53 protein-coding genes and 3 pseudogenes (1 of these 56 running past the window's edge) are annotated in these 57,671 nt (G+C 43.1%); 25 read left to right on the top strand and 31 right to left on the bottom strand.

Features of this window, described 5'->3' with window-relative positions; translation table 11 throughout:
• Positions 1 to 109: 109 nt before the first annotated feature.
• From HXY43_RS09885 to HXY43_RS09910, 6 genes and pseudogenes are all read right to left on the bottom strand, one after another.
• The gene (locus HXY43_RS09885) at positions 110 to 3,097 is read right to left on the bottom strand and encodes a TonB-dependent siderophore receptor (RefSeq protein ID WP_290882821.1); all 2,988 of its coding nucleotides are present in this window, start codon (positions 3,095 to 3,097) and stop codon (positions 110 to 112) included.
• 227 nt (positions 3,098 to 3,324) lie between these two features.
• Positions 3,325 to 3,468: pseudogene (locus tag HXY43_RS09890) on the bottom strand (transposase); the annotation flags it as partial.
• Positions 3,398 to 3,595 (bottom strand): hypothetical protein, encoded by a 198-nt coding sequence (locus HXY43_RS09895; protein WP_290882823.1) that lies wholly within the window; start codon positions 3,593 to 3,595, stop codon positions 3,398 to 3,400. The gene HXY43_RS09895 and the pseudogene HXY43_RS09890, both read right to left, overlap by 71 nt.
• Positions 3,596 to 3,836: 241 nt before the next feature.
• Positions 3,837 to 4,646 (bottom strand): ABC transporter ATP-binding protein, encoded by an 810-nt coding sequence (locus HXY43_RS09900; RefSeq protein WP_290882825.1) that lies wholly within the window; start codon positions 4,644 to 4,646, stop codon positions 3,837 to 3,839.
• 30 nt (positions 4,647 to 4,676) lie between these two features.
• Positions 4,677 to 5,087: pseudogene (locus HXY43_RS09905) on the bottom strand (FecCD family ABC transporter permease); the annotation flags it as partial.
• 341 nt (positions 5,088 to 5,428) lie between these two features.
• Positions 5,429 to 5,686, bottom strand: coding sequence for a transposase domain-containing protein (locus HXY43_RS09910; RefSeq protein ID WP_290882828.1), 258 nt, complete (start codon positions 5,684 to 5,686; stop codon positions 5,429 to 5,431).
• Between the two features lie 165 nt (positions 5,687 to 5,851).
• On the opposite strand from HXY43_RS09910, the gene HXY43_RS09915 reads away from it, so the two are divergent.
• The 3 genes from HXY43_RS09915 to HXY43_RS09925 all read left to right on the top strand — a co-directional run bounded on the left by HXY43_RS09915 (position 5,852) and on the right by HXY43_RS09925 (position 7,339).
• A complete protein-coding gene (locus HXY43_RS09915) occupies positions 5,852 to 6,349 on the top strand; it encodes a hypothetical protein (RefSeq protein ID WP_290882831.1) in 498 nt (165 codons plus the stop codon).
• A 9-nt stretch (positions 6,350 to 6,358) separates the two neighbouring features.
• On the top strand, positions 6,359 to 6,793 hold the full coding sequence (locus tag HXY43_RS09920; RefSeq protein ID WP_290882833.1) for a hypothetical protein: 435 nt from the start codon (positions 6,359 to 6,361) through the stop codon (positions 6,791 to 6,793).
• Positions 6,794 to 7,021: 228 nt separating this feature from the next.
• On the top strand, positions 7,022 to 7,339 hold the full coding sequence (locus HXY43_RS09925) for an ABC transporter permease (protein ID WP_290882835.1): 318 nt from the start codon (positions 7,022 to 7,024) through the stop codon (positions 7,337 to 7,339).
• 193 nt (positions 7,340 to 7,532) lie between these two features.
• Here HXY43_RS09925 and HXY43_RS09930 read toward each other — a convergent pair whose 3' ends face one another.
• Positions 7,533 to 7,886, bottom strand: coding sequence for a Rieske (2Fe-2S) protein (locus tag HXY43_RS09930; RefSeq protein WP_026735850.1), 354 nt, complete (start codon positions 7,884 to 7,886; stop codon positions 7,533 to 7,535).
• Between the two features lie 151 nt (positions 7,887 to 8,037).
• Between HXY43_RS09930 and HXY43_RS09935 the strand changes: the two genes are divergently transcribed.
• The 4 genes from HXY43_RS09935 to HXY43_RS09950 all read left to right on the top strand — a co-directional run bounded on the left by HXY43_RS09935 (position 8,038) and on the right by HXY43_RS09950 (position 10,482).
• The gene (locus HXY43_RS09935; RefSeq protein ID WP_290882838.1) at positions 8,038 to 8,952 is read left to right on the top strand and encodes a phosphorylase; all 915 of its coding nucleotides are present in this window, start codon (positions 8,038 to 8,040) and stop codon (positions 8,950 to 8,952) included.
• Positions 8,953 to 9,265: 313 nt separating this feature from the next.
• Complete coding sequence (locus HXY43_RS09940) at positions 9,266 to 9,703, top strand: hypothetical protein (RefSeq protein ID WP_331280981.1); 438 nt, start codon at positions 9,266 to 9,268, stop codon at positions 9,701 to 9,703.
• Positions 9,704 to 10,027: 324 nt separating this feature from the next.
• Positions 10,028 to 10,225 carry a DUF2281 domain-containing protein gene (locus tag HXY43_RS09945; protein ID WP_035140329.1) on the top strand — a complete coding sequence of 66 codons (198 nt, stop codon included), beginning with the start codon at positions 10,028 to 10,030 and terminating at the stop codon, positions 10,223 to 10,225.
• Positions 10,222 to 10,482, top strand: coding sequence for a type II toxin-antitoxin system RelE/ParE family toxin (locus HXY43_RS09950; RefSeq protein WP_290882842.1), 261 nt, complete (start codon positions 10,222 to 10,224; stop codon positions 10,480 to 10,482). The genes HXY43_RS09945 and HXY43_RS09950 overlap by 4 nt, the downstream gene beginning before the upstream one ends.
• A 121-nt stretch (positions 10,483 to 10,603) precedes the next feature.
• Here HXY43_RS09950 and HXY43_RS09955 read toward each other — a convergent pair whose 3' ends face one another.
• The 3 genes from HXY43_RS09955 to HXY43_RS09965 form a co-directional block, all read right to left on the bottom strand.
• On the bottom strand, positions 10,604 to 10,825 hold the full coding sequence (locus HXY43_RS09955) for a YgiT-type zinc finger protein (RefSeq protein ID WP_035140328.1): 222 nt from the start codon (positions 10,823 to 10,825) through the stop codon (positions 10,604 to 10,606).
• A gap of 21 nt (positions 10,826 to 10,846) precedes the next feature.
• Positions 10,847 to 11,671, bottom strand: a complete 825-nt coding sequence (locus tag HXY43_RS09960) for a zinc-dependent peptidase (RefSeq protein WP_290882847.1) — start codon at positions 11,669 to 11,671, stop codon at positions 10,847 to 10,849.
• 386 nt (positions 11,672 to 12,057) lie between these two features.
• Positions 12,058 to 12,267, bottom strand: coding sequence for a helix-turn-helix transcriptional regulator (locus tag HXY43_RS09965; RefSeq protein WP_290882850.1), 210 nt, complete (start codon positions 12,265 to 12,267; stop codon positions 12,058 to 12,060).
• Between the two features lie 564 nt (positions 12,268 to 12,831).
• Here HXY43_RS09965 and ilvA point away from each other — a divergent pair.
• From ilvA to HXY43_RS09985, 3 genes are all read left to right on the top strand, one after another.
• A complete protein-coding gene (ilvA, locus tag HXY43_RS09975; protein ID WP_290882945.1) occupies positions 12,832 to 14,343 on the top strand; it encodes a threonine ammonia-lyase, biosynthetic in 1,512 nt (503 codons plus the stop codon).
• Positions 14,344 to 14,991: 648 nt separating this feature from the next.
• On the top strand, positions 14,992 to 16,071 hold the full coding sequence (locus HXY43_RS09980) for a M4 family metallopeptidase (RefSeq protein WP_290882853.1): 1,080 nt from the start codon (positions 14,992 to 14,994) through the stop codon (positions 16,069 to 16,071).
• A gap of 164 nt (positions 16,072 to 16,235) precedes the next feature.
• A complete protein-coding gene (locus tag HXY43_RS09985; protein WP_026735842.1) occupies positions 16,236 to 16,535 on the top strand; it encodes a protealysin inhibitor emfourin in 300 nt (99 codons plus the stop codon).
• Between the two features lie 167 nt (positions 16,536 to 16,702).
• Here HXY43_RS09985 and HXY43_RS09990 read toward each other — a convergent pair whose 3' ends face one another.
• The gene (locus HXY43_RS09990; protein WP_290882857.1) at positions 16,703 to 17,632 is read right to left on the bottom strand and encodes a cobalamin-binding protein; all 930 of its coding nucleotides are present in this window, start codon (positions 17,630 to 17,632) and stop codon (positions 16,703 to 16,705) included.
• A 234-nt stretch (positions 17,633 to 17,866) separates the two neighbouring features.
• Between HXY43_RS09990 and HXY43_RS09995 the strand changes: the two genes are divergently transcribed.
• Entirely contained in the window at positions 17,867 to 18,193 is a 327-nt protein-coding gene (locus HXY43_RS09995; RefSeq protein ID WP_290882860.1) for an HPF/RaiA family ribosome-associated protein, read from the top strand.
• A 215-nt stretch (positions 18,194 to 18,408) separates the two neighbouring features.
• Here HXY43_RS09995 and HXY43_RS10000 read toward each other — a convergent pair whose 3' ends face one another.
• Positions 18,409 to 18,546 carry a hypothetical protein gene (locus HXY43_RS10000; protein ID WP_290882863.1) on the bottom strand — a complete coding sequence of 46 codons (138 nt, stop codon included), beginning with the start codon at positions 18,544 to 18,546 and terminating at the stop codon, positions 18,409 to 18,411.
• Positions 18,547 to 18,822: 276 nt separating this feature from the next.
• On the opposite strand from HXY43_RS10000, the gene HXY43_RS10005 reads away from it, so the two are divergent.
• A complete protein-coding gene (locus tag HXY43_RS10005) occupies positions 18,823 to 21,507 on the top strand; it encodes a PAS domain S-box protein (RefSeq protein WP_290882866.1) in 2,685 nt (894 codons plus the stop codon).
• Between the two features lie 348 nt (positions 21,508 to 21,855).
• On the opposite strand, the gene HXY43_RS10010 is transcribed toward HXY43_RS10005, so the two are convergent.
• From HXY43_RS10010 to HXY43_RS10035, 6 genes are all read right to left on the bottom strand, one after another.
• Complete coding sequence (locus tag HXY43_RS10010; protein WP_290882869.1) at positions 21,856 to 22,929, bottom strand: PstS family phosphate ABC transporter substrate-binding protein; 1,074 nt, start codon at positions 22,927 to 22,929, stop codon at positions 21,856 to 21,858.
• A gap of 15 nt (positions 22,930 to 22,944) precedes the next feature.
• The gene (gene grxC, locus HXY43_RS10015; RefSeq protein ID WP_290882871.1) at positions 22,945 to 23,214 is read right to left on the bottom strand and encodes a glutaredoxin 3; all 270 of its coding nucleotides are present in this window, start codon (positions 23,212 to 23,214) and stop codon (positions 22,945 to 22,947) included.
• A gap of 228 nt (positions 23,215 to 23,442) precedes the next feature.
• The gene (gene pstB / locus HXY43_RS10020; RefSeq protein WP_290882873.1) at positions 23,443 to 24,252 is read right to left on the bottom strand and encodes a phosphate ABC transporter ATP-binding protein PstB; all 810 of its coding nucleotides are present in this window, start codon (positions 24,250 to 24,252) and stop codon (positions 23,443 to 23,445) included.
• Between the two features lie 80 nt (positions 24,253 to 24,332).
• Positions 24,333 to 25,253 (bottom strand): phosphate ABC transporter permease PstA, encoded by a 921-nt coding sequence (pstA, locus tag HXY43_RS10025; protein ID WP_290882875.1) that lies wholly within the window; start codon positions 25,251 to 25,253, stop codon positions 24,333 to 24,335.
• On the bottom strand, positions 25,250 to 26,191 hold the full coding sequence (pstC, locus tag HXY43_RS10030) for a phosphate ABC transporter permease subunit PstC (RefSeq protein WP_290882878.1): 942 nt from the start codon (positions 26,189 to 26,191) through the stop codon (positions 25,250 to 25,252). Before pstC ends, pstA begins: the two co-directional genes overlap by 4 nt.
• A 130-nt stretch (positions 26,192 to 26,321) precedes the next feature.
• Complete coding sequence (locus HXY43_RS10035) at positions 26,322 to 27,410, bottom strand: PstS family phosphate ABC transporter substrate-binding protein (protein ID WP_290882880.1); 1,089 nt, start codon at positions 27,408 to 27,410, stop codon at positions 26,322 to 26,324.
• Positions 27,411 to 27,915: 505 nt separating this feature from the next.
• On the opposite strand from HXY43_RS10035, the gene HXY43_RS10040 reads away from it, so the two are divergent.
• The 5 genes from HXY43_RS10040 to arsC all read left to right on the top strand — a co-directional run bounded on the left by HXY43_RS10040 (position 27,916) and on the right by arsC (position 31,683).
• Positions 27,916 to 28,245 carry a helix-turn-helix transcriptional regulator gene (locus HXY43_RS10040; RefSeq protein WP_290882882.1) on the top strand — a complete coding sequence of 110 codons (330 nt, stop codon included), beginning with the start codon at positions 27,916 to 27,918 and terminating at the stop codon, positions 28,243 to 28,245.
• A 125-nt stretch (positions 28,246 to 28,370) separates the two neighbouring features.
• Complete coding sequence (locus tag HXY43_RS10045; protein ID WP_290882885.1) at positions 28,371 to 28,586, top strand: hypothetical protein; 216 nt, start codon at positions 28,371 to 28,373, stop codon at positions 28,584 to 28,586.
• A gap of 101 nt (positions 28,587 to 28,687) precedes the next feature.
• Complete coding sequence (gene arsB, locus HXY43_RS10050; protein ID WP_290882887.1) at positions 28,688 to 29,842, top strand: ACR3 family arsenite efflux transporter; 1,155 nt, start codon at positions 28,688 to 28,690, stop codon at positions 29,840 to 29,842.
• Positions 29,843 to 30,058: 216 nt separating this feature from the next.
• The gene (locus HXY43_RS10055; RefSeq protein WP_290882890.1) at positions 30,059 to 31,231 is read left to right on the top strand and encodes an FAD-dependent oxidoreductase; all 1,173 of its coding nucleotides are present in this window, start codon (positions 30,059 to 30,061) and stop codon (positions 31,229 to 31,231) included.
• 38 nt (positions 31,232 to 31,269) lie between these two features.
• Positions 31,270 to 31,683 carry an arsenate reductase, glutathione/glutaredoxin type gene (gene arsC / locus HXY43_RS10060; RefSeq protein ID WP_290882893.1) on the top strand — a complete coding sequence of 138 codons (414 nt, stop codon included), beginning with the start codon at positions 31,270 to 31,272 and terminating at the stop codon, positions 31,681 to 31,683.
• 196 nt (positions 31,684 to 31,879) lie between these two features.
• Here the strand turns inward: arsC and HXY43_RS10065 are convergent.
• The 4 genes and pseudogenes from HXY43_RS10065 to pruA form a co-directional block, all read right to left on the bottom strand.
• A pseudogene (locus HXY43_RS10065) lies at positions 31,880 to 32,017 on the bottom strand (SulP family inorganic anion transporter); the annotation flags it as partial.
• Between the two features lie 93 nt (positions 32,018 to 32,110).
• Positions 32,111 to 34,714 (bottom strand): glycosyltransferase family 39 protein, encoded by a 2,604-nt coding sequence (locus tag HXY43_RS10070; RefSeq protein ID WP_290882895.1) that lies wholly within the window; start codon positions 34,712 to 34,714, stop codon positions 32,111 to 32,113.
• A gap of 207 nt (positions 34,715 to 34,921) precedes the next feature.
• Positions 34,922 to 35,365, bottom strand: coding sequence for a GNAT family N-acetyltransferase (locus HXY43_RS10075; protein ID WP_290882898.1), 444 nt, complete (start codon positions 35,363 to 35,365; stop codon positions 34,922 to 34,924).
• 249 nt (positions 35,366 to 35,614) lie between these two features.
• Positions 35,615 to 38,638 carry an L-glutamate gamma-semialdehyde dehydrogenase gene (gene pruA, locus HXY43_RS10080; RefSeq protein WP_290882901.1) on the bottom strand — a complete coding sequence of 1,008 codons (3,024 nt, stop codon included), beginning with the start codon at positions 38,636 to 38,638 and terminating at the stop codon, positions 35,615 to 35,617.
• 475 nt (positions 38,639 to 39,113) lie between these two features.
• Here pruA and HXY43_RS10085 point away from each other — a divergent pair, with 475 nt between their 5' ends.
• On the top strand, positions 39,114 to 39,560 hold the full coding sequence (locus tag HXY43_RS10085) for a response regulator (RefSeq protein WP_290882903.1): 447 nt from the start codon (positions 39,114 to 39,116) through the stop codon (positions 39,558 to 39,560).
• Between the two features lie 225 nt (positions 39,561 to 39,785).
• Here the strand turns inward: HXY43_RS10085 and HXY43_RS10090 are convergent, their stop codons facing one another.
• The 5 genes from HXY43_RS10090 to HXY43_RS10110 all read right to left on the bottom strand — a co-directional run bounded on the left by HXY43_RS10090 (position 39,786) and on the right by HXY43_RS10110 (position 44,525).
• On the bottom strand, positions 39,786 to 41,477 hold the full coding sequence (locus HXY43_RS10090) for a sodium:solute symporter family protein (RefSeq protein WP_290882906.1): 1,692 nt from the start codon (positions 41,475 to 41,477) through the stop codon (positions 39,786 to 39,788).
• Positions 41,477 to 41,740: a DUF4212 domain-containing protein gene (locus HXY43_RS10095; RefSeq protein WP_026733332.1), complete on the bottom strand. Its 264-nt coding sequence runs from the start codon at positions 41,738 to 41,740 to the stop codon at positions 41,477 to 41,479. The genes HXY43_RS10090 and HXY43_RS10095 overlap by 1 nt, the downstream gene beginning before the upstream one ends.
• 49 nt (positions 41,741 to 41,789) lie before the next feature.
• Positions 41,790 to 42,626, bottom strand: a complete 837-nt coding sequence (locus tag HXY43_RS10100; protein ID WP_290882909.1) for a tetratricopeptide repeat protein — start codon at positions 42,624 to 42,626, stop codon at positions 41,790 to 41,792.
• Between the two features lie 149 nt (positions 42,627 to 42,775).
• Positions 42,776 to 43,696, bottom strand: coding sequence for a ribonuclease D (locus HXY43_RS10105; protein ID WP_290882911.1), 921 nt, complete (start codon positions 43,694 to 43,696; stop codon positions 42,776 to 42,778).
• Between the two features lie 289 nt (positions 43,697 to 43,985).
• Complete coding sequence (locus HXY43_RS10110) at positions 43,986 to 44,525, bottom strand: GAF domain-containing protein (RefSeq protein ID WP_290882913.1); 540 nt, start codon at positions 44,523 to 44,525, stop codon at positions 43,986 to 43,988.
• Positions 44,526 to 44,834: 309 nt separating this feature from the next.
• Here HXY43_RS10110 and HXY43_RS10115 point away from each other — a divergent pair, with 309 nt between their 5' ends.
• On the top strand, positions 44,835 to 45,104 hold the full coding sequence (locus HXY43_RS10115) for a hypothetical protein (protein WP_290882916.1): 270 nt from the start codon (positions 44,835 to 44,837) through the stop codon (positions 45,102 to 45,104).
• A 378-nt stretch (positions 45,105 to 45,482) separates the two neighbouring features.
• Entirely contained in the window at positions 45,483 to 47,594 is a 2,112-nt protein-coding gene (locus tag HXY43_RS10120) for a TIGR00300 family protein (RefSeq protein WP_290882919.1), read from the top strand.
• A gap of 124 nt (positions 47,595 to 47,718) precedes the next feature.
• On the opposite strand, the gene HXY43_RS10125 is transcribed toward HXY43_RS10120, so the two are convergent.
• Positions 47,719 to 49,005, bottom strand: a complete 1,287-nt coding sequence (locus HXY43_RS10125) for an ankyrin repeat domain-containing protein (protein ID WP_290882923.1) — start codon at positions 49,003 to 49,005, stop codon at positions 47,719 to 47,721.
• Positions 49,006 to 49,437: 432 nt separating this feature from the next.
• On the opposite strand from HXY43_RS10125, the gene HXY43_RS10130 reads away from it, so the two are divergent.
• Positions 49,438 to 49,908, top strand: coding sequence for a DUF4079 domain-containing protein (locus HXY43_RS10130; RefSeq protein ID WP_290882926.1), 471 nt, complete (start codon positions 49,438 to 49,440; stop codon positions 49,906 to 49,908).
• Positions 49,909 to 49,977: 69 nt separating this feature from the next.
• Here HXY43_RS10130 and HXY43_RS10135 read toward each other — a convergent pair whose 3' ends face one another.
• On the bottom strand, positions 49,978 to 50,670 hold the full coding sequence (locus HXY43_RS10135) for a DUF1997 domain-containing protein (RefSeq protein WP_290882929.1): 693 nt from the start codon (positions 50,668 to 50,670) through the stop codon (positions 49,978 to 49,980).
• Positions 50,671 to 50,845: 175 nt separating this feature from the next.
• Between HXY43_RS10135 and HXY43_RS10140 the strand changes: the two genes are divergently transcribed.
• Together HXY43_RS10140 and HXY43_RS10145 are read left to right on the top strand one after the other, a co-directional pair.
• Positions 50,846 to 51,505 (top strand): NAD(P)H-binding protein, encoded by a 660-nt coding sequence (locus HXY43_RS10140; RefSeq protein ID WP_290882931.1) that lies wholly within the window; start codon positions 50,846 to 50,848, stop codon positions 51,503 to 51,505.
• A gap of 169 nt (positions 51,506 to 51,674) precedes the next feature.
• Positions 51,675 to 52,346, top strand: coding sequence for a glycoside hydrolase family protein (locus tag HXY43_RS10145; protein ID WP_026733344.1), 672 nt, complete (start codon positions 51,675 to 51,677; stop codon positions 52,344 to 52,346).
• 214 nt (positions 52,347 to 52,560) lie between these two features.
• Here HXY43_RS10145 and HXY43_RS10150 read toward each other — a convergent pair whose 3' ends face one another.
• Both HXY43_RS10150 and menH read right to left on the bottom strand, forming a co-directional pair.
• Positions 52,561 to 52,836 (bottom strand): hypothetical protein, encoded by a 276-nt coding sequence (locus tag HXY43_RS10150; protein WP_290882934.1) that lies wholly within the window; start codon positions 52,834 to 52,836, stop codon positions 52,561 to 52,563.
• Positions 52,837 to 53,001: 165 nt separating this feature from the next.
• Positions 53,002 to 53,844, bottom strand: coding sequence for a 2-succinyl-6-hydroxy-2,4-cyclohexadiene-1-carboxylate synthase (menH, locus tag HXY43_RS10155; protein WP_290882952.1), 843 nt, complete (start codon positions 53,842 to 53,844; stop codon positions 53,002 to 53,004).
• Between the two features lie 890 nt (positions 53,845 to 54,734).
• On the opposite strand from menH, the gene HXY43_RS10160 reads away from it, so the two are divergent.
• A complete protein-coding gene (locus tag HXY43_RS10160) occupies positions 54,735 to 57,176 on the top strand; it encodes a phosphoketolase (protein ID WP_290882936.1) in 2,442 nt (813 codons plus the stop codon).
• A 436-nt stretch (positions 57,177 to 57,612) separates the two neighbouring features.
• A protein-coding gene (locus HXY43_RS10165) for a polyphosphate kinase 2 family protein (RefSeq protein ID WP_290882939.1) crosses the window boundary here: on the top strand, positions 57,613 to 57,671 show its start. The gene runs 832 nt beyond the window's last position; the window shows 59 of its 891 coding nt (coding positions 1–59); the start codon lies at positions 57,613 to 57,615; its stop codon lies off the right edge, out of view.

Genomic DNA, 57,671 nt, shown 5'->3' on the forward strand with positions numbered 1-57,671 from the left:
AACGCACTGCTATGGATAACAATTATATGGTTCAGGTTCTCAATTGTTTTTTCATTAGCAACACTTTAGATTCTTCTGATTCCTTGTGTCAAGCCTGATTGAGATGCTCTTACCCTGATCGATTACCAACAGGAATAGAGTTATCCTTGGTTACTTCAGCATCCGTATAAGTATAGGAACCAATTACTCTCCAACCGGGCAAAATCTCACCTGCGATATCCAACTCAATTCCTTGACTGCGCTGTTCCCCAGTCTGAACGGAGAAACCTTGAGCAGCCAGTATCGGATCGGGATCGGGTGTTATCACATTTGTCTTTGTCAGATGATAGGCGGCTAAGGTGGTCGAAAGCCTTCCGTCTAGAAAATCTGCTTTTACCCCAACTTCGTATTGAGTTCCCGTTGTTGGCTTAAAATTTCTTGCTCCATCCGCTTGAAGTGCAAAGGTAGACGGTTTAAAGGAGCGACTGTAGCTAGCGTAAAGAGAAACTGCTTTGCTGGGCTGATATACCAGACCAATCCGGGGGCTAAAAGCACTATCATTTAGCTGCGTCTTCTCAACTCCTGTGCCTTCAGATTCATCGGACACCCAATCATAGCGACCACCAATCAGGAGCTTCAGGTTATCACTCAATGCAATTTGATCCTGAAGGTAAACCCCATATGATTGAGCCGTCAATTTGTCCGTCCTGGGGCTTGAATTGATAAAGCTAGGTGTTGGAACATCATAATTTGGGTTGAGGATATCGAGATCGGGCAGACTACTGATGTCATAATCAAAGATCTCTGCATCATAGATATAGCGATTCGCATCAAAACCCACTAAAACTTGGTGCGAAATCGATCCGGTGTTAAATTTCCCCAACAGGTCGATCTGTCCAAAATAGTTGCTTTCTTTGGCGTCTCTCTGTTCACCAGTACCATTGGAGAAGACCAAGAAACGATCGTCCCGTACTTCACCAAAACTAACTCCGTTTCGTCCATAGCGATCAAACTTTATCGCAAGACTATTACGAAGCTGCAAGTTGTCGCTAAAGCTATGTTTGAGCGTGTATCCCAATTTCTGCGTCTCAAACGTTGTATCGGTTGTGTCAGGGTAGCTCGAAAAGAAGTTCCGAGGGGTTAAGAAACTACCATCCGGACGCACGATCGCATTACTAAAAAACGGAGGATTTCCAGCAAAACGGCTATATTCATAGTACAGATTCAGGTTAGTACGCTCGCTAAAGTTCACTGTGATGGAGGGTGCAACTGAAACCTGGTCGCCGTTGACAAACTCTTGAAAACCGTCTGAAACTTCATAGCCCGCAATTAAGCGGTAAAGCACTTTTTTATCAGTGGTCAAGGGACCCGAGAAATCAATGATGGATTGGTAGAAATTACGATTTCCTGCCTGAAATTCGAGCCTGTAATAGGGATCGCTTAAAGGCTGCCGAGTAACAGTGTTGACAATTCCACCCGGCTCTAGGGAGCCAAAGAGAACTGAGGCGGGACCTTTGAGGACTTCCACTTGCTCAATCGTTCCAATTGGATCTAACGTATAGAACTCATTGCCCTGAGGAAGCCCGTTGCGGAAATTTCCGATTTGTGTAAATCCTCTGATGATTCTACCACCACCAATTGCACCGACCACATCTTGAGAACCCGTAACGCCACTGACCGTTTCCAGTGCCTCGTTTAAATTTCTCACATCCCGATCTTCAATCACCTGTCGTGGTACAATCTGAATCGATTGGGGGATGTCGCGTATTGGTGTGTCGGTTCTGGTGGCAGTTGACGCATCTGGTACGTTATACCCATCTTGCTCACCCGTTACCACCAACTCTATCGGCTCATCTTCCTGCGCTGCTGGTTGCTGTTGCGGTGTCTGGTTTTCTGGCTTCTGTTCGGCTTGCGGCGTTTGGGGTTGCTGCGGTGGCTGCGTTGCCGTTGCAGCAGGTATCACCCCAAAAACCAGACCTGCATCATCATCAAATAACTCAACTGTGGGCAAAGCCTTCTCACCTACCACCGTTACTCGCACAGTATTGGCATTAATATTTGTAACTATTATTTCAGCAATTTCCGCAGTGGGTTTTTCGGAACGAAATGTAAAAGCCTCGCCCGATGGTAAACGCAACTGCCCACCAAATACATCGGCAATAAAATTATTACCCGTGCTGCGATTTGTGACTTGCAGTTGAGTTCCAAGAGGGGTCTCTAAAATCACCTCCACACCTTTGTCTGTGGGACTTGCCTTAACTCCCGTGATTGGTACAACTTGATCCCCACTTGTTTGTTCTGAATTAGGAGGGTTAGTTGGTGTTGGTGGTGCAGGGAGTGCTGGCTTTTCTTGAGCCTGTGGTGTTTGGGGTTGTTGTGGTGGAGAAGTCGCCGTTGCGATAGTACTTATACCAAAAACCAGCCCTGCATTATCATCAAATAACTCAACTGTGGGCAAAGTCTTCTCACCTACCACCGTCACTCGCACAGTATTGGCATCAATATTCGTAACTGTTACCTGAGTAATTCCCTCAAGCGGTTTATCCGAACGAAATGCGAAAGCCTTGCCCGACGGTAAACGCAATTGCCCGCCAGATACATCTGCAATAAAATTATTACCGGTACTGCGATTTGTGACTTGCAGTTGAGTCCCCTGAGGGGTCTCTAAAATCACCTCTACACCTTTGTCTGTGGGATTTGTCTTAACTCCCGTGATTAGTACAACTTGATCCCCATTTCTTTGTTCCGGATTAGGGGAGTTGGTTGGTGTTGGTGTCTGTACCAGCATTCTGGCGGTATTAGCGCTCAGTTCGATTTCGCTCAGTTGGGGAATGTTTTTACTTGCTTGATCCGACTTTGCTGTTTGTGGTGAACTTGCAATTTGAGACTCTTTGAGTCGGTTTTTTCTGGAACGAAAGAGATCAACTAGGGATTTGGCGATCGCAAATTCTTTATCTATAACTGTAACTTTCTCATCTAATGTAGATTTCCCTACCGTCGCGGTAGAAGATTCGCCTTGAATATCTTCTCGTACTTCCTCACCTTTTGCAGGAGTAGTGATAAAAACAATAACCGCACCTGTCAGCAGCAGGCTTTGAAACAATTTATCTAACTTCATTTATCCGCTTACACTCAATCACACTACTTGGTTGTATCTGAACACACAATCACGCTCTTTGAAAAAAATTATCATTTAGATTAAGTTAGTTGAATCAAATCATATGATGAAGTGATGTAAAATACAAGATAATTAATAATTTTTTTCATTTAGCTCTCATCGTTCGCGTAATCCAAATTGGAAATAATTAAGAGGATGTTTGGAAATACGGAGAAGGTCAAAAAGAGTCAAGCCAGCCTCCGTAGCATCAGTCGAATCATGGCAATATGAATAAACGCTTCAGAAGAGGCAGGCAGTCTCTCATAATCGACATTGAGACGACGACACCAATGGAGCCAACCATAGGTGCGTTCCACCATCCAAAGCTTGGGGAATTCCTTGCATCACAGCCATCAGATCAACGCTGCGAGGTCTACCAGTGGAGGCGGCTGGTGGGAAGAGGGATGCCAGCACCTCGTACTGTTCCAACGTCAGTGTACTGCTGTAAGGTATAGTCATATTGCTTCCTGGAGGGTTGTCTCGATTTGTTCTTTGATTCAACCTAAGCTCTAGGAAGCTTTTTTGCACTCGTGTGTTAATTGCTACTTTTTAAACATCCTCTAAAGGCGCCAGCAAGGATTACATTACTTTGTGTCAGTGGCGAAAAACAGAAGATAATAACCTGAATGTCAGTTGAAATTTTATATACTACAAAATGTCTTATCAAGCAATATCTCTAGTAGACATCGAATCATGAATTTCATTCAAGTTGTTTGTAATTTCCTTTACCCTTGCGTCCTATCGGCACACACATCGGCGTCCCCACAACTGGATCGGGAATAATACGACACTCCAACTCAAAAACCTCTTGAACCATTTGCTGAGTCATCACCAGTTTTGGTTCCCCAGCAGCAAAAATGCGACCATCTTTGACAGCAACCAGATAATCAGCATAACGACATGCCTGATTTAAATCATGCAGTACCATCACAATTGTTCGTCCCTGAGTTTGGTTCAATTCATACAACAAATCTAAAATTTCGATCTGATGCGCCAAATCCAAAAAAGTAGTCGGTTCATCTAAAAGTAAAATATCTGTATCTTGCGCCAGCGCCATTGCAATCCATGCTCGCTGTCGTTGTCCACCAGACAAAGTATCGAGTTCTCGCTCCGCCAACTCTAGCAAATTTGTAATATCTAGCGCCTGTTGCACAATCTTCTCATCTTTTGCCGACCACTGCTGCAACCAATTTTGATAAGGATAACGCCCTTGTGCCACCAAATCTCGTACCGTTAACCCTTCCGGTGCTACTGGACCTTGTGGCAAAATACCTAACTGCTGCGCTACTTGTTTGGTGGAAAGCTTTAAAATAGACGTACCATCGAGGTACACCGTACCACCACGAGGTTTGAGTAATCTCGCCAGACCTCGTAACAAAGTTGATTTACCACAACCATTGGCGCCAACTAAAGCGCTAATTTGTCCAGTGGGAATTGCCAAATTCAGGTCACGAATAATCGTAGCACCATCGTAAGCTAAAGACAGACTTTTGGTTGACAGTCCTTTCATAAGTGATATTTCCCATTATTATTTTTGCGGTTACGAACTTAATAAATAAAGAAAATAAGGAGCGCTGACAGCAGCAGTCACTACCCCACAAGGAATTTTGATCTGTGCAAACAGTACTCGTCCCAACAAATCCGCTACCACAACAATCACTCCACCCAACAGTGCAGAGGTAGGAATCAAGCCTTCATGGGTTGCACTTACCATCTGTCGTCCTAAATGGGGTGTGATTAAACCGACAAAACCAATATTTCCAGCGGTGGTGACTCCCGCACCCGCTAAGGCTACACCTACCAGCACCAGTAAACCACGTTGCCACTCCACTCGACTACCTAGACTTTTAGCGACATCATCTCCCAAATTCAAAGCGTTCAAATGCCTGGATAATGTCAACGCCATTGGTATAAAAATAACCAACCAAGGCAAGAAGAAAAATACTTGCTCACTCGTAATAACAAGTCCCAGAACCAGACCAAATAAGGCTGACATTGGTGGCTTTTTCAATCCTCTAGGTGAGACTGTGGTCGCTTTTATCATTATCTTGCTGTACTACACTCTACTGGTTATTTGTTTTTTTAATTGGCACTCTCAATAGTTAATGGCTTTCTAATCGTCAAGTTGATAATCTTTATTGATAAGTTTATATACACATTACACGATCATGTAGCTATTTCGTCATTTTTCAGAAGGAACAAAGGATGGGGTTTAAGCTTTGATATAATTTCTCAACAAAGTGATATTGTTAGATTAACCTGAATCCGTACTCAATACTTCTCGGTTAAGAATTAAGCAGTATTGAGAATAAAAAAAGTGAGTGGTTGACGTATTGCTATGACCAGACACACTACCAATCCAGAGGGTAATTTCCGCGTCCGCTCTTCTCCACTGTCCGTCTCTGATAGAGTTTCTCTAATCACGGACGGCGAAATGACTGTTTCTATCGCTTTGAATATTAACTCTGTTAAGAGCGTTGGCGCGATCAAGGAGAAATCTTTTAGCAGCACCAGTTTTTCCCATCGCACTTCTTGGTGAACAATTATCACTTTACCTTGCTTTTGTTCTTAACCGAGAAGTATTGAGGCCAATATATATTTGATAGGGCTGGGCATTTTATTTTTTGGAACACTCTAATCAGAGAGTTAATTCTCATTGACGAAGTCAAAGGACTACGTAAAATAATACGTATAGACAAGATTGCGGCTCAAATTATGGCTATGGAAGCTATGAACACCATATACTCAGATGAATTGATTACAGCCACTGAGTTAAATCGTCAACCCGGACGTGTTTTGGATAAAGCATTAGAGCATCCGGTAACGATTACTCGTAATGACCAATCTTTTGCCTTACTGCCTCGTGAAAATGTAGCGGCCTTTGTGAAAGCTGCTCAACGTAGTAAAGAAATTGTTGAGCTTTTAAGTACGGCTTTCCGTTTATTGCTAAAGCAAAAAATTGGAACTGAGCATCCTTATGGTTGGCTTATTGTATTTGATGAAGAGGAACTAAATGAATTTATTAATGAGGTAACACAGGCGTATCGTTTGGTTGATTTATATGAAAAAGCTTGGGATGAGTTAGATGCAATTATCCATGAATGGTATGAGAGCGCTTTAGCAATATCTAATCCCGAATTAAGAGCTGCTTTTAGTCAAATTTCGGATGAGGAAATAGCATTGTCTCAACCTCAAAGTCAAAACGTTGCTTGAGTGTTTGATATGTCAGAAAATACCCCAAAAGAAATCATAGAAAATATAGAGCCGCCAGAGGTAAAACTGACGGCTCCTCAATTATCTAAAACATCTGAACCATCTGAGACATCTCAAACACCTGAGATCAAGGAGACAACTGAGATAACTGAGACAGAAAACACTTGGTTAGTGGTAGCTAAAAATCGTCGGGTTCTTCGAGATTGGGAAGCATTAATGCAGCGCCATCCTGAAAATACCAGCCATTGTTATCACGATTTACGTACAGCACCAACAACTAGACAACCAGGACGTGTTTTCCCGTTAAAAGGTAAAAAGTATAAAGGGGTGTGGGAATACGAGGTGACTAAAGGAGATAGAGTATTTTACATTCCCGATGAAGACCAGTTGAAAGTAGTTGTTTTTTACGCTGGAAAACACATTCAACCCGCACCAACACCCTAAATCACTTAACTTATTGTTGGCTTCAAGCAGGCGATCGGTCTATTTGGCGGATTTTTTTATTTGAGCAATAAATAATGGTGTGTATATTTAACCGCTATCTTCTTGGGATATTTCAAGAAGATAAATTATGGTGCAGTTTAATCCCAGTTGTGTAATAAAAATTGCTTTTGTCTTCAGTATTAGTGTTCAGCGATCGCACTCTGTTTGGGTTCATCTAACAAAATCGCATTGCTCCCGGCGCTGCTGACTCTGGGTGCAACCCGTTGGGAAGCCGCACATCAAACTATTAAAGAAGCCCTCAGAACAGGAATGATTCCGACTATTAATTCGATGATGGTGATGGGATTAGTCAGCCTACCAGGAATGATGACTGGTCAAATTCTCGCTGGGGCAAATCCTAGTGATGCTATCCGCTACCAGATTGTGATTATCTTTGCACAGGCAGCAGGAGTGGCGATCGCGACAATGGGTGTTGTCATCCTAGCTTTTCTTGTTTTGTTTAATCGAAATCACCAGCTCACAAATTTATTACGTAAGCTTGGTTAGCTGGATTTTTGATACCCTGTTTTTGGTTCTAGTTGCAATTAAAAACTCAAAACTCTCTTCTGCCTTCTGCCTGAGCCTAACGAAAAATATTTATGTTGGGCTACTTTCCCTCCTTGAGCAAGCGATCGCCCTTGAAAATTTGCATACCACTTTCACGGTTGGCGATCGCTTGCTGTACATATGTAAGGATTAACTATTCTACATCAATCCAGATATTTCCTTCTTCCACACGAATAGGAAAAACTGATAGTGGCTTCTCTCGTGAGACTACACTCATTGCCTTACCAATAACAGGGGGCCAAGCGATCCACTCTTTGGCTTCACCAGTGCGGAGGTCAAAAGCACTGCGATGCCAAGGACAAACAATCGCCCCATCTTCGGTGATTTTACCTTTTTTTAGAGATAATTTCAGATGAGGACAGGCGTTTTCTACCGCATAAAGCTGGCCTTCGTGATTCACAACCAAGATACTCCTGCTGCCAACTTTCACTACTTGTCGCGCACCAGGAGAAAGTGCATCAGCTGAAAGAACCTGTGTCCAACTCATAAGGATTTCCTCTCTTGATTAGCCAGTTTTTAGCAAAGCAGTGCGGCAATTCGACGTTTGCCTGAATAGCTGAAGTATGGATAAAAAAATAGTCAGTAATTTTGTATTCTACAATTAACAGGCTATAGATTTAAGCCTCAAAAATAAAGACATGGCACAGGGAAAAATATTGCTCAAGGCTGGCACTTTCTGGACAAAAATTAAGGAGCAGACAGAACATGCTCGGCAATGCGGCGCACTGGTGTCAATACCAACGGAATCTGAATTTGTAGAACAGCAGGGTGTTTGCTTCCTGGTGCGGATTGCGTCTAACTTAGTTCGTAAAGACGAAGCTAAGCGCGATCAACAAAAACAAAGCGCCGCTTGTAAAGGAGATTTCAATCCCTTTCTTCCCTACGAACAAGATTTATTTGTGGCAGATATTTCTGATACCCATGTATGTATATTGAACAAATACAACGTTGCTGATTATCACCTGCTACTGATTACCCGTGCCTTTGAAGAACAAGAAAGCTTGCTTACCCTAGAAGATTTTGCCGCTATGTGGGCATGTATTGCCCAATTCGATGGTTTGACATTTTACAACTCTGGAAAGATTGCTGGTGCTAGTCAGCGACACAAACACTTGCAACTTGTGCCACTACCGCTCACACCCACTGGAGTGCAGCTACCGATTGAACCTTTATTAAAATCTGCCCAATTTCATAATTCAATTGCAACTATACCAGAATTTCCTTTTTTACATGCTTTCACAACTCTAGATTCACTTTGGAAGGAATCTCCATTTTCTGCCGCCGCCGCAACACTAGAGTGCTATCATTCTCTGCTGCGGGCAGTAGGCTTAGAAGATAATCAACAATCTAGGGCTTATAATCTTTTAGTGACACGAGAATGGATGTTGCTTGTGCCGCGATCGCAAGAGTGTTTCGAGTCTATACCAGTGAACTCCTTGGGATTTGCCGGTACTATGTTTGTGCGAAACGAGCAGCAAATGCAGATTCTCAAACAATATGGACCAATGAGTGTGCTGAAAAATGTTGCTGTGCCAAATTGCGAGATACAATAGCATTTCTACTGATTTAAACGATGAGACGATATAGAAAGAGCCACTCAGTAAACAGCAGATTTTTAAACGGGCGTTGCTGAATTTGGTCATGAATTATGCGTGCATACATTTTTGTAGTTCGATGCCAAATCATTGTAGAGACGTAGCAATGCTACGTCTCTACATACCCGTGAATTGTAAATTCATATCTTGATTCAGCAACGCCTTTAAACGAATAGATAAACTAGCTCAAGCCAGAGGAATTAAATCTAGTGAATGAATCAATCTGAATTTTGGAGAGTCGCTGTGCGATCGCGTCCTCAAGGACTGGCGAGTGGCTAAGCGTACTGAATTCAAACAGCAAATAAAGGAAGTGCTAGACCGATTCATTGAGGGATTTGAGTCTACACAAGCATCTACACTCGATATCTACACCACTTTCAAACAGGGAAAAACAATTATGAACTATGAAAAGCCAATAAAGAGAAATCCCCAAGAAACGGAGCCTAGACAATATAAACCCAGACCTCGAATAGAAGAAGAAGGGGAACCACAACCTTGTCAGCACCTTCGCCTTTTGGACTGTAACAAGCCAGTTAGCAGAGCTATCCTTGAATGCTATCACTGTCACGAAGGGCTATTGTGCGAATACAAAAATGTCTTACCAGTCCAAGATATTGATGTTCGCTGCCCCACCTGTGGCAAAATTGCGATCAAGTTGGTAGGACAAGAGGTGCTTTCAACAACGGTAATTCCCTCGCCTTGGAGGTAAGTGTAAACCACAATCTCAACACACAAACGACAAAGTTCTACTATGCTGTACTGATACAAAGAAGTTAGTAAAGATAACTCTTTTCTCCTGAGTCCACCTGCTTGATGCGGGTGGTCTTTATCTTTTGTTTATAAATAGCCTCTGAAATTTTATTCAATATGGCGATCGCATAACTTACAGTACTTGCGATCGCCACCTAGGAAGGCTGTGTGTCATTGCACTTGTCACGCCTCAACTTTGCGATAATCGAAATTAGATTGTTTTTGAAGTGTGATGTTTTATGTATTGACTTGGGCGTGAAATCTGATGGAGATAGAACGAATCATGAATGCAAAACAAAAAATCATTGAGGAGATAGAAAACGCGCCAGAGGAAATTGTCTCTGAAGTGTTGGACTTTTTACTGTTTTTGAAAGCCAAAGAAGATAAAGAAGATTTAGAGGATGCAAAAGCAGCATTAGAAGAAGCCGTAACGGTAGGTACAGTATCCTTGGACGAACTTAAAAGGGAGTTGGGTTTGTGAGTTACCAAGTAGAACTTGCACCAGCTGCGGTCAGACAAGTGAAAAAATTACCTGCCGATATTCAACAAAAAGTAGTAGCAAAATTAGAGGAACTCGCAGTTAACCCGCGTCCGGATGGCGTAGTAAAGCTGGAGGGGGCAGAAGATTTATACAGAGTCAGATTAAGTTGTTATCGGATTGTGTACCAAATTCAAGATGACCTATTGTTGGTGACTGTAGTCAAAGTGAAGCACCGTAGAGATGTTTATCGGTCTTAGAAAGCTAAAATTTTCTTCAATATGGCGATCGCATTTACTCAAGACTACATAAAAGGGCGATCGCTTTGTTTGTTCAAGCTTGCGATTACAGCCCTCCAGTACAGCTTTCTACAGATTTGTACTAGGCAGCAAAGTCGTATACTGGTGTTTCAACAAAACGTACAGGCTCTTGTTGGTTGAGAATAATCTGCTGTAAGCGTTCTACTGTAGATGGAGAGAAAAACTGTTCTCCAGTTTCTGGATTAACTCGCGCAGGTACATTTTCAATCAAGTAAAATTTGCCATTAACCTCTAGAGTGTAGGTTACTTTTTGCTCTATTAGCGTTTCATTCCAATCACTCATCCTATCAACCAATCTAAATATCTAAACCCATTGCACCGGATCTAATTGATAGTAGCGTTGCAGTAGCTCATAAAGTGACGGATGCTGCTTCAGCAACTGCTGCGGTTTCTCAAAGAATGTCTCAGTCGCCACAGCAAAAAATTCTGCGGGATTAGTTGCACCATAATTATCTATGACGCTTTTAATACCTCGTTGAACATCACTACAAAGTTGTTGATATTCTTCTGTCATCACCCTAGCCCAGATGGGATAATCTGATTTTCGTGGCAAAATCGGAACACCCTCGGCTTTACCATCTTCTTGATCTAACTGATGGGCGAATTCATGCAGAATAACGTTATGTCCATCACTCCAGTTGCGAGTATCTTGTTGTACCTGCTCCCAAGACAATATCACTTGGTCTTTGCTCCATGATTCCCCCAATCTTGCTACGCGCCTTTCTTCGACAACATAATCCCCAGTGGCGACAGTTTCATTAACAATATAAATACTTGGGTAAATCAAAATTGAACGAAGTTTAGGAAAGTATTCTCCTCGCTCATTCAGCAAGAGTAAACAGGCGACAGCAGCAATAGTTAGTTTCATTTCTTCTGTCACTTGCAATCCTTTACAGCCGATGAATTGTTTTTCCGCTAAAAAGACTTGAATATGTCCCTGAAGCCGTCTGCGTTCATCGGGAGAAAGACGGGGATAAATAGGAAAATTATTCTCAATAATGGCGTTCCAAAGTGGAGGAAAAGGGCGATGTTTAAAACGGTTTCTTCGCTGTTTAGTTAGGATGGGACTAACTAAAATCCCAGTGATAATTAGCCCAATAATGAGAAAAACAATAATTGTTTCGACCATTGATTTTTACAGCTTTCCGCTGTCTGATTGACTGATAGGGCTTTTTGATGACCTCAAATTGGTAAGATGCGATCGCTTTCTTTTTTAAGTTTAGTAATATCAGCTTCGCGCTTGTAATTTGCGTATTCATCAAAAGTCGGCGGGAAACTCTGTTCCCTCGTGCACAGAGGCCTCTTTACCCGACGACTTGGGGAATTGGGAATTGGGAATTGGGGAAGGTGGGGCCCCCTCTGGGGATAAGGGGTAATGGGGATTGGGAATAGGTGAAAATTATGAATGATGAATGCGATTGGGCTAAAAATTTCATAATTCATAATTCATAATTCATAATTTTTGTGCCCCATGCCCCACGCCGCCCATCAGGGAGACAGCGGGGGCAATTTGCATTATTTGAAACCCTTTTCTGTTTCTGGTTCAAATAAATCAGCCAAATCTTCAACATTGCGCTTTGTGATTTCGCAAAGCTTGACTGTCTGCCTTAAGGTGAGGCGTGGTACATGAATTCCCCTTTCCCAGTTGGAAACTGTTTGATCGGTAACACCTACTGCATCCGCTATTTGCTTTTGCGTAAGTCCTAGCGACTCTCTTAATGTCATAAAACTTTTGCCCGAATCCATCGACACAAATTCCTACTACAAAAAATTAATACAATATTGATTGACTTCTACAATATAACTTGATTTAATAGAAATAGAGAAGGCGGTTCCAAGAGTCCAAGCCTAAAACCGCCTCTCTATTCCAAAACAGAAGTTAAGGATATATCAATGATGCCACAAGCAACCCTCGAACTAAAACCCCTGCTTTGCCAAACACCCACAAGAGGCTTGATAAATTTAGCTTACGTTCGCCAAGTTCGATTTCGGAAAGTTCATTTCAACATGTCTTGGCAATTTACCTGCGAGATTGTTTGGAGTAACGGCGACAGGGAAACTTTTTTTAGGAAAGATGCTCAAGCGTTAGCGAAGCTCCTCCGACAGGAGGCTCGCCCAAGCAGTTGGAAAAATTACACAAAAAATAGAGCAGGCGTGATGCAACACAAGATTCCCGACTTCTTCAAGGAAGTCGGGAATTTGACGCTCAATCTAACCATATCTGCAAAACAGGTACACAAGTGCCGTAAAATTATCCTCTATCCGGCATCTATCAACTTGTTAATGCCCATGCTTTGTGACTATCTGGTACAAATTCTGACTGCCCGCGTATATGATGTTGCCCAAGAAACACCACTGGAGTATGCCCCAAATCTTTCTGCACGACTGAATAATAAACTCCTGCTGAAGCGCGAGGATATGCAGTCAGTATTTTCCTTTAAGCTGCGTGGTGCTTATAACAAGATGGCAAACCTACCCCCGGATTTACTGGCACAGGGTGTAATTGCTGCATCTGCTGGCAACCATGCTCAAGGAGTTGCCCTTGGTGCCCGGCAGTTAGGAACACGAGCGATTATCGTTATGCCTGTAACCACACCCCAAGTTAAGGTGGATGCAGTCAGATCCAGGGGAGGAGAGGTAGTGTTGCATGGGGATACCTACGATGATGCTTATGCTTACGCCCGTCAATTGGAAGCAGAAAAGGGCTTAACTTTTATTCACCCTTTTGACGATCCGGAGGTGATTGCGGGACAGGGAACCATCGGCATGGAAATTTTGCGCCAATACCAGCAACCCATCCATGCGATTTTTGTAGCGATTGGTGGTGGTGGATTGATCTCTGGGATTGCGGCATACGTGAAGCGGTTGCGTCCAGAAATCAAGATTATTGGCGTTGAGCCTGTAGATGCCGATGCCATGCATCAATCTCTAAAAGCAGGACAGCGAGTGCGATTGTCCCAGGTGGGCTTATTTGCTGACGGTGTAGCGGTGCGGGAAGTGGGTGAAGAGACTTTTCGCTTGTGCCAGCAATATGTAGATGATATCATTCTCGTTGATACGGATGATACCTGTGCCGCGATTAAAGATGTATTTGAAGATACACGATCTATTTTAGAACCTGCGGGGGCACTGGCGATCGCAGGTGCCAAAGCCTATGTAGAGCGGGAGCAAATCGAAGGGCAAACGTTAATTGCCGTAGCCTGTGGTGCCAATATGAACTTCGATCGCCTCCGGTTTGTGGCAGAACGGGCAGAGTTGGGCGAACGCCGCGAAGCCATCTTTGCAGTCACAATTCCTGAAGAGGCTGGTAGTCTCCGCAAGTTTTGCCAATGCATGGGCAAACGCAACTTGACTGAGTTTAACTATCGCATTGCCGATGAAAAAGAGGCACATATTTTTGTGGGCGTGCAAATAGAAAAACGTGCCGACAGGGCAAATATGGTTGCAACTTTTGAAGAGTGTGGCTTCAAAACTATTGACTTAACCGATGACGAATTAACGAAATTACACCTGCGGCACATGGTTGGCGGACATTCCCCCCTTGCCCACAATGAATTGCTTTACCGTTTCGAGTTTCCCGAACGTCCCGGCGCATTGATGAAGTTTGTAGATTCCATGAGTCCGAATTGGAATATCAGCATGTTCCACTATCGCAACAATGGTGCAGACTACGGGCGAATTGTCGTTGGGATACAAGTTCCCCCTCACGAGATGGAAGAGTGGCAAGTATTTTTAGATGCACTTGGCTATCGCTATTGGGATGAAAACAAGAATCCAGCGTATAAGCTGTTTTTGGGATAGTGCGATACTCCTGCTTGGTGAATTATTAAATATGTAGTTAAAAAAAAGTAAAAAATAACATAAGTACGGTTAATAATAACTATTATGTTGGCGTGATACGACTAAAATGATGCAATAAATTGTTTTGTGGTGCGGGTATCCTGCCCGCCTATGAGGACGGGCTAGAAGCCCATCCCACAAGATTTTTCTAATGCACAAAATTAGCTGTGTCGCGCCAATATAAGCCCGTTGGGTATATGAAAAAGTGTTGCTGAATGAAGCCAGGATTTAGGCTCAAAATTACAGCTTAAAAGTTTACCTTGTTTTTTGATGCGATACCCCAACATAATACCCCAACATAAAAGTACCCTCAAAGGGTACTGTGAATGAGCAACTAATCTGTTGAAAATAAAGAGTAGAAAATACCTTCAAAAACACAAACTAAAAACTCGCTGTTTGATTAGGTTTTCTGCTCATTTTTACAGTGGAGTTATACCAAGTTGCGTTCAGACATAGCAATAGCAATTCGTGGCCTCTCCCCTTCCCCTCTCCCAAATTGGGAGAGGGGTGCCGACAGGCGGGGTGAGGGAAGTACTATCTTTGACTGCAACTTAGTATTAAAACCAGTGTTTGCCATCACTCAATTTAGCAAGAAGGAGAAAATCTGGGATGGCTCGAAATACGAAAAAATCATTGGGGTTTGGGTGTGAGCATCAACTATATTCTAGATGCCCTATTTGTTGTGTTGTGCCGCCCCACATGCTAGAAAATATCGCAGTGAATGGTAGCCCCGAACAGCGCAGATGGGCATTTCACACATTAAGTGTTTCGGCACAGTTTCGGGGACGGCGAAATGTAGTCGGTAATATCAATTTTGCAGTTTCTCCCGGTGAGAAACGTCGCACAATTTTTGATGCTAAAGGTACTGAAGAACTTCCTGGTAAGCCAGTGCGTCACGAAGGCGATTCTCGCAGTGGAGATGATGCAGTCGACGAAGCTTATGATGCTGCTGGGGCAACCTATGACTTATATTATGAGGTATTCGAGCGAAATTCTATCGATGACAAAGGGCTGCGTTTAGACTCCACTGTGCATTACGGTGTCAAATACGATAACGCCTTTTGGAATGGCGACCAAATGGTTTATGGTGATGGCGACGGTGAAATCTTTCAGCGCTTTACCAAATGTATTGATATTATCGGGCATGAATTAACACACGGTGTTACTCAGTATGAAGCTGGTCTCATATATTTTGGCGAGTCTGGGGCACTAAATGAATCATTCTCTGATGTCTTCGGCTCATTGGTGAAACAGTGGGTAAAAAAACAGACTGCACAAGAAGCAGACTGGATCATTGGAGAAGGCTTATTTACAGACAAAGTCAAAGGTGTGGGTATTCGCTCCATGAAAGCGCCGGGGACAGCATACGATGACCCAATACTGGGCAAAGATCCCCAACCAGGCCATATGAAAGATAAATATATGGGTTTTGAGGATAACGGTGGGGTGCATATCAACTCGGGTATTCCCAACCGCGCCTTTTACATAGCAGCAACAGAGATTGGCGGTTATGCTTGGGAAAAAGTTGGCAAAATCTGGTATATTGCTTTACGCGATCGCCTGCGTTCTCGGGCTAGTTTTAAACGTGCTGCCAAGACAATTATTCAGGTTGCTGGTGAACTCTACGGTCAAGGAAGCCTAGAACAAAATGCAGTGGAGAAGGCTTGGAAAGAGGTGGGAGTTATTTAGAATTATGAATTATGAATTATGAATTATGAAAGTTTTTATCATTTATAATTCATAATTTACAATTCATAATTTCTTGTTGTCTTTTGTTGCTAAACTGGGAGAAGAAACTTAAATCTCCCAGGTATTTTTGTTTATAGCAAAAGGCAGCATTACGGAGAGGACAAATGCGGATCTCGCTTCAACGCACGGGTGGTTTTACTGGCATAAGCAAGAAAGCAACTGTTGATACGGCTAATCTGTCTCCAGAGGAGGCTAAGCAGTTACCTCAAATGTTAGAAGCCGCAAATTTCTTTAGTCTACCCACAAAAATTAATGCTCCTCCTCACCAAGCCGATCGCTTTCAGTATACTTTGACAGTAGAAAATAACGGTCAGCAACACACGGTTACAGTCAGTGAGGCAGCACTACCAGGAAGCTTAAAACCCATTATTGAATGGGTAAATAATGTAGCAAGCAAAAAATGATATAGCTATTTTGAGATGCATAAACTACAGTCAAGGCTGGGAATAGAGAATGAGGAATAGAGTTGGAGTAATTATGTCCTCCATTGATATGAAAACTGCCGTAAATTATGAATCACAAATGATAGAATTTTTGATAATTCATAATTCATAATTCATAATTCATAATTTTACAAGAGTTCCCAAGTTTTTCCTTTATAACCATATTGAAAAATTTCCGGATGCAGAATTTCTGCTAACATTTCTGTTGAATCTACCAGTCGAGGCCCTGGACGGTTGAAGTAAGAATTACCATCAGTGATATAGACTCTGCCATTTTGGTTAGCACGCAGATTTTCCCACTCTGGATGTTGAGTTAATAACTCAGCTTCTTGACGAGTGCGATTTAAATCAAAGCCACAGGGCATAAAAATAATAATATCTGGATTGCTCGCAATCAGATTTTCCCACTTTAAATGTGAGGAAGGTTGACCTGTGGTACTAAATAACGGTTCTCCTCCTGCTAAGGTAACTAATTCAGGAATCCAATTAGCAGCAATCATCAAAGGGTCAGTCCATTCGATACATGCTACTGTTGGTAATTTCTCTGTTTGGGAAAGTCCTTGTGTTTTTTGAGAAACTATTTTTACGCGAGCTTCTAAGTTTTCTAGCACCTTCAATGAGTCTACACCAAAAGCGTTAGCTACTCGCTCTACATCAGCCCAAACATCTTTGAGAACATTCGGTTTTAAAGAGATAATCTCGGGTGGGGTATGAGTGATTGAAGCTACAGCCTTTTCCACTTCTGATACACTGACGGCACAGACATCACACTGATCTTGGGTGATAATGTGAGTGGGATGCAATCGCTTCAAAATCTCGATTTTAATCTCGTAGATACTGAGAGCAGATTGGATTAATTTATTAATTTTGTCGTTGATTTCACTGCTTGAAGCACTAGTGTTCAGCCTGGGTTGGGTACAAATCGGACGATCTTGAATTTCTGGGGGGTAGTCACACTCGTGCGATCGCCCAACAATAGCATCAGTTAAACCCAACGCTGCTAAAATCTCAGTTCCACTAGGAATTAGGGAGACAATTCTCAAGTCGCCATTGCTCATTGCTCCATCTCCACAATAGTTGCAATTAATTTAATAATTTAATTCTTGCAAAATCTCAGAGGCTGGGTATCTGTCTGTAGGTAAGAGAATGGGATATGGGGAAATCTGGTTTGGCATCGGGAGTATTTCACACGAGAATCACCCGCTTGAATTGGGGAAGTTCCTCACAAGTTCCTCAAATTTTCTTTTTAATCTTTAAGTAGACTTAATCAATGTACACAGTGAGGAGAAAAAATGCGATCGCCACTACAAATTAACTTTCGCAATGTTCAACAATCTGAAGCGGTTGAGGAAAAAATTCGTGAATATGCCGCTAAATTAGAGCAATTTCATAACCGAATTACAAGCTGTCGAGTAGTCGTAGACGCACCACATCGAAATCACCAAAAGGGCAAGCTTTATCATATACAAATTGACCTCACTTTACCAGGAACAGAGATAGTAGTCAATCGCAATCCATCTGACAATGAAAGCCATAAAGATATTTATGTGGCAATTCGGGATGCCTTTGATGCTGCCAAACGGCAACTCCAAGATTATGTCGAAGTAAAGCGCAATTAAGTTCAGTAATAAACTATTTGCCAGTACGAAAAATCAATACGGTAAAAGGGACTGGGGACTGGTGATTAGGGACTGGGGTAGTGATTTTCAGCTCCAAAATTGTGGAATGGGCAATAAAGCCCTCCGCAGGGTAGGGTTCCGCTCAGAATGACAATTCATATCTTGATTCAGCAATGCCCTAACTCTTAACCATCGACTGTGTAGCAATACCTTCGTCAAAATCCGACACCCTCGAAGGGTGCAGCTACATAAACCAAGCCCGCCTCCTCAGCCTGTAAGCTTTTCAGCCCAAGGAGGCGGGCTTTGACGTGTAGCTGTGCCAGTGCGTTGGAGGGTTTACCCCATTGTTGCAACTGGTGTCCAGCCTTTCAGCCTGCGGGCGTTTCACAAAATTGACGAAGGTATTGATCTAAGGTAGAGCGATCAACTTTACGGCAGTTTTTATCTTTTTTCAGTAATATTACTATATAATGTTATCCCTCTCAGCTTGGGCATAAATAAATTCTTAACAGTGGTTTTACGTAAACGGGGTGTTAACACACTCACAAAGAATGGCGATAAGGCAAACATCATTGTTTTGCGACTTTGATTGTCGCCCTTTTTGTGAAGATGTTCTACTGGTGACAAGCATGGCATGTGAACTAATTAAAATTTTGCTATTTGAGGAGAGTCAGAGCTATGCTGACTTAATCCAAGAAATGCTCTTGGCAGCAGGAAGAAGTAACTCTACGTCTGTTCCTCAATTTCAGTTGATTCAGGTTCAGGAATTCCTTGAGGCTATATCTGTTTTACAGGCTGAATCTATCAATGTAGCGATATTGGATTTATCTGTTAGGAATGCTCAGAATTTAGAAATTATCCGGAAGTTGCACTCACTGTTCCCAAATGTGGCAGTTATCGCGATGAGCGATCGCCAAGATGAGGCAATGCTAAAACGAGTGCTGAGCATAAATGCTCAAGATTACTTAGTCAAAAGTGAGATGACACCACAATTGTTGCGGTGGATACTGCTATGTGCTGTCACAAGACAGCAATGTCAACGCCAAAAAAGTCAACAAATTTTAGAAGAAATACCTAAAAACCGAGAAATTACTCTTGTTAAACAAGCTTTATCTGCTCAGCGAGATAGCGAAGCTCGATTTCGTTGTTTGTCTGAGGCAACTTTTGAAGGAATTATCGTACACGACAATGGAATTATTTTAGATACAAATCATGTTGTCGCAAACATGACAGGTTATGAAGTCGCAGAACTAATTGGTAAAAGCAGTTTTGAACTGGTAACACCAGAATCACAAGAGTTAATCAGAAAATATATTCTTTCCGGTTATGAAAAACCCTACGAAGTAATTGTAGTTAAGAAAGACGGCTCTACTTTTCCAGTGGAAATGCAAGGCAAAATCATTCCTTACCAAGGGCAAAAAATGCGAGTGGTAGCGATTAGGGATATCAGAGAACGTAAGCGGGTAGAAGAAGCACTGCAAAAAAGGGAAAATTGTTTGCGAAAACAAAGTAAAACCCTAGTGCAACTAGCAAAAAGCAAGACTTTGCAGCAAGGTAATCTCAATGCAGCCTTAAGGGAAATCACAGAAGCCGCTGCTCAAACCATAGAAGTAGAGCGAGTCAGTGTCTGGTTATACAATAGCGACCACTCAAAAGTTGAATGTGTCGATTTGTACGATGCGAGGACAAAGCGTCATAGTTGGGGAATGTCGCTGTTGAAAGCAAATTTCCCTGCTTATTTTCAGGCTTTGGAAGAACAACGCAGCATTGCAGCCCACGATGCCTGCAATGATAATAGAACACAAGAGTTATCCGAGCCTTATCTGTCTGCTTTTGGCATTGCATCTCTGTTGAATGCCCCAATTTGGTTGGGTGGCCATTTGGTGGGTGTGGTGTGTCACGAACAAATTAGCAGGATTCGCCAGTGGACAGTGGAGGAAGAGAACTTTGCAGGTTCGATCGCTGATTTCGTTACCTTGGCAATAGAAGCTAGTGAGCGTAACGCCGCACAGGAGGCACTAAAACAGAGTGAAGCAGAATTCCGGGCGATTTTTGAACGTTCCTCTGTTGGTATCGGACTAGTAGATATGAAAGCACGGATTGTAGATACCAATCCGGCATTATGTCAGATGCTGGGCTATACGCGAGAAGAGTTATCTGGCAAACGCTTCACAGATTTTATTTTTAAGCAAGAGGGAGATTTAGAACTCTACAAACAACTTGTTTTCGGAATTCGCGATCGCCTGGAGATGGAAAGGCGGTTTCTACACAAAGATCATCGATTTGTTTGGGCTTTGGTAAGTATTTCCATAATGTCCAGTACCAATGGCGAACCAGAGTATTTTCTCGCCATGATTGAGGACATCACCGAACGCAAACAAACAGAATTAGAACTTTGTGAAAGTAAGGAAGCAGCAGAAGCGGGAAGTCGGGCAAAAAGTGAATTTTTAGCAACTATGAGTCATGAGTTGCGGACACCTCTCAACGCCATTATGGGGTTGTCTCAATTGCTGCAACAAGAAATGGTTGGTTCTCTCAATGACAAGCAAAAAGAGTATGTCAATTGTATTTATAGCAGTGGCGAACATCTGCTGGCACTAATCAATGATATCCTCGATTTGTCGAAAGTGGAAGCAGGTAAAGAAGAACTATTTCTGTCTAAGTTGTTAGTGCAAGAGTTGTGTGAATATGTCATATCTACAGTACGCGATCGCGCCGAAGAAAAGGGATTGCAACTTGTAACCGAAATTGATGAAAAAGCAGATATTTGCATTGCCGATGAGCGCCGAGTCAAGCAAATGCTACTCAATCTGCTTACCAATGCAATTAAATTTACACCAGCAGGCAAGGTGTGTTTGGAAATCAAAAAAGTACCCCAAGGGATTAAATTTACAGTCTCAGATACAGGCATTGGTATTGAACAAAGTCAGTTTAAGTTCCTATTTGAACCCTTTAAACAGCTTGACAGTCGGCTAAATCGTCAATATGAAGGCACGGGTTTGGGTTTAGCATTGACACGCAAGTTAGCCCGTTTGCATGGTGGCGATGTAACGGTGGAATCAATTTTGGGAAAAGGCAGTCAGTTTACACTATTCTTACCAGATCGACCTCTGCAAACAGAAGGTGTCTCTTCAACACTTGCTCAAGAAAGTTTGTACCTTGGGGAAAGCCACCCAGAGGATATCAAAGGAGAACCCCCTATAGAGTTTCTACAACGAGAGGAACCAAAGAAAATCACAAACAGCGATCGCGCACTTGGTGCTGGTGTTGACGCTTGTCTTCGCAAACCAATAGGTATTATTCAACTAGAATAAATTATGAATTAGCTACTTAACGGTCGTGTAATAGGATTCGATTAATCAATTGTTCAATGAGGGGTAATACCCCTGATTCGCTAGCTGTATCCGGAGAGGGGCAGTTCTTGTGAAGTTTTTTCATGCATGGTGATGATTTTTTTTTCATCGCGACTGCCCTCTGCCTTTCTTCGGTAAAGCAGTGGTTAGAGTCCACCAATTATACCGCCATCTTCGCGTGCGATCGCTACCGTTGAAGAACGCGGGCGTCCAGATGGGCCGTAACCTTGTTGTTTAGTAATGGTAACGGGAATCAAGAGAACTAGTGTGGTAAATTTCTCCTGCTGATTTTGAAAATTTTAAAATAAATTAGTTTTGAACACCGCTTGATTTTTGAGCGCTTGCCTCTTGCTCAGTTTGGAACTTTACTTGTCTACGTAACAGTTCTGCAATAGTCACGCTCGGCTCAGGAACTCCTTCAAAGGCTGTGCCAATTTCACCTCTGGTGAACTGAATTTCAGATAGACGATAACCTTCATCTGGTAATGGGATGTAGCCCACAGTAGTCACCAAGTTCCTGGCATTTTTCAGATAGAACTCAACAAACGCTCTTAACTCTGGCTTATCTTGAGCAAGCTTAGAATTAACGTAGATAAATAGCGGACGAGACAAAGGTTGATACTGAGCTGTTCTCACCACTTGAGCAGAAGGATACACCCCGCCTTTACCGTTATCTATTGGCAGTGCTTTCAGTTTATTTTGGTTTGCTTCAAAATATGCAAAGGGAATATAGCCCAGCGCATTTGGGTCTTTGCCGATCCCATCTACCAGAACATTGTCATCTTCACTACCTGTGTAGTCAGAGCGAGTATTGTTTTTGTCGCCCATGATAGCTTCGTTGAAATAGTCGTAAGTACCGGAATCTTTGCCAGCACCGTAGAGTTTCAACGGTCGGTTGGGATAGGAAGACCGAATCTGATTCCAGTTAGTAATCTTACCCTGTGCTGCTTTTTCCCAGACCTTTTTCAGTTCTGCCACCGTTATATCCTTTGCCCAGGTGTTTTGAGGATTGACCGCAATTGTTAAGGCATCAAAAGCAATTGGCAGTTCGACAAACCCTACACCTGCTTTAACACAGGCATCCATTTCTTTAGTCAGAATAGGGCGTGAGGCATCACTGATATCTGTTTCACCAGCACAAAATTTTCTGAATCCAGCAGTTGTACCAGAGAATTTTACATCAATGGTTACGTTTTTTCCTTGAGAGGTTTTGCGAAACTCTTTAGCAACTGCGTCTGAAATTGGATAGACTGTGCTGGAACCATCAATTTTTATATCTTTGCTTGCTTGGTTTTGTCTGTCGGCACAAGCAGTCAAAGTTATGACAGCAGCAGTTATAGATACAAAAGAAAGCCCTAATTTCACCTGCGTATTGAAAGCCATAGATTCCTTTGCCCTTTACACAGAGTTTTTTCGTAAAATTTCATCAAGCTTGCCTTGGCGTTCAAGCTCATAAAGCTCTTGACAGCCACCAATGTGTTGTTCCTGAATAAATATCTGCGGTACAGAACGCTGGCCGTTGCTTCGCTGAGCCATCAAAGATTGACCGACTTCGTCTCCATCAACAGAGTATTCAGTAAAAGCAATCCCTTTAGAATTCAACAAATGTTTGGCACGAATTGAATAAGGGCATGAGCTTTTAGTATAAATCTCGACTTTGAGAGACATAATTTGTTTTGAAAGTTAGGTTGATCTTTGTGAATTCCTTTTAGTGAAAGTGGAGGGATACTTTTATCATTTCAAAAAAAATTGATTTGTCAAGTAAAAATTCACGAATAAAGCTAAAGAAATGAAAAGAATGCCGTTAACTCTAATCTTGACAACAGCGACGGGTAGGCTGCATGGGGCTGAAGCAACAGTACTCTGATAGACATAAATGCAGTTAGAATCACAATATTAACCAAAGCGCCCGCTCACATACTCTTTTGTGGCTTCTTGCTTGGGATTTTGGAAGATTTGTTCAGTCATGTCATACTCCACCAGATAACCAAAGCGTGAGCCATCTTCCGTTGATTGAGCATTGAAAAAAGCAGTTCTGTCTGCTACACGTGAAGCTTGCTGCATATTATGCGTCACGATAATGATGGTATAATGCTTCTTCAGTTTCCTTAGTAATTCCTCAATTCGCAGAGTAGAGATGGGGTCGAGAGCTGAACAAGGCTCATCCATCAAGATGACTTCTGGTTCAATTGCTATAGCACGAGCAATACAGAGTCGCTGTTGCTGACCACCTGAAAGGGATAGTCCGCTTTGTTTGAGCTTGTCTTTGACTTCGTCCCATAAAGCGACCTGCCTGAGCGATCGCTCTACCAATTCGTCTAAATTACCCTGATACCCATTCATACGTGCGCCAAAGGTAATATTTTCATAAATTGACTTGGGGAAAGGGTTAGGCTTTTGGAACACCATGCCTATTTTGCGACGAATTTCAACAGGGTCTAAGTTTTTTTGATACAAATCGTTGCCGTTATAAATTATTTTTCCTTCTATTTGTGCACCTGGAATCAGATCGTTTAAGCGATTGAAGCATCTCAAAATCGTGCTTTTGCCGCATCCCGAAGGACCGATAAATGCAGTGATTTCATTTCTATAAATTTCTAAAGAGACATTGCGGACTGCCTGGAAATTCCCATAAAACACAGAAACATTAACAGTTCGCAAAACGGCTGGGGGTAGACCAAGTAACGTTGATGGATCTGATTGCATGGGCATACAACGTTGAGTAGGACAAAAATGCTAGAAGGTAAACTAATTCTACTCTTGCAGTGAATTTAGTTATGTCTTGCTTATATTCGCGTCTGAAACTTGTCACGCAGAAAAATAGCAGTTGCATTCATTAACAACAACAGCACCATTAGTACAATGATTCCAGTTGCAGCAATATCATGGAATGCAGTTTGAGGACGAGAAACCCAGTTATAGATTTGGATGGGTAAGGCAGTAAATGAACTTTGTAAGCCTGACGGTAGAAATGCGATGTAGGTTAACGCTCCAATTGTGATTAGTGGAGCCGTTTCTCCAATCGCTCTTGAGAGAGCCAGAATTGTGCCGGTGAGAATACCTGGAAATGCTAGGGGAAAGACCTGCTCACGAATAACCTGCCAGCGAGTTGCCCCCAAAGCATAGCCAGCTTGTCGGAGACTATTGGGAACTGCTCGTAGTGCTTCGCGCGTTGCAATAATAATGGTTGGAAGAATCAACAGCGTCAATGTTAAGGTTCCTGCCAGAATGCTACGACCACCCGTAATTGGTTCCATTAGTCGGACAAAAAGTCCCAGACCAAGCAAACCATAGATGATTGAGGGAACTGCTGCTAGATTAGAAATGTTGATTTCGATGAGGCGGGTAAACCAGTTGTCAGTAGCATACTCTTCCAAAAAGATGCCTGCTCCAACTCCCAGAGGAAACGAGAACAAGGCAATCAATACTAAGAGCCAAAGGCTACCAACGAGTGCTGATAGAATTCCTGCCTGACTAGGGCGGCGAGATGGAAAGCTAGTTAAGAATGACCAACTCAGCCCCGGAAGTCCATCAATCAGAACATCAGCAAGTAAAACAATCAGGACGACTATCCCGACAAAGGTTGCGACCCATACTGCAATTTTGAAGATGCGATCTAAGCTGTAACGATTAGAAAGCCTTGTCTTGAATTTTTGGTCTCTTGGAGAAGAGCTAAGTTGAGCAAAGTGAGAATCTTGGTTGGTCATTCATACTTCTCCCGAAAGCGTCGGACAAACCAGAAGCTAAAGACGTTCAAGACCAAGGTGATTAAGAACAGGGTCATACCAACTGCAAAAATGGTCTTATATGCTAAAGAACCTGCTGGGGTATCTCCAAGGCTGACTTGAACTATGTAAGCTGTCATTGTCTCAATCGGCACAAGTGGATTGAGTGTGAGTCTGGGATTCTGACCGGCGGCGATCGCCACAATCATGGTTTCACCGACTGCTCGTGAGATAGCTAAAATAAACGACGCCACAATCCCAGACAAGGCCGCTGGCAGTACCACCCCAGTAATTACTTCCCGCTTGGTTGTTCCCAGAGCGTAAGCACCTTCTCGCAAGCCGCGCGGCACGGCATATATGGCATCTTCACTCAAAGAAGCTACCAAAGGAATAATTGACACACCCATCACCAATCCAGCACTCAAAGCATTAAACCCTTGTATATCTGGTATAAATTTTTGCAGTAGGGGAGTGACAAACAAAAGGGCAAAGTAGCCATAAACTACTGTGGGTACACCTGCCAAAATTTCCAATGTGGGTTTGAGCCAGCGGCGAAGACCAACAGGAGCATACTCGCTTAGACAAATCGCCGACAACAAACCAATTGGTAGCGCGACCAGAATTGCAATGACCGAAGTCAAGAAAGTTGCACTGATTAGTACAAAAATGCCGAATTGAGCATCTGCAAATAGCGGTGTCCAGTGGGTATCGGTTAAGAATCGCCAAAATGGAACTACTTGGAAGAACTCAATAGTTTCAAAAATCAGGGTGAGAACAATTCCAAGGGTTGTTAGCACAGAGATAAAGGCAAACAACCCGAAAATTGCTTTTACTCCCTGCTCTACCCATCGGTTTAAGGTGCGATTGGGACGCCATAAGCTAGAATTAGGGGTTCGCCCAGATGAAAAATCAACACTCATTCGTAAAACAACCAAAAAATTAATGGCTACTGGATCGGTTTTTTTAACCTGATCCAGCTAGCACTTCACAACCTATACCGTAGTTGCTACTACCAAAAAGCAAGTATTAAATATTACTTTTATTTACCTTTTATTTACCCCCTGTTTCTTGTTTGAGAAGATCTGCCAGTTTCAGACCCACGGTGGAACCCTTACCTTCAAAAATGGAACCCGTTGTGCCTTTGGCAAAGCGATCGCGAGCCGCAACGTAAATTTCTTCTGGAAGGGGAACATAACCCACTTCACTCACTAACTTTTCGTTTTCTTTTGCCAAGTAAAATTCAGTAAATACCTTCACGTCCGGGCGATTGGCAACTGATTTCTTGACATATATGAAAATGGGGCGAGAAAGTGGCTGGTAAGTACCATCTCGAACAGTTTCTGGACTGGGGGTAACGCAGCCCTTGCCATCGTCGATCTGAACTAATTTCAGCTTGTTTTGATTTTCTTCATAGTAGGCAAGCCCAAAGAATCCCATGCCATTTTTATCTCCGGCAACCCCTTGGACAATGGTGTTGTCGTCTTCACTAGCTGTATAGTCACCCCGGCTCTTACCTTCTTCACCAACAATTGCTGCGGTGAAGTAGTCGTAGGTACCTGAGTCTGTACCTGCTCCGTAGAGCCCGAGTTTTTCGTTGGGAAAACTAGAACGAACTTGGTTCCAGGTTATGATTTTACCTTGGGCAGCTGGTTCCCACACTTTTTTGAGTTCATCTACCTTGAGACAACTCGCAAAATTATTGGCAGGATTAACTACTACCGATAGCGCGTCATAGGCGATGGGGAGTTCAACGTATTCAACGTTATTTTTCTTACAGAGCTCTACCTCTGAGGGCTTAATCGGACGGGAAGCGCCAGTGAAGTCAATCTCATTTGCACAGAACTTCTTAAAGCCTCCTCCAGTTCCTGACACGCCCACCGTCACCTTGACACCTGGATTTTTCTTCTGAAACTCTTCCGCCATAGCCTCAGAAACTGGAAATACTGTACTGGAACCATCTCCAAGTACATTTCCACTGAGATTGGAGGAAGAACCTGTAGCAGCAGGGCTGGCAGCAGGGGTAGTTTCTGTTTCTTGAGAGGTTGTGTTCTGGTTCTCTCCACCACAGGCAGCCAGCATCAGGGTAGCAACCGCTAAAGAAGCCAGGATTGATTTTCGTTTTACCTGCATGTTAAGCATTGTAATTTCTACTTTTGTAGTCAGCTGGCACTAAAATTTGAGAAAGATTTTACATTTGCCACGCATCTATGTTGAGATAGCAATAGATCGGGCATTTCAAAAAAAGTTGATTAACTGAATCCATGGCAAATTATACATTAAAAATAATTGGTTAGTTAAATTATTAAACTACTCTTCATAACACCAGTCCGATAAAGCTAACACAAATAGCAGTTATAAGCATCAGTCTCTGCTTGTTGCCAAGATTTGAGACATGAAAGTTTATAAGATTCAGAATAGGTTAAGAAAAGATTAACCAAAAGTTAACAAAGATTAAAATTAAAAAAAACTGATGCTCAATCAAACCAATAGCTATACAACGATTTTCATATGGATTTACCATAGTGATTGAACTAGGGATCAATAATAATTGCGTTGTTTGCTTAATTCCTACCAGTTCAGGCAAGGCTGAGGTTATGGTTTCTAGTCCACAATAGAAAAGACCTTTATTTTCACTCTCATATCAATGCAAATCTCCTCCACTGCTACTCCTGATGTAATTGTTTCTGGATTTCATGCCCTTTCCGATCCACTTAGGATGAGGGTCTTGGAACTTCTGCAACAACACGAGCTTTGTGTATGTGACTTGTGTGATATTTTGGGAGTGAGCCAGTCAAAGTTGTCTTTTCACCTCAAAACTCTCAAGGAAGCTGATTTAGTCCGCTCTCGTCAAGAAGGGCGCTGGATTTACTACAGTCTCAACCTGCCGCAGTTTGTTGTCCTAGAGCAGTACCTATCAGAGTTCCGTCGCTTTAGCCAAATTTTGCCTGTTCGATATTGTCCAGATCATTCTTAAACAATCATTAACCATCATTTTTGAATTAACTTCTGCGAACAAGAGTTATGATGATAGTTGTTCAATCAAGTTTTTTTGAAATGATGCTGAGTATAATCATGCATATGTACCATGACGTGAGTTAAATGAGCGCGATAGAAAAATTGCTCATCGCGCTTTTGATGTTGATTTTGGTGAGTAGTTGTACGACAAATACCAATACAGCTACTCAGAAACAGCAGTCGCAAAAAACGACTGAAGTTAGTAGTTCAGAAAAGGTTGCAACGGTAAAAATTGATGGTTCCAGTACAATTTATCCGATTACGCAGGCGAGTGCCAAAGAGCGATCGCAACAATTTTGACCGCAGAGATGGAAGCTTTTAGCAAAAATAGCATAACGACGGCAAATTCTGGAGAGTATGTGCCTCTAAGGGACTAGCATTTTATTTTTAGGGTGATATTAATGGGAACAAATCGTTCGCAAGCTAGTACAGTTCGCGTCCAAGCTGGAAGTAATCTGAGTTTTTTTGAAAAATACCTCACCGTTTGGGTAGTTTTGTGTATTTTGGCAGGGATTGTTCTGGGTAGATTATTTCCAGGAGTAGCGGTGGCGCTAGATGCAATGAGTGTGTATCAAGTATCCATTCCCATCGCAGTTTGTTTATTTTTCATGATGTACCCCATCATGGTGAAGATAGACTTCACCCAAGCTGCTAATGCCATCCGTGCGCCCAAACCTGTTATTCTCACCTTGGTAGTGAACTGGTTGATTAAACCATTCACAATGGTGGTATTTGCCCAGTTTTTCCTAGGATGGTTATTTCGTCCTTTGATAGTGGGAACTGAGATAATTCGTGGTAGTGAAGTAACACTAGCGAACTCCTACATAGCTGGTGCAATTTTATTAGGAATTGCTCCTTGTACTGCGATGGTGCTGATGTGGGGATATCTTTCCTACGGTAATCAGGGACACACCTTGGTGATGGTGGCGGTGAATTCCCTAGCGATGCTGTTTTTGTATGCACCGTTGGGTAGGTGGTTGCTAGCGGCGAATGATTTAACAGTGCCTTGGCAAACAATTGCTTTGTCAGTACTAATTTATGTCGGTTTACCGTTAGTGGCGGGAATGTACAGCCGTTACTGGATTTTAAAACACAAAGGTAGAGAGTGGTTTGAACGACGATTTTTAAAGTATCTCACTCCGGTTGCCATTACCGCCTTACTACTTACTTTAGTGTTGCTGTTTGCCTTTAAGGGAGAATTAATTGTTAACAATCCCTTGCACATCTTGTTAATAGCCGTACCTTTGTTTATTCAAACAAATTTCATTTTCTTGATTAGTTATGTAGTAGCTTTGAAAATGAATTTATCCTATGAAGATGCTGCACCTGCTGCATTAATTGGGGCTAGCAATCATTTTGAAGTAGCCATTGCCACTGCTGTAATGCTGTTTGGTTTAAATTCCGGTGCGGCACTCGCTACAGTGGTAGGGGTTTTAATCGAAGTACCAGTAATGTTGATGTTGGTTGAGTTTTGCAAGCGCACTGCTGCTTGGTTTCCACGGGAACCAGAAAAAGCAACATTACGAGATCCGCGCTGTTTTAGTGCCTTCAAGTGATCGCGAGTAAGTGATGACAACCTTCCAATTACGAGTGCAAGTATAAATCCGGCAGGTTCAATGGGTAGTTAAAGCATACTAAAAAGCAATTGGGCATTGGAAAAGGTCTGTTCCAACATTTGCAAAAGCACCGTGAATAATGAATGGTGGATAGCTCAGGCAAATTGGAAAAGGTCTGTGCCAACATTTGCAAAAGCAAGCTAACGATTGAGGAAAATGAATTTACTCATTATCGGCGGAAGCGATGCAGGCATCAGCGCTGCCTTAAGGGCAACAGAGTTGGATTCTACAGTTAGTGTCACCGTAGTTGTAGCTGATAGCTTTCCCAACTACAGTATTTGTGGTATTCCTTTTTATCTCAGTGGTGAAGTACCAGATTGGCGCAATCTTGCCCATCGGACAGCAGAGGAAATTACGCAAACAGGCATTAGTCTATTACTCAACCACACGGCACAGAGTATTGATGCTGACAAAAAACAGGTCAAAGTTGTGGATGAACAAGGGCAAGAGCAATGGCTGAGTTACGATAAGCTCGTCATTGGTACTGGTGCTGTGCCTGTTAACCCTCCTATTCAAGGGTTAAACCTAGCGGGAGTGTTTCTCTTACATTCAATGGCAGATAGCTTTGCCGTCCACCATTACCTGACTCACCATGAACCCAAATCAGCCGTAATTATCGGGGACGGGTACATTGGTTTGGAAATGGCAGATGCTTTAATTCATCGAGGTATAGCCGTCACGGTGGTGGGGCGATCGCCAAGTGTGATGAGGACTGTTGACCCCAGTTTAGGGCATGTCATCGCTGAAGAATTGCAACGTCACGGAGTTGAGGCGATCAATAGTGTTGAAATCAATACTATTGAACAACAAGGAACACAGTTAGTAGTGTCTGGGTCTAGTGGCTTCCACAAAACTACTGATATGGTATTGGTAGCGGTTGGAGTGCAGCCATTAACCAACTTAGCATCAACAGCAGGCTTGAAAACAGGTATACGGGGTGCCATCCAAGTTAACCGCAAGATGGAAACTAACGTTCCTGATATATATGCAGCCGGAGACTGTGTGGAAACTTGGCATCGCCTGCTGAATGAGTATACGTATCTACCCTTGGGAACTACAGCTCATAAGCAAGGTAGGATTGCTGGCGAAAATGCGGTTGGTGGCAATCAAGAATTTGCTAGCTCACTTGGTACTCAGGTTGTGAAAGTATTTGATTTGGCGATCGCCCGTACAGGCTTGCGGGACTCGGAAGCACAAAATGCGGGATTTAACCCCTTCACTAAAGTTGATTACCTCACAGACCGCTACAGCGAACGCAAGGAAAAAGCAGCCAAAGAAATTATCAAGGTAGCGAATAGCGCACTTGAGGTTCATGCTCACAAAGGCTGATAAGGCAATTTTAGTCACATTAACAGAGGAATTAAACTATGAAACGTGTGATGTTTGTCTGCAAAAAGAATTCTGCCCGTTCTCAAATGGCGGAAGGCTTTGCCAAAACCCTTGGTAAGGGAAAGATTGAGGTAACGAGTTCTGGATTAGAAGCAAGCCAAGTCAGACCAGAGGCGATCGCTGCTATGAAAGAAGTTGGCATTGACATCTCCGACCAATACTCCAAACCCCTTAGTGATTTCAAAGCCGAAGACTTTGATGCAGTAATTTCACTGTGTGGCTGTGGCGTGAATTTACCGTCAGAGTGGGTTGTACGGGAAGTATTTGAAGACTGGCAGTTGGATGATCCAGCTGAACAACCTGAAATTTTTCCCCGCGTGCGTGATGAAATTAAAGATCGGGTTGTGCAACTGATTGCATCTATTGATGAAGAATTTACACCTGCTGGCTGAGGTTCGCCCTGTTTGGTCAAATCTTTGTAACAACCGAACTACCCACCAGTGACCTGAGTACAGGTTCGGTGGGGCTTTAAAGCCTTGAGTTTACACCGACTAAGACCTTGATTATAACGAAAGTCTTCAATATCTTGGTCTAATACCAATTCCCTGTAATTGATGCTGATGATGATCAAAGGGTGGTGATTTTATCGATCATGGCTAAGGCAATACCGTGAATTACCCCCGATAGTCGGGTTTTTCCGCCAGAACGGACATTGACAGCAGTCTGAGCGATCGCACCTGTGGCTGGAATGCCACCAAAAAATGGAACAATAATATTTGCTATCCCTAGAGGTGTTTAAGAATCACCTAGTTGAGGTGCGGGACACCCTAGAACAATTGGAATGAATGCGATCGCCGAAAGTTTTGGCATTGCGAAGGTTTATCTGTGTTCGATATTAATCATTTTAAAAATCCGCCACGCTTTCATCACCTTTCCTTGCATTAGCGCAGCAATTCCATTCAATGCCTGAATTTCTACTAAGTTGGGATTTTTAACTAAACTTGGCTGAAGGGATTTTTCGGCTGCGGCTGGTTGCCAATTATAGATTTGGACAAATGCCAAATATGCCCAGGCATAAGGGTTTTCTGAGTCTAATTGAGTTACTTGTTCCAAAGCCGCGATCGCACCATTCGCTTTTTTCTGTAACACGTTTGCTAAAGCCAAAGCATAAGCCCAATCTCGATTTTGTGAAACGTGCTGCAATCGATATTCCAAACTCAGCCGCGCCTGTTCCAAATAATCCTGGGTAGGGTCGTATTGATTGATACGTCCAATCTCTTCAAAAAGTTGCTCCAACGCCTTTGTACCATGAGGTAAATTTGCTGCTAACATTCGCAACTGCGTGATTAAATCCAACTCTGGCGCGCTCGTAGCACTTGCTTGTGGGTCGATTTGCAAAGTTACTTTTGGCACAGGAATTGAATAAGTTGCCCTAGTTACTCGGTTGAGGTAAATCGCTTCTAAGTTGTAATTTCCTGGTGCAATATCAGCAGGTGGTAACATCGCCATCCTTTCAATCACTTGCAATGTACCTTGGGGTTTGTTTGCACCTGCATGTAAATTTCCCATACCGATACCGCGATCGTGTATCCATGACATTTTGTCATCCGAGGAATGACGCCAAGTCAACAGCACAATACCGTTTTGCAATTCTTCCCAAGCACCATTCCACTCATAAGTTACAGGTACTGGGACTCCTGGCGGGGCTTTTTCTGGCACTGTGACTTGTAACAGGGTAACTTTGGCTAGTGCTTGCTGAGAAACTGGTTTTACTTCTATTGGTGGCGTTTGTTGGTGATAAAGCTTGATAGTACCGCTACCAGGCAACTCCCAAGACTTGTTGAGTTGAAAATTGCCACCCTCCTCCACAGTTTTAACCATCATAGCTTGGGCTTTTGGTACAGAACCTTGTTTGCCAGTTTTAGTGAGGAACCATGAAAGCGATCGCCCATCTTGTTTGACAAACTTTTTCCTTATTCCCACCTGTCGTCCGTAAACTTGAAAGTTTGCCAACGCCCCATAGTAATTCAAATTGTGCTGGTTGATTTTTGGCGTCGATGGCAATACACCCACTGTGGAACGCAAATATGGTTCTGTTTGGATAATTTGGGCAATTACCTGGCGATGGGGTAATTCTTCTTTCATGTAAGGATAATGCTGAGCATTTGGACTCAAAACTTGTGTCATCCAACTGCCAACACTACCTCCCACTGGGAACAGATTAAACAACATCAAAAGCACTGCCAAACCAAAAGTACCCCAACGGAGACGCTGTCCCCAGAGACTGCGGAAACGGGTTAAGCCATAGGCTAAAAATACTGAAAGTACTGGTAAATAAGGTAACGTATAGCGTGTATCTTTGTTTGGGTTTAGAGATGAAAGAAAATAAGCACCTACCAAAAATATTGCCAGCCACTTAAGTGAGGATGAAAAGGACATGGGGACGCGGTGACGCGGTGACGCGGTGAATTTTTCTGTCTCCGTGTCCCCGCGTCTGATTGTCACCGCGTCTTTTTCCAATGAGCTTCCCCAGTAAAGTAGCAACGCAAATATTGACACTATTAACAACGGTAAAGAAACCTGATTGGGCAATTGATGCCAGTAATAAGTCCAAGCTTGCAGTGTGTTGAGGGGTGCATCACCCTCAGCAGTAGCAGAGTCTAACGTTGCTCGTTTGCCAGAAGTGAGGATCAGTAACCAATTAGCACGATACCAAGGACTCAATACCAAAACCGACAAGCACAAAGCGCCAATTAACTGCACTAACTGTCCCCAATGGCGTTGACGAAGTGCGCCAAACCCAATCCATACTATCGGTGTGAGCAGAAACAACAAAGCCGTCTGCTTCACCATCAACGCCAATCCCAAAGATAAACCAAAAGCTGCTGCCAATAGAAGAGGATGGGGAGATGGGGAGATGGGGAGATGGGGAGATTTTTGACTGTTGACTGTTGACTGTTGACTCTTGACTTTTACTTTCCAAACAGTGAGGCAAAAAAAACTGAAGGTAACAACAACTGCAAGAGGATAATCGAGGAGAAAATCTAGACGTAATTGATAGAGAGCGGGCATAATTTGGCATAGTGCTGCTGCCCACAAACCCACAGCCTCGCTAAACAATACTGCACCCAATCCATAAACCGAACCTAGTAAAATAGCACTGAATAACAGCATTACCAGTGTGGCTTGATCCGGCCCAGTGCCAAAAATGTTTTGTACTATAGCTGTAACCATGTAAGTTAAGGGCGGTATTTTAGAAGATAGCATCCAAAAATTTTGCCACCACTCACCATCCCACCATTTGGGATCTTGTAAAGCTTGCCAATAGGTCAACGTCCCAGTTAAATAATCCGCCTGATCCCAAGCTGGAATGGAGCGATCTAAGGCTAACCAAATGCGATCGCCCACCGCACCCAGCAGCCAAATTATGCTGAGGATCAGTAAACTTTTATAGCCTTTGCGCGGATATTTTCGATTACTCATGAGTTATGTTGACCTGAATGGTTAGTAGTTAGTGGATAGTGGATAGTAGTTAGTGGATAGTGGATAGTAGTTAGTGGATAGTGGTTAGTGGTAAAAAATCAGCTACCAACTACTAAGTTCTACCTACTACCTACTAACTACCAACCACTAACCAATGTACAGACGTGCCATGGCACGTCTCTACAACCACTAACTACTAACTACTAACTAAAAATCAATTAATTTTTTCCTCATTTTGATATGACGAATATCAGCTTCTTCAAAAACTTCTCCTTCTTCTTGAAAACCTAGCTGCTGATACAAACCTTTTATATACTCTTGGGCATGAATCTCCACTTCTGGAATATTTTTGCTAGCTAAAACTAACAGTGCTTTTTCAGTAATTTTCTTGCCAATTCCTTGTCCTCTAGCCATTGGCAAAACAGCTAGCCTTTCTATCTTCGCCGTTTTCTCATCCAAATATCTAATCCTAGCCGTCCCCACACATTCTCCATCTAAATAAGCAATCAACTGCTCACACGTCTCATCTAGACCATCAAAATCTAAATCTTGTTCCATTCCTTGCTCTTTCTGAAATACTTTCCTTCTAATTTCTTGGATGTTCCGAAAATCTTCCGAAGAATCAGCAACTCTAATAATTGAACTCTTCATGAAAATCTCTTGGCGTTCTTTGCGTCTTGGCGGTTCAATTATAAAACAGGGTGGGCATTGCCCACTTCGTGTCTTAGTGTCTTGGTGAGTCCAGCCCCCGTCTTGGCTTCTGCCGAGATGGGGGACTGGCGAACCCGGAGGGTGGTGAAAAAATAAATTTTCTTGAACCACTAAGACACGAAGACACAAAGAAAGCTGATTCTTTGGGATTGCACCACCAAAGGGCTAGCATTGCCCACCCTAAAAACTTTACTCTGCCCCTTCAATTGGCGCAAAACCTTGCCGCTGGATATTCTCCGTCACCGTACGCGGTTCTAGGAATTGCAGCAAGTAGTCAGGGCCACCCGCTTTAGAACCAACTCCAGAAAGCTTGAAACCACCAAAGGGTTGCCGTGCAACTATTGCACCTGTGATGGTACGGTTAATGTACAAATTCCCAACTTCAAACTCTTCCTGCGCTGTTTGAATGTGCGAGGGAGTTCGAGAGTAAAGCCCTCCAGTTAGAGCGTAGTTGGTATCGTTGGCAATTGCCAAAGCCTCTGGGAAATTTTTCGCCCTGATTACCGCGACAACGGGACCAAAAATTTCTTGTTGGGCAATTACCGCATTTGGCGATACATCCGAAAAGATCACCGGGCCAATAAAATACCCGTTCTCCGGTGCTGGCAATTCTAAAGCCACTTTTGCTTCTGCTTTGCCCTTTTGAATATACTCACGAATGCGATCGCGTGCGTTAGCATCAATCACAGGGCCTACTTGAGTACTGGGTAACTCCGCTTCCCCAATGTTAAGCGATTTTGTCGCCTCTACAAACCGCTGGACAAAAGTATCGTAAATGGTTGTGTGTACAATCACTCGCGAACAAGCTGAACATTTTTGACCGCTGTAACCAAATGCCGACTGCACAACACCCGCAACTGCCTGGTCTAAATCAGCACTTTCATCGACAATAATTGCATTCTTGCCACCCATCTCGGCAATTACCCGCTTCATATGTTTTTGCAGAGGTTTAAGATTTGCCGCCTCTGCGTAAATTCTACAACCAACCTCTTGCGACCCCGTAAACACAATCATATGAGTATCGGGATGGCTTACCAAGTAAGCACCAACTTGGGAACCTTTACCAGGTACGTATTGAAATACACCTTTGGGGATACCAGCTGCGACTAAAATTTCTGTCAGTTTCGCTGCAATTACTGAGGATGTTTCTGCTGGTTTGAGGAGAGTACAATTACCAGCAACCAAAGCTGCGACAGTCATTCCCGTGGCGATCGCAAGCGGGAAATTCCAAGGAGAAATCACCACGGCAATTCCCCGAGGCTGGTAAATATAACGATTAGTCTCGCCGGGAACGTCGTAATTATAACCTTGGTCTAGCCGTTCCATCTCAAGAGCATAGTAGCGACAGAAGTCTATCGCCTCGCTAACTTCTACATCTGCTTCCCGTACTGGTTTACCAACTTCCAACACGATCCAAGCTGCAAGTTCCGCACGACGCTGTTCCATCAACTCAGCTGCTTTTCGCAAGATCTCAGCGCGTTGTCTGACAGGTGTTTTGCGCCAACCGGCAAACGCAGCTTTTGCAGCTTGCATCGCTTTTTCTGCTTGTTCAACGCTGATGAGTCCGACTTTACCAATTACCTGACTGTAATTTGAGGGGTTGAGAGAATCAATTATTTCCTGAGTGTTGACGTATTCGCCGTTAATTAACGGGAGATAGGTTTTACCAAATTGCTGGCGAACACTTTGCAAAGCTTGTTGTGATTTCTTTCTTGCCTGTTCTTCAGCATAATCTGTATCTGCTGCACCGATGAAGGATGAGGGGGAGAGGGGGAACTCGGGGCCCCCTCTGGGGATAAGGGGGCAAGGGGGAGAGGGGGGGACTTTTCCGTCCCCTTGTCCCACAGTAGGTGGTGCTAACAATTCCTCTACCGGACGATTTTCTAAATTTTGCCGCAAGAAAGAACTATTCGCGGTATTCTCTAGCAAGCGACGAATCAGGTAGGCCATCCCGGGAAGAAGTTCACCATAGGGACAGTAAACGCGGACGCGATAGCCTTGATCAACTAAAGCTTTTGCTAGTTTATCGCCCATGCCGTAGAGAACTTGCATTTCAAAGCAACGACGAGGGACTTTTAAACTTTCCGCGATTGCAATGGCATGAGCTTGCGATCGCACATTATGGCTACCAATCGCAGCATACACATATTGGTGATTTTCCAGCAATAATTGCGTAATAGTCTCAAAGTTGGCATCTGTTGCGGCTTTGTCGCTATAAACTGGCTGTGGCCAGTGCTTCTGCGCTGCTTTGATGGTTTCTTGATCCCAGTACGCACCTTTTACCAAGCGAATTGTAATCGGATAACCACGCTGTTTTGCCCAATCAATTAATGCTTTTGTATCTTGTTCGCTGTCACGCAGATATGCTTGGATAGTCATGCCAATATCTGTGCGCGTACGAAATTCTTCTTCAAGCAAAAGCTTTTTCAGAATGCTCAACGTTAGATTTTTGTAAGCATACTGTTCCATATCAAAGTGAACGGCGACGCCTAGTTCTTTGGCACGACGCAACAGGATGCGGATGCGATCGCTGACTCGTTCTTCGCTACCTTTAGGATCTAGGGGATCGAATTGGGAGTAAAACGCGGTTAATTTGACAGACACCTGAACTTTTGGTAGTGCTTCGCCGTCTGCTTCATCAATTAATGGTACAGTTGCCCAATTCTTGGATGCTTCTTGTAATTGTTGCATCAAATCTAGATATCTTTCCAGGTAAGACTGTGCTTCTGCTTCGGTAATTACTGCTTCACCTAGTAAGTCTACAGTGAAAGCCATTTTTTCCTTACGCAGTCGCTCAATCGTCTTAAGTACCTGTTTAATATTTTCTCCAGCAATATATTTATGAGCTAATGTTTCAACTGCTGTAGCAACAGTAGTAGCAGCGACCTGCCCCGGCATGGAATCGGGATTAGCAAAATTTAACATTCCCTTCAGGGCAGTTGGTAATTCTACTGATTCATCACCTAAATATTCTTGTAAATGCGCGGCAATTTCCGATTTACTGTGTAAAGCGGGTAGAGTATCGATAAAGCGAAATAGCTGCACTCGCAACCCAGGATTGCTCATCGCCCAAGCCAGCAGCTTATCATCCCAGCGCATCTGATCGCGCAACGCCGAGAAAAAATTACGACTTTCCTGTGTTGCTTCTAGTAATTGTTTGGCTATTTTTTGAGTATTAGCTTCGTAGGTGCTAGTTTTTACTTGTAAAACCACAGATAACAAACTCCTTGTTTAATGTCAGGCTTTACCTTATAAAACCCATATCTTCTATTTTCGCTCTTTGGTTTTGTAGCCACCACATCTAGAGTGCAGGATGTTACGCAATTCCTACTAATACCAATGTAAAAGGTACTGGGGATTAGGGATTGGGGTAGTGGTTTTCACGCGTAAAAATTATGTCCAGGGCAATGAAAAACCACGCCCACGAGGGGCATGGTTTTTGGGCATTGGGAATGGGGCATTGGGCATTGGACTCTTATGTACGGTTTCGTACCGACATCTGATGTTGACGACCTTTATCATTATGTCTATTTGGAGTATTGCAATACGGTTGTGTGAACGTTCGCTGTCACTCTAAAGAGTGTAGCTTCAGGCTACCCTACGGGAAGCCGCCCTGTGGGCGTCTATAGCCTGTGGGTTCGTAAAGCCGTAACATCATTTGTCCTGAAGTTCCCCAGGAGATTAAGACGTGCAAGCTGAAGATTCAACAGATGGCTCGAAAGTATCATATAACGATACTTACATCCTTAATGGTTTGCGGTTAGTGGTTGTAGATGACGATCAAGACACGCGAGAGTTATTCACCTTCGTCCTTGAAAGCAATGGCGCAGAAGTCATCCCAGTTGCTTCAGCACAGCAGGCGCTAGAAGCGGTCGCCCAATTTCAGCCGGATATCTTGATTAGTGACATACAAATGTCAGGTACAGATGGCTACAACCTGATTCGCCAAGTGAGAAATCTTGGTGCCGATCAAGGAGGACAGATTCCAGCGATCGCCGTGACTGGCTATCCCAAAAATGTGAATGATATTGACGAGCTATTGGTTGGTTTTCAAGGTCATCTGTGCAAACCTATTGATTTAGATGAACTAATCGCAGTTGTTGCTAGCCTGGCTAAACGAGTAGTTAGTAGTTAGTGGTTAGTAGTTAGTAGGTAGTAGTTGGCGTTGCTGAATTTGGTCATGAATTATGTTTGTACACATTTTCGTAGAGATGTAGCAATGCTACGTCTCTACACACCCGTGAATTGTAAATTCATATTTTGATTCAGCAACCCCTAGTAGTTAGTAGTTAGTAGTTGATTTTTTACCACTATCTACTATCTACTATCCACTAACCACTATCCACTAACTCTTTACTAATTAATCGAGATGATCTTCATCAAGTTCTTCAATTGCTGGTGGTTCATCACCAGGTATCCGTAATACCTCAACCATTTCCTGAACTTCAAATGGTGGAGGTGCTGTGAATCGAGAAACACTCCAAGTGACCACAAAATTGATTAACATTCCGAGGGTGCCAATTCCTTCGGCTGAGACGCCGAAAAACCAAGGTTGCATTCCGTAGAATTTTACCCCAACTATATAAAAGATAGTAAAGCACAAGCCCACTACCATACCGGCGATCGCACCTTCTCGGTTTGTCCGCTTGTCGAATACTCCTAAAATGATAATTGGGAAAAAGCTGGCCGCCGCCAAACCGAAGGCAAACGCCACTACCTCAGCAACAAACCCAGGCGGATTGACACCGAAATAACCAGCAATGGCGATCGCAAAGCCCACCATAACTCTACCCACCATCACCCGCTTAGATTCTGAGGCTCCCGGATTAATCATGCGGTAATAGATATCATGGGCAACTGCACTCGAAATTACCAACAGTAACCCCGATGCTGTCGATAAAGCTGCTGCTAATCCACCGACAGCAACTAAAGCAATTACCCAAGGAGCCAATTTCGCTACTTCTGGAGTCGAGAGAACGATAATGTCCCGATCAATGTCAATCTCGCTAGTTTTTTTATCTGAGGTTAACTCAATGCGTCCATTACCGTTTTTGTCTGCAAAGTTCAATAACTTGGTGTTTTCCCACTTTTTCGCCCAGTCTAATTGATGAATCTCTTCAAGCGTGCGGTTGTGTAATGTGCTAATCAAGTTATAACGGGCGAAGCTTGATAAAGCTGGTGCTGTTGTATACAACAAAGCGATTAACAGCAACGCCCAACCAGCAGAAAAGCGAGCCGAGCGCACATCTGGTACTGTGTAAAAACGTACGATCACATGGGGAAGCCCCGCAGTCCCTACCATGAGAGCAACGGTAGTAAATAAAACATCCAGCATCGACTTGTTAACAAACGGTTGCGTATATTCTTGGAAACCAAGATCGAGCTGGATTTGGTTCAGTTTTGGGACAATATCACTGAAAGTGAACGCTAGTTGGGGAATGGGGTTATTAGTGAGTAGCAGAGAAATAGCAACAGCTGGAATCAAATAAGCAATGATTAAGACGCAGTATTGAGCAACCTGAGTCCAGGTAATGCCTTTCATTCCCCCCAGCACCGAGAAAAAGCCGACAATCACCATCCCAATGACAACACCAGTGCTGATGTCTACTTGCAGAAAGCGGCTAAACACAATCCCCACACCGCGCATTTGCCCTGCTACGTAAGTCATGGAGACGAAGATAGCTGCAATAACTGCAACCACGCGGGCAATGTTGGAATAATAGCGATCGCCAACAAAATCAGGAACTGTGTATTTGCCAAACTTCCGCAAATAAGGAGCCAGCAGCAAAGCTAACAGCACATAGCCGCCAGTCCAACCCATCAGGTAAATTGAACCGTCGTAACCAAGGAAAGAAATTAACCCCGCCATCGAAATAAACGAAGCGGCTGACATCCAGTCAGCCGCAGTCGCCGCACCATTGGCAAGGGAGGGAACACCTTGATCGGCTACGAAAAATCCTTTGCTATCTTTAACGCGAGAGCGCCAACCGATGTAGAGATATACAATGAAAGAAAGGATGACAAGTAAAGTCGTCCAAGCTTCAGCTGACATTATTTACCTCTCCTTTTGATTCCGTATTGGCGATCGAGCTTATCCATCTGCACGGCGTAGACAAAAATCAGCACCACGAAGATATAAATGGAGCCTTGCTGCGCCATCCAGAAGCCGAGAGGTAAACCACCCAGACGTATATTGTTCAATGGCTGTACAAGCAGAATGCTAAAACCAATAGATACCAGTGCCCAAACAAGAAGAAGATTTCTGATTAAAGCTGTATTGGCACGCCAGTAAGCCTGACGTTTATCTTGGTTCATAATTATGACTATTTAAACGCTTAGAAAATAATTATTCTACAGAAGCGGTCTAACGCTGAATATCTTGGATATTCTGCATTACTTGTTTATATAATTCAGTATTTTTCTGTTTTTGAAAAATCTCTGCGGCTCGCTGTAAGTCAGCAACTGCTCCTTGATTATCTCCCAATGCAGCACGAGTATTACCGCGATTATTGTAAGCTGCGGCAAATTCGGAGTTTAGGCGAATGGCTTGGTCGAAATCATTAATTGCCATCTGTCTGTCTCCGATTGCGGCACGGGCATTGCCTCGGTTATTGTAGGCAACGGCATACTTGGGATTGAGGCGAATGGCTTGGTCGTAATCTGAAATTGCACCTTTTCGATCTCCTGTAGCGGCGCGGGCGTTACCGCGATTGTTGAAAGCTTCGGCGTAGTTAGGAGCAAGACGAATGGCTTCACTGTAATCTGCAATTGCTTCATTAAGATCCCCTGTGGCGGCGCGGGCATTACCTCGATTGTTGTAGGCTTCAGCATAGTTAGGAGCAAGTTTAATGGCTTGGTTGTAATCTGCGATCGCCTTCTGCTTGTCTCCCATATCGAATTGAACTAGTCCCCGACCATTGTAGGCTGCGGCATACCCAGAATTGATTTGAAGCGCTCGGGTATAAGCTGCGATCGCGCCTTGGGAGTCTCCTTGGATATGCTTGTACTGACCTTGAGTATAAAAGTCTTCTGCTTTTAATGGTTTAGCAACTGGGCTTTTAGGAGCACTTACTCCGATTTCTGTTACTAGCACATCGTTGTTCTTTGCACAAGAAACAACTCCGATGGTGACAAATGCGGTAAGCGCAGCTATTCTAACTGCTACTTTTATTAATTTCTGCTCCTCTAACCGCAATTTCATAAGTTGTTCTAATATAAGTAAATTTTCCTGATAACTTTGTTACTCTATGCCATTAATATTTAATCGTATTTTTCCAGAATTTTCGTAAATTTTTATTTTATGATTTTAAATTAATATTTATAAAAAATATTTTATTGCTAGTACATTATTTACTCGTCTTCATTGATACTTTCTGGAGTTTTGGTAATCAGTCGCCAAGCTGTACTTTTTTCTACATCTACAGATAATTGTTCGAGATTTTCTCCTAAATCTTTTTGCATTTTTTGAGTCAATGTAATAGGAAAATCTAAATTAATATCTTGAGTTTGTATTAGTCTAACTAGCTCTGCAAATGATACTTTTACTGTTGCCCGCTCATATCCTGTTAACTTTAAATCGGAAGTTTCAGATAGATTTTGAGCTTGCATAGCTTTTTTAATTCGCTCTTGCAGATGTTCATATTCTGAATTCAACACTTTCCGATATTGCTCAATTTCTTGGTATCTTGCTGCAAGTGCGATTAAGTCTTCCGTAGCAGGATCGGGGTTGATTTTGGCATTTAATTCTATCAAATGCATATGTACCTGAGCTAAATAAATACAGTCTAGGTAAGCATATTCTATTTGTTCTTCTGTTAAAGGTCGCTGTCCCCAATCGCTAGTTTGTTCTTGTTTATCGATAGACTGAAAATTACACAATTTAGAGGCAAGAGTTTTTAGCTGGTAGTTGGGTAATGGCAAAATATAGTACGGGATTTTTTTTGCCATCTCTAAAGTACAAGTCACATTTTTGGCTTTTTTGTTCCCCAAAAATTTCAAATCGTAGCTGGCGTTGTGAAATACCTTCTCAATCGCCGGATTAATCATGATTTGTTCAATAAATTCAGCTACGACATCTGGCAACTCCAGTACATCCAAAACGTGAATGCGATCGCCACTCATATCTGTGGGATCATCTAATACCTGAATCAGCGACAATCTGGGATTGCTACTTTTGTAATCAGCGACTTCTGTATCTATCCACAAAGTTGAACTTCTGGTATATTCAGAAACCAGAGAACGAATAGCGCTGGCTGATGTCAGGTAAGGCATATTTGGGGAAGCGCAGGTTAAGTCACAGTTTCCCAAGGTAGCATTTTTAGATAGTTATTGGTTAATGGTTAGTAGTTAGTGGTTGGTAGTTAGTGGTTAGTGGTTGGTAGTTAGTGGTTGGTAGTTAGTGGTTAGTGGTTGGTAGTTAGTGGTTAGTGGTTGTAGAGACGTGCCATGGCACGTCTGTACATTGGTTGGTAGTTAGTGGTTAGTGGTTGGTAGTTAGTGATTGATTTTATACCACTATCCACTATCCACTATCCACTATCCACTATCCACTATCCACTATCTAACTCTCTTGAATACAAGGTGTCGTTGCCAGAAGTTGTGCCTCTTTTTGCATCAGTTCCATATCCGATCGTGACCAAGAACGAGGTGCTTGACTGTGATGCGCTATCAACAATCCCCATAATCCCTTGGGAGTCAAGACTGGCACAACCAGATTGGCACGAACTTGCAAGCTACGGAGAAAATCTCGGTGACAAATAGCAATTGGTTCTAATTCAATATCAGGTATTGCTTTTACTCGTCCTGCCAAATACATAGCGGCATACTCATTATTAAAACAATCATCAGGGCCTGTTGAACCAAGGATGGAAAATTCACCAGCACTCAAAGCTTCAAACGTCACCTGTCCTTGCCATTGGCAGTAAAAATAATACAACACCACACGATCAACTTGAAGCGAATCTCTAAGGCGGTTCGTCGTTTGTCTAACTAATTCATCACGTTCCATTGTGGCGATCAGGCGCTCAAGTATTTTTTGCAAACCGCGATCGCGACGCACTGTGACGCTAGGGTTAAATTCTGGGTTGGAATGACTTGACACAGGTCTGCAATGACGAGTGATTGACGATTGTTCTTCCATGCTACACATGGAAGTCTATTCTGTTAACTTACCGTTATAAATCCTTTGTTTAACAAGATGACTTAAATTCTTAAGAATCTGAGAGCCAGACTAAAACTTTACACAAATTCGGCGTTTTACAGTAGGCTTTTCTGCCTTAAGAACTGAATTTTTCCCTCTCAGGCTTGATAACCAGAGTAATTATCTTCAGCAATTCTATAAAGGAGCTACTCAATCAAGCAGCAAACGACGAAAAAACTATGCGCTACTTTGCATTAGCCACTGACTACGATGGTACACTTGCTGCCTAGCGATCGCTCACCACAAGTGGCTGAAGTACTAGAATTACTGGAGCGACCAGATCAAAATGTCATCGTTAACTTACTTGGCATTGCGTTAGCTGACCGTCCTAGCTTTTTTGCCGAACTACTACCAGCATTGCAGGAATTGCGATCGCACACCGGTCGTCCGCACTGGGATACACCTTGCCAGCTTGAATTTCTTGGTGTCTTTGTGTCTTGGTGGTTCAAGAGGTGCTTTTCTTCACCACTAAGACACTAAGGGAATTTCAATATTCAAAAATAGTTAATTTTTATTAAAAAATTTTATTTTTATAGGCAAATTTTCGTAAAAACCAAGAGCTTAAAAACTAAACGTATCAAGATAAGCGTGACAAAAACCACGCATTTTTGTTTGTTGCATCAGCTATCTTGCGTAACCTTGGCCTCTTAGCAATGCAGCAACCCACTTCTGCCTTTAACTCCTGAGTTAAAAATCAGTCTTTTGACCCCTATGGGTATATAGAATAGGAGGGATGCCTTTTCATAGCCTTCAACTATCAAAAGGTGTAACTTTAGTAGCAAATTCTACAGAATAGGCTCAGCAAAAATTAGTATTCAATCATAGACTGATCGCATCTATACGCCAGTGACATTCTTTATGACTTCTCGAATTCGCTATTTAATGTGTCCGCCCGACCACTACGACGTGGACTATGTAATTAACCCCTGGATGGAGGGAAATATTCACAAGTCATCGCGCGATCGCGCCGTGGAACAGTGGCAGAAACTTTACCACATTCTCAAAGAACACGCAATTGTAGAGCTAGCGCCACCCCAACCAGGCTGGCCTGATATGGTGTTCACGGCTAATGCTGGTTTAGTTTTGGGGGATACAGTCGTTCTCAGTCGCTTTTTACACAAAGAGCGTCAAGGAGAAGAACCGTATTTTAAGCAGTGGTTTGAAGAAAACGGCTACAAAGTCTATGAACTGCCAAAGGATCTGCCGTTTGAGGGTGCAGGAGACGCACTGCTAGATCGGGAAGGACGTTGGCTATGGGCAGGATACGGCTTCCGCTCAGAATTAGATTCTCATCCCTATCTGGCAAAATGGCTGGATATCGAGGTACTATCCCTGCGGTTGATAGATGAGCGTTTCTATCACCTAGATACTTGCTTTTGTCCATTAACAGATGGCTATTTGCTTTACTATCCTGCGGCTTTTGATTCCTACTCCAACCGTTTAATTGAAATGCGAGTAGCACCAGAAAAGCGGATAGCAATTGCTGAGGCTGATGCGGTGAACTTCGCCTGCAATGCGGTGAATGTGGATCGCATTATTATCATGAACAAGGCTAGCGATGCACTGAAAGCGCGTCTGACTGAGATTGGTTTTCAAGTAATTGAAACGCCACTGACGGAATTTCTCAAAGCTGGTGGTGCGGCGAAATGTCTAACCCTGCGGGTAACAGAACCAGTCAGAGAAGAAATTCATGCGAATGTGTCGGTCGAAAGTCGGATCATTCGCATGGAAGGACACTTACTCGACGCTGGCTTAATTAACCGCGCTTTAGATTTGGTTGTAGACAACGGTGGTAGCTTCCAAGTTTTGAACTTCAACTTGGGAGAACAGCGGCAAAGTACCTCCGCAGCAGAGGTGAAAGTATCCGCACCATCCCACGAGGTGATGGAGGAAATCATCTCGCAATTAATTGATTTGGGTGCGGTAGATTTGCCGCAAGACGAACGAGATGCCAAGCTAGAACCTGTTACCATAGCTGGTGTCGCTCCTGATGATTTTTATGTGAGTACAATTTATCCCACCGAGGTGCGGGTTAATGGTGAGTGGATCAAGGTGCAAAATCAACGCATGGATGGAGCGATCGCTATTTCCCAAACTCCCCAAGGTTTGGTAGCGCGGTGTAAAATTTTGCGTGATTTAGAAGTCGGCGAGCAGGTAGTTGTCGATGTGCTGGGTATCCGCACCATCCGTAAACCAGAATCGCGGGAAAAACGCAATGCTGAAGAATTTAGCTTTATGTCAGCAGGAGTTTCCAGCGAGCGACGTGTGGAATTGGTTGTTGAGCAGGTGGCTTGGGAATTACGTAAAATCCGCGATGCAGGTGGTAAAGTAGTTGTCACTGCCGGGCCAGTGGTGATTCACACTGGCGGCGGCGAACACCTATCGCGACTAATTCGTGAAGGATACGTGCAGGCGCTGTTGGGAGGAAATGCGATCGCTGTTCACGATATTGAGCAAGCGATTATGGGCACTTCCCTCGGTGTGGATATGAAGCGGGGCGTAGCAGTACGCGGCGGACATCGCCACCACCTCAAGGTAATTAACACCGTCCGGCGTTACGGCAGCATTGCCAAAGCCGTAGAAGCTGGAGTAATTCAAAGTGGGGTGATGTATGAGTGCGTGAAAAATAACGTACCTTTCTGCCTAGCTGGTTCGATTCGTGATGACGGGCCCTTGCCTGATACCGAGATGGATTTGATTAAAGCACAAACAAGATACGCCGAACTACTCAAAGGTGCGGAGATGATTTTGATGCTGTCATCGATGCTGCACTCTATTGGTGTGGGCAATATGACGCCTGCGGGGGTAAAGATGGTGTGTGTGGATATCAACCCAGCAGTGGTGACGAAGTTAAGTGACAGGGGTTCGATAGAATCGCTTGGTGTAGTGACAGATGTAGGGTTGTTCCTGAGTTTGTTGGTACAGCAATTGGATAAATTGACGAGTCCGTACACTGTCAAGGCGGGGTAGGAAAGTAGGGATTGGGGATTGGGGATTGGGTAAAGGGTAAAGGAATTTATTAACCTTTCACCTTTCACCTTTCTCCTTTTCCCTTTCGCCCTCTTGTTTTTCCGCAGCTAAAAGTATAAAATACCTATTCCTGTGCTCCTGCCGTCTGCAACTGCCGCACCACATCTCTGTAGCCATTAAACTCTGCTAGCATCAAAGCTGTATAACCACCTTGATTTTTCAAATTTACATCCGCCCCTGCTTGCAGTAGCAATTGCACCGCTTCACCATAATCCCTTGACGCTGCCCACATCAGCGCCGTTGCTCCGGCGGAGTCTTGAAAATTCACATTTGCACCCTTAGCAACTAGTTGCTGTATCACCTTTGTACGGTTGCGTTCAGCTGCTTTGAGTAACGCTGTTTTGCCATCATCTCCTTGGCTATTGGCATTAGCGCCCGATTCTAGCAAAACTTTCACAGTTTCGGCGTTGCCTTGCGTTGCTGCGAGTGTTAAAGGCACTTCACCAAAATTTCTCGCATTCACATCTGCCCCATACCGCAGCAGGATTTCAACAATTTGGCTGTGTCCCTGCAACGCAGCTACGAGTAACGGTGTATCGCCAAGGTTATTTCTAATTTGTACATTTGCACCTCGATTCAGTAATTCTTCGACCACATCGGCATAACCTTCAACAACTGCAAGGTGCAGGGCTGTTTCACCATCTTTGTCTTGAACATTCACATCAGCACCCCCATCCAATAAAGCGGCAACGATCGCCTTATGTCCTGCCGCTGCCGCTGCTAATAGCGCCGTACTGCGATCGCGGTTTTGCAGTTTCACATCCGCCCCTGCCGCTAAAAGTGCTTGCACAACTTGTAAATGTCCCAAGTCTGCCGCCAGCATCAACGGAGTTTCACCTTCTTCATCCTGGGCATTAATATTTGCACCTTGCCCTTGCAGGATTGCTTGCACAACGGCGGTGTTACCGCGCTTAATGGCTAATTTCAAGGCAGTATCATCATCTTTATCTTTGACATTGGCGTTTGCACCAGCAGCTAGTAAGACTTGCACCACCTCAACATGACCTTTGAGTGCTGCTGCCATCAAAGCAGTGCTGCCATCTTCATTGCTGGCATTTACATCCGCACCACCTGATACTAAAAGTCGCACAATGTCAAGATTTTTGGCACTCGCAGCTAACATCAAAGCTGTCAAACCATAGCGTTTTCTGCGTAAATTGATATTTGCCCCGGCATTGATCAGCGATCGCGCAATTTCCGTATAGCCAAAATTGGCAGCAAACATTAACGCTGTTGTGCCATCGCGATCGCTTACATCAGGTGTTGCACCCAAAGCCAACAGCGCTTGTACCCGTTTGATATCACCAGTTTTAGCTGCCTTTAGCAGCAAGACATCGTTATTGTGAGTCATTAGTTATTTGTGTTTACATTCCGCAGCGCTATTAGTCTCACAAATTAGAGTACAAGATATTAGACCTCTTGCAAAAGGTACTACCGCTGTGCGGAAGTCAAAAGTCAAAAAGCTTGTTATCTAGGCTTTTCGTTGATTTAGAATGGTAGCTTTATTTCCGCCATCATGTAGTACTTTGCAAGAGATGGGGAATAAAAAAATGCAAAAAACAATAAATTTTCTAATCTAAATTTTTACGGACTGTAAATTATTCAACCTCTTTCCAGAGGTAGAAGCTTATTTACATCCAAGACATGAAAAGTTAGAAAAGGTCAGTCCAATTCGGAATTGGGTATTTGGAATTTCCTAGAATTTCGGTCGTATCCCCATCTCCCCATTCCCAATTAGCGTTATGCTAATTTTTATGAAGATTTAAGAATAGGGGCAAAGATAATGAATCTGGAACTGTCACCATCGGTAAAATATTGGTCGCAATTCTTCCACCCAATCATGATGTGGGCGCTACTGTTAGTATCGATATATGCTGCATACCTGGGGCTACAAGTGCAGCGTACTAGAAATGCTCAAGGCGAACAAAAGAAAGAACTGATTAAAGGTAAATATAACGTCAGACACTACCAAATCGGTTCTATACTATTGGCGTTCATGGTGCTAGGCTCTGTTGGTGGGATGGCTGTCACCTATATTAATAATGGTAAGTTGTTTGTGGGGCCGCACCTGCTAGCAGGTCTTGGCATGACAAGTATAATTGCCTTTTCTGCTGCCTTGTCTCCTTACATGCAAAAAGGGGCGAATTGGGCGCGTGTCACACATATTTTGTTGAATTTTACCCTTTTAGGGCTTTTTACTTGGCAAGCTATCACTGGCGTGCAAATTGTGCAAAAAATTATCAGTAATGCATAGTTATTAGTCATTGGTCATTAGTCATTAACATTACAAATGACAAAGGACAAATGACTATTGACCCTTGACTCATTTCTTTTTCTTAACATTAGCTGGCAATGGTATGCCCAAAGATTGATGAAAATCTTCTTGGACTTTGCGGGTTAAGCGGCGGGAGACTTGACGGACTATTTGGTTAAGTAAGCGATCGCCCGTAGATTGAATTAAAGACTTGGGTAATCGCTGAATAAATTTAGGAAAGTGAATGTCAACTGTTAAATCCAGTTCCCACTCAACTCGCGTCATCTCACCCAAATGAGCAGCGGCTTGGTATTCCTGGGTTTCAATCAATTGTAGCGATGCCCGGTAGTCTACATCATAACCAGGAGGTTGATAACCAGGAATAGGGATAGTACGAATGCGATAAATACTGTTCTCAGGACAGAGAAGTTCTAAGCCAATTTTTGGTTCTACTTCGTAACCAAAACTGCCAAAGCGACCAATTACTAAAGCATAGCCATTTTTTCCTAGTGGTTCCACCTTCATGGGTTCGGCACAGCGGTAAAACCAACTAGCATGATTGTTGAGATACTCAGCAACACTCTGGACAGGAGCATACATTTCCATACAGTCCTGATACCGACCGTAAAATGTTGTGGGAGTCCCTACAGTTGTCTCTGGGCGTACTTCTTCAGTTTCTGCGATCGTTGAGGCCACAGACAAAACCACTTCTGTTGTTTCAAATGATTCAAAGGATTGATATTCTGAGTTTTTTGAAATCATAAGATTCATTTATACTTTTGATGATTGTCTCAATTAATCTTTCCCGTCTTGGGTGCAACGTTTCGCACTAAAAGTACATTTTGACCGAAAACTTAAAAACACATCATACATTTCATCGAATCTCTACAATAGAGACAGAAAAAGGACATACTAGTTTCCCAGGATAGCGTTGATCATGAAAGCTTTTGTAGCAGGAGCAACAGGAGAAACAGGTCGCCGGATCGTACAAGAACTGATAGCGCGGAATATTCCCGTTCGTGCCTTGGTGCGCGACGTCGAGAAAGCGAGAAGTATTCTGCCTGCTGACGCCGAATTAGTGCAGGGTGATGTGTTAGACCAACAAAGCCTAGCTACTGCTTTGGGAGACAGTACGGTACTCCTATGTGCTACGGGAGCAAAACCCAGCTTTGATCCCACAGGCCCTTATAAAGTGGATTATGAAGGAACTAAAAATTTAGTTAATGCTGCTAAGAGTAGGGGGATAGAGCATTTCGTCTTGGTTTCTTCTTTGGCTGCTTCCCAATTTTTCCATCCTCTGAATTTATTCTGGTTGATTTTATACTGGAAAAAACAAGCTGAGGAATACCTGCAAAAAAGCGGTTTAACTTATACAATTGTCAGACCGGGTGGCTTGAGGAATGAAGATAACCCTGACTCAATCGTGATGCAAAACGCTGATACGTTGTTTGAAGGCAGTATTCCTCGCCAAAAAGTTGCTCAAGTTTGTGTTGAAGCACTATTTGAGCCAGCAGCACAGAATAAAATTGTAGAGATTGTGGCAAAACCAGATGCCCCTGCGAAAAACTTTGGTGAGTTGTTTGCAAGCGTCACTTGAGTATAACAGGAGTATTGATTAACGATTATCTTTGCCCGATGCCTCTTGCCCGATGCCCCTTGCCCCAGTCCCTAATCCCCGATCCCCTTTGCTATGTCCCCAAGTGAGAACTTTCCAGAAACGAGTACGTCAATAATGATTGTTATATTTTGGATGGGCATAGCAGGCAATTTTAAGGAGTCGGACTCTGAAAGGCTGGGAATTTAAAGGGATTGAAAAATTTATCGGGCCACTAGCCGCTTTATTGGCATTTGTGTATTTATTTCAGTGGTATATCATTGGTGATTTGCGATCGCGTCCCGATCCTGTGTTTAAAAACAGACAACCACCGTTGGTCATGAAAGGTGGCGATCCCTACATCCGCGCTTTAATGCGAACTATCTCAGCCAGTGAAGCCAGTAGTAACCGTCCCTATTCAATTTTGTATGGCGGACAGCATGTTAAAGACCTCAGCCGTCATCCACAGATATGTGTCACAATTGTGACTGGCCCTAATCAGGGTAATTGTTCTACAGCTGCTGGTAGATATCAAATCATCAATACAACTTGGTATACGATCGCGCCTAGATATCACCCAAAACCGAAGCGGTTAATGTTTTGGAATTCTTATAGTTTTGAACCAGAGTATCAAGACGCAGTGGTGCATAGTTGGTTAAGTGATTCCGAATTTTGGGGAATTAATATTTCTCAGCTACTGCGTCAGGGAAAGTTAGATGAAGTGTTGCGGCGACTGTCATCAACATGGACAAGTTTAGGCTATGGTATTGAAACTAATTCTGTAAGTCCCTATTTACCACAGATTTACCAAAAAATGTTAAAGGAAGAATTAAAAGCAACTTAAAAATTAAAAATAAATATACAGTATACGGCAGTTATAATCAGAACTTGTTATAAGGCAATACGCTTGGTGATAAGATAATTTACCCATCTATAAAATTTGTAGAGACGTTGCAATGCAACGTCTCTACACCTAGAGAACTAGCACAGACAACCCTTAACTGAACGGTATTGTGTTATAAGGTACTTGAGCGAAGGTATAACACACCTTTATTTATTTAAAAGTAATTCTTAGATTCATGCCATAGGGTAATTCCAAGTTCTTCGCACCAACATACCCTGTCATAAATTTGGCGATCGCGATTGGCTATCCAATCATAAATTTTTTTTGCCTTTGCTAGTGCTTGTTTTTTATTGCGGTAGAGTCGAGGACTAGGACGCAAGACTTCTCCATTAATGTGTATTGCTACTATCAGCCAATAGTCGCTACCTTCGCCTTCTGGGATAATTTCTAAAAACCCGCCACTGTAGGCTTCACTAATTCCTAAGCTCATTTGTCAAACTAAATTAAAGACTTTAAAAACATAAGCTCTTGGATAAAAATCTACTCTTAGAGGTTGGGAATAGCAATGCGTAGTGGAGGGATAGAAAATGGTAAATGAGGGAAAAATACTTTACATTTTTTTATATAGTTATTTTTACTTATGTCCATTGACTGATTAGATAAATTTAATTCCTCCATCTAGCTCTGATTCGTTAAAAAAATTACTAATGTTTTCCACAAATGCTTTTGTATTTTCAAAGTGAATATTATGTCCAGCATTACTAATTACTCTTAGATCACAAAATTGACATATATTCGCCATTTTTTCATTAATATCGAAAAATTTTTTATCATATTCACCAGCTAATAACAGCAATGGATTGATATTATATTTGAGTTTTTCCCACAAAGAAGGCTGGCAACCAGTGCCCATAAACCGCAGGGATTTAGCTAATTCTGTAGGATTATTCTGTAATCTAATTTCTATCAAATTCTGAAATCGCGGATGATTTTTGATATTGCCAAAAATAGGCTGACTATACCAATTTGATAAAAAAGCGATAAAATCACTTTGTTCAATGCATCTTTCTAATGTTTTAGCTATTTGCCCATCACGCTTAGCTCGGTCTTGCTGTTCCGCAACTGTTGGCAAACCAGGAGAAGCTGATTCCAGAACAACTTTGGAGAACCTGTGGGGAAAATTTAGGGTGAGATATAAACCTAACCTACCTCCCATAGAATAACCTACTAAAAAACATTTGGTAATTTGCAAATTATCTAAAAAGTTGATTAAAGCTTGAGCAGTTTGTGTCATGCTATAGCAGTTGTCTGCACCCAAAACTTTAGTGTTACCATGCCCAGGCAAATCTATTGTTAGACAATAGAAATCTTTTTCTAATAATTTTATGGCTTCATCGAATTCATGATAATTTCCCATAAAACCGTGTATAAAAAGAAGTAGGGATTTATTTGCATTACCACTGAAAGAATAATAAAATGCATAATTTGCAATTGTCATGACATTAGTCATAATCAATATAGGAACAATAAGATTATTGCTTGTAATGAAGATTTATTAAAATTCTACACTCTGAAAAATCTAATTTTTTTATAAATGCTTAAGGTTAAGAAAAGGTTATTGCATAAAAAGTCTATTGACAAGAAAAATATATCGCAATTTTTAATCATTCAAGACAGCGATCGCTGTTCAGTAAGAGTAACAAAATCTAGTGTCAATCAAGTAGACTTTTTCATTAACCATCATAAACTGTCAGGAATACGAAAAGCATGAGAAATCTAAATTTATTGGCTCTATTTACTGCCTTCTTCTCTCTTTTCTCTTTATTTAGTCGTTTATCTGCCTTAACTGACTTTCTTAACTGGCTTATCTGCTATGGAAACTGTTATAAGAAAAGTAGAGTATTTATAATAAGCTTTGTTGTAGAAGTAGCAAATTCATACTGATATCCAAAATTTTGAGTACAGTTACTTGCTGAGAATTTCGACAATCTCATGCGGTCAGCTTTTTGTCAACGTTTAAGTTCTTATGGTAAAGATAAGATTACTTGACCGTATCGGTTGCTGTTGTTAGCCTTAACTATCGATTCCAAAGATTGAAGCAAGCAGTTGAATAAGCCGTAGTTATCACCTTTTAATATGCAATCAGTTTCGTTTGTTTGGCGATGATTTATTATTAATCTGTAGTTTCAGCTTTCTTTTCGTAGTGCAACAGCAACAGGTATTGCTAACAGCAATGCCACAGGTTTGTTGCTGACACAAATCCTTTCAGGAAAAATCTACCTGCTGATTGCTTCTTTTCCACTAAGTGGACGCAAGAATGAACTTCAATATTTGTGAGGCGATCGCAATAGCCAGAAGAACAGTTTTGAGACAATTATAGGTGCAAGCATGGTAGCAACACCCCCAAAATCAACCGCTGACGACATTACTTCTATTAGCTGTTTTGGCCCGGCACGTTCAACAGTTGAGGGTGCGCCCCTTAGCTCTGACGAACTCCGCAAAATGCATGCCTTCTGGCGTGCTGCCAATTACTTGGCCATTGGCATGATTTACCTGCGGGATAACCCACTGCTGAAAGAACCTCTCAAGCCTGAGCATATCAAGCACCGCTTGTTGGGACACTGGGGTTCTAGCCCTGGCATCAGTTTTCTTTATACACACCTCAACCGCGTCATCAAGAAATTTGACCAGGACATGTTATACATCGTGGGGCCTGGTCACGGTGCGCCCGGATTCTTGGGTCCCTGCTACTTAGAGGGGAGCTATTCTAACTACTTCTCTGACTGTAGCGAAGACGAAGAGGGGATGAAGCAGTTCTTTAAGCAATTCTCCTTCCCTGGTGGGATTGGTAGCCACTGCACCCCTGAAACCCCTGGCTCCATTCACGAAGGCGGTGAACTGGGTTACAGCATATCCCACGCTTATGGTGCAGCATTTGACAATCCCAACCTGATTGTTGTGGCATTGGCTGGGGATGGAGAAGCAGAAACCGGAGCTTTAGCAACCTCCTGGCATTCTAACAAGTTCCTCAACCCCATTCGCGATGGTGCAGTGCTGCCGATTTTGCACTTGAATGGTTACAAAATTAATAACCCCACCGTTTTGTCTCGCATTAGCCACGAAGAACTCGAAGGCCTGTTCAAAGGCTATGGCTACACACCCTACTTCGTGGAAGGTTCTGACCCCGAGAGTATGCATCAAGCAATGGCGGCAACATTAGATCATTGCATATCAGAAATTCACAAAATCCAACAGGAAGTTCGCAGCAGTGGCGTTCCTACCCGTTTCCGCTGGCCGATGATTGTCATGCGTACTCCTAAGGGCTGGACTGGCCCCCAAGAGGTGGATGGACACAAAGTCGAAGGCTTTTGGCGTGCTCACCAAGTACCGATGGGAGGAATGCATTCTAATCTAGAGCATTTGAGACTGCTGGAAGAATGGATGCGAAGCTACAAGCCAGAAGAACTCTTTGATGCCAATGGTACGATACTACCAGAAATTCAGGATATGGCACCTGCTGGCTCAAAACGTTTGGGATCTACCCCCTACGCTAATGGTGGTGTGTTGCGCCGCGAACTGAAAATGCCTGATTTCCGCAAGTACGGCATTGAGGTTGAAAAGCCTGGACAAATCGAGGTGGAAAATACCAAACCTCTGGGCGTTTTCTTGCGTGATGTGATGCGGAACAATATGAACAGTTTCCGCGTGTTTGGCCCTGACGAAAACACTTCCAACAAGCTCAATGCAATTTACGAAGCCAGTAAAAAGTTCTGGATTGCTGGATACTTACCGGAAGATGCTGACGGTGGCGAACTGTCTCCCGACGGTCGCGTGTTAGAGATACTGAGCGAGCACACATTAGAAGGTTGGCTGGAAGGCTACTTGCTCACGGGTCGTCATGGCTTCTTCTCTACCTATGAGGCCTTTGCTCATGTGATTGACTCAATGGTGGGTCAACACGCCAAGTGGCTGGAAATTTGCAACCATATTAGCTGGCGAGCAAAAGTTTCTTCGCTCAACATCCTCATTACTTCTACCGTTTGGCGACAAGACCACAACGGTTTCACTCACCAAGACCCGGGCTTTTTAGATGTGATGCTGAACAAAAGTCCGGAAGTGGTTCGCATCTATCTTCCCCCTGATGTCAACTCACTGCTGTCAGTCGTTGACCACTGCTTGCGGAGTGAGAATTATGTCAACGTGATTGTGTCTGACAAGCAACTGCACTTGCAGTATCACGATATGGAAGCAGCTATCCGCAATTGCACCAAGGGTATAGATATCTGGGAGTGGGCCAGCACGGATGCTGGTGAAGAACCAGATGTGGTGCTGGCGTGTGCAGGTGACATTCCCACCCTAGAAGCACTGGCAGCATCGGTATTTCTGAGAGAGAATTTTCCGGAGTTGAAAATTCGGTTTATCAACGTGATTGACTTATTCAGGTTGCAACCCGATACCGAGCATCCGCACGGTTTGAGCGATCGCGATTTTGACAGCCTCTTCACTCTCGATAAGCCAGTCATCTTCAACTTCCACGGCTACCCCTGGTTGATTCACCGCCTCGCTTACCGCCGCACCAATCATAACAACATCCACGTGCGCGGTTACAAAGAAAAGGGCAACATCAATACACCTTTAGAGCTTGCCATCCAAAACCAAATCGATCGCTTTAGCATTGCGATCGACGTAATTGATCGAGTCCCCAAACTCAAAGTAGCAGGTGCTCACGTCAAAGAAATGCTCAAAGATGAGCAAATCTCTTGTCGTCATTACGCCTACGAACACGGGATTGATAAGCCCGAAATCGTTAATTGGAAGTGGCCTTACTAGAACACCAATTGATACCAAGTTGCGTTCAGATATAGCAATAGTAATTCGTGCCCTCTCCCCTTCCCCTCTCCCAAATTGGGAGAGGGGCTGGGGGTGAGGGAAGTACTATCTTTGACTGCAACTTAGTATGAGTAATCTTCAAATTGGAAGAGAAGGAGGACAAGGAGGGATGGGGTATAGACGCCCTCCAGGCGGCTTCGGTGTAGGGTAGGGGAGAGTCCAGTTTTATATTCTCCCCAACTCCCCATCTCCCACTCTCCCTTGTCTTACCGCACCAAGGGGCGATCGCTCTCAACCTTCGACGCTAAAAGTTACCGCTGCTTAGTATTTCACCAGACAAAATTTGCTAGATAGACTAATAGAGAGGTGGGGAGATAAAAGAATTAAACTCTTTCATCCCATCACTCCATCTACTCGAAAGGTAGTATTTGACCTTATGGCTTACGAAGACTTCGTTAGTCGCTTGAATCCTGAATCCATGATTGTCCGGCCTGG

This window comes from Fischerella sp. (assembly GCF_013388695.1).
Lineage (GTDB): Bacteria > Cyanobacteriota > Cyanobacteriia > Cyanobacteriales > Nostocaceae > PCC9605.

Coding starts and splice junctions, on each gene's coding strand:
- HXY43_RS09885 (WP_290882821.1), bottom strand. CDS start 3,097: ATGAAGTTAGATAAATTGTTTCAAAGCCTGCTGCTGACAGGTGCGGTT.
- HXY43_RS09895 (WP_290882823.1), bottom strand. CDS start 3,595: ATGACTATACCTTACAGCAGTACACTGACGTTGGAACAGTACGAGGTG.
- HXY43_RS09900 (WP_290882825.1), bottom strand. CDS start 4,646: ATGAAAGGACTGTCAACCAAAAGTCTGTCTTTAGCTTACGATGGTGCT.
- HXY43_RS09915 (WP_290882831.1), top strand. CDS start 5,852: ATGGCTATGGAAGCTATGAACACCATATACTCAGATGAATTGATTACA.
- HXY43_RS09920 (WP_290882833.1), top strand. CDS start 6,359: ATGTCAGAAAATACCCCAAAAGAAATCATAGAAAATATAGAGCCGCCA.
- HXY43_RS09930 (WP_026735850.1), bottom strand. CDS start 7,886: ATGAGTTGGACACAGGTTCTTTCAGCTGATGCACTTTCTCCTGGTGCG.
- HXY43_RS09935 (WP_290882838.1), top strand. CDS start 8,038: ATGGCACAGGGAAAAATATTGCTCAAGGCTGGCACTTTCTGGACAAAA.
- HXY43_RS09945 (WP_035140329.1), top strand. CDS start 10,028: ATGAATGCAAAACAAAAAATCATTGAGGAGATAGAAAACGCGCCAGAG.
- HXY43_RS09955 (WP_035140328.1), bottom strand. CDS start 10,825: ATGAGTGATTGGAATGAAACGCTAATAGAGCAAAAAGTAACCTACACT.
- HXY43_RS09960 (WP_290882847.1), bottom strand. CDS start 11,671: ATGGTCGAAACAATTATTGTTTTTCTCATTATTGGGCTAATTATCACT.
- HXY43_RS09965 (WP_290882850.1), bottom strand. CDS start 12,267: ATGACATTAAGAGAGTCGCTAGGACTTACGCAAAAGCAAATAGCGGAT.
- ilvA (WP_290882945.1), top strand. CDS start 12,832: ATGCTTTGTGACTATCTGGTACAAATTCTGACTGCCCGCGTATATGAT.
- HXY43_RS09980 (WP_290882853.1), top strand. CDS start 14,992: ATGGCTCGAAATACGAAAAAATCATTGGGGTTTGGGTGTGAGCATCAA.
- HXY43_RS09985 (WP_026735842.1), top strand. CDS start 16,236: ATGCGGATCTCGCTTCAACGCACGGGTGGTTTTACTGGCATAAGCAAG.
- HXY43_RS09990 (WP_290882857.1), bottom strand. CDS start 17,632: ATGAGCAATGGCGACTTGAGAATTGTCTCCCTAATTCCTAGTGGAACT.
- HXY43_RS09995 (WP_290882860.1), top strand. CDS start 17,867: ATGCGATCGCCACTACAAATTAACTTTCGCAATGTTCAACAATCTGAA.
- HXY43_RS10005 (WP_290882866.1), top strand. CDS start 18,823: ATGGCATGTGAACTAATTAAAATTTTGCTATTTGAGGAGAGTCAGAGC.
- HXY43_RS10010 (WP_290882869.1), bottom strand. CDS start 22,929: ATGGCTTTCAATACGCAGGTGAAATTAGGGCTTTCTTTTGTATCTATA.
- grxC (WP_290882871.1), bottom strand. CDS start 23,214: ATGTCTCTCAAAGTCGAGATTTATACTAAAAGCTCATGCCCTTATTCA.
- pstB (WP_290882873.1), bottom strand. CDS start 24,252: ATGCAATCAGATCCATCAACGTTACTTGGTCTACCCCCAGCCGTTTTG.
- pstA (WP_290882875.1), bottom strand. CDS start 25,253: ATGACCAACCAAGATTCTCACTTTGCTCAACTTAGCTCTTCTCCAAGA.
- pstC (WP_290882878.1), bottom strand. CDS start 26,191: ATGAGTGTTGATTTTTCATCTGGGCGAACCCCTAATTCTAGCTTATGG.
- HXY43_RS10035 (WP_290882880.1), bottom strand. CDS start 27,410: ATGCTTAACATGCAGGTAAAACGAAAATCAATCCTGGCTTCTTTAGCG.
- HXY43_RS10040 (WP_290882882.1), top strand. CDS start 27,916: ATGCAAATCTCCTCCACTGCTACTCCTGATGTAATTGTTTCTGGATTT.
- HXY43_RS10045 (WP_290882885.1), top strand. CDS start 28,371: ATGAGCGCGATAGAAAAATTGCTCATCGCGCTTTTGATGTTGATTTTG.
- arsB (WP_290882887.1), top strand. CDS start 28,688: ATGGGAACAAATCGTTCGCAAGCTAGTACAGTTCGCGTCCAAGCTGGA.
- HXY43_RS10055 (WP_290882890.1), top strand. CDS start 30,059: ATGAATTTACTCATTATCGGCGGAAGCGATGCAGGCATCAGCGCTGCC.
- arsC (WP_290882893.1), top strand. CDS start 31,270: ATGAAACGTGTGATGTTTGTCTGCAAAAAGAATTCTGCCCGTTCTCAA.
- HXY43_RS10070 (WP_290882895.1), bottom strand. CDS start 34,714: ATGAGTAATCGAAAATATCCGCGCAAAGGCTATAAAAGTTTACTGATC.
- HXY43_RS10075 (WP_290882898.1), bottom strand. CDS start 35,365: ATGAAGAGTTCAATTATTAGAGTTGCTGATTCTTCGGAAGATTTTCGG.
- HXY43_RS10090 (WP_290882906.1), bottom strand. CDS start 41,477: ATGTCAGCTGAAGCTTGGACGACTTTACTTGTCATCCTTTCTTTCATT.
- HXY43_RS10095 (WP_026733332.1), bottom strand. CDS start 41,740: ATGAACCAAGATAAACGTCAGGCTTACTGGCGTGCCAATACAGCTTTA.
- HXY43_RS10100 (WP_290882909.1), bottom strand. CDS start 42,626: ATGAAATTGCGGTTAGAGGAGCAGAAATTAATAAAAGTAGCAGTTAGA.
- HXY43_RS10105 (WP_290882911.1), bottom strand. CDS start 43,696: ATGCCTTACCTGACATCAGCCAGCGCTATTCGTTCTCTGGTTTCTGAA.
- HXY43_RS10115 (WP_290882916.1), top strand. CDS start 44,835: ATGGTACACTTGCTGCCTAGCGATCGCTCACCACAAGTGGCTGAAGTA.
- HXY43_RS10120 (WP_290882919.1), top strand. CDS start 45,483: ATGACTTCTCGAATTCGCTATTTAATGTGTCCGCCCGACCACTACGAC.
- HXY43_RS10125 (WP_290882923.1), bottom strand. CDS start 49,005: ATGACTCACAATAACGATGTCTTGCTGCTAAAGGCAGCTAAAACTGGT.
- HXY43_RS10130 (WP_290882926.1), top strand. CDS start 49,438: ATGAATCTGGAACTGTCACCATCGGTAAAATATTGGTCGCAATTCTTC.
- HXY43_RS10135 (WP_290882929.1), bottom strand. CDS start 50,670: ATGATTTCAAAAAACTCAGAATATCAATCCTTTGAATCATTTGAAACA.
- HXY43_RS10140 (WP_290882931.1), top strand. CDS start 50,846: ATGAAAGCTTTTGTAGCAGGAGCAACAGGAGAAACAGGTCGCCGGATC.
- HXY43_RS10150 (WP_290882934.1), bottom strand. CDS start 52,836: ATGAGCTTAGGAATTAGTGAAGCCTACAGTGGCGGGTTTTTAGAAATT.
- menH (WP_290882952.1), bottom strand. CDS start 53,844: ATGACAATTGCAAATTATGCATTTTATTATTCTTTCAGTGGTAATGCA.
- HXY43_RS10160 (WP_290882936.1), top strand. CDS start 54,735: ATGGTAGCAACACCCCCAAAATCAACCGCTGACGACATTACTTCTATT.